Source organism: Dyella sp., assembly GCF_035685885.1.
GTDB lineage: Bacteria > Pseudomonadota > Gammaproteobacteria > Xanthomonadales > Rhodanobacteraceae > Dyella.
Genome location: NZ_DASRZX010000069.1, coordinates 1 through 57,671, shown reverse-complemented (window position 1 = coordinate 57,671; position 57,671 = coordinate 1). Strand labels below are relative to the sequence as shown.

General features: G+C 66.2%; 40 protein-coding genes (1 of these 40 running past the window's edge). 28 read left to right on the top strand and 12 right to left on the bottom strand.

The window, feature by feature from the left end:
* The 3 genes in view from VFG49_RS08850 to VFG49_RS08840 are tightly spaced (each overlapping or abutting the next) and all read right to left on the bottom strand, a layout consistent with a single transcriptional unit that may run on beyond the window.
* Positions 1 to 929 carry the 5' portion of an acyl-CoA dehydrogenase family protein gene (locus VFG49_RS08850; RefSeq protein ID WP_324859554.1) on the bottom strand. Its footprint begins 241 nt before the window's first position, so 929 of the gene's 1,170 nt are visible here — the first part of the coding sequence; its start codon is at positions 927 to 929; its stop codon lies off the left edge, out of view.
* Positions 926 to 2,425 (bottom strand): aldehyde dehydrogenase family protein, encoded by a 1,500-nt coding sequence (locus tag VFG49_RS08845; RefSeq protein WP_324859552.1) that lies wholly within the window; start codon positions 2,423 to 2,425, stop codon positions 926 to 928. The genes VFG49_RS08850 and VFG49_RS08845 overlap by 4 nt, the downstream gene beginning before the upstream one ends.
* A complete protein-coding gene (locus VFG49_RS08840; RefSeq protein ID WP_324859550.1) occupies positions 2,388 to 3,536 on the bottom strand; it encodes a saccharopine dehydrogenase family protein in 1,149 nt (382 codons plus the stop codon). The genes VFG49_RS08845 and VFG49_RS08840 overlap by 38 nt, the downstream gene beginning before the upstream one ends.
* 140 nt (positions 3,537 to 3,676) lie before the next feature.
* Between VFG49_RS08840 and VFG49_RS08835 the strand changes: the two genes are divergently transcribed.
* From VFG49_RS08835 to VFG49_RS08820, 4 genes are all read left to right on the top strand, one after another.
* Positions 3,677 to 4,108, top strand: a complete 432-nt coding sequence (locus VFG49_RS08835; RefSeq protein WP_324859548.1) for an Lrp/AsnC family transcriptional regulator — start codon at positions 3,677 to 3,679, stop codon at positions 4,106 to 4,108.
* A gap of 111 nt (positions 4,109 to 4,219) precedes the next feature.
* Positions 4,220 to 5,098, top strand: a complete 879-nt coding sequence (locus VFG49_RS08830; protein ID WP_324859574.1) for a trypsin-like serine protease — start codon at positions 4,220 to 4,222, stop codon at positions 5,096 to 5,098.
* 82 nt (positions 5,099 to 5,180) lie between these two features.
* Positions 5,181 to 6,929 carry a lysophospholipid acyltransferase family protein gene (locus tag VFG49_RS08825; protein ID WP_324859545.1) on the top strand — a complete coding sequence of 583 codons (1,749 nt, stop codon included), beginning with the start codon at positions 5,181 to 5,183 and terminating at the stop codon, positions 6,927 to 6,929.
* 11 nt (positions 6,930 to 6,940) lie between these two features.
* Positions 6,941 to 8,038, top strand: a complete 1,098-nt coding sequence (locus VFG49_RS08820; RefSeq protein WP_324859543.1) for a glycosyltransferase — start codon at positions 6,941 to 6,943, stop codon at positions 8,036 to 8,038.
* 7 nt (positions 8,039 to 8,045) lie between these two features.
* Here the strand turns inward: VFG49_RS08820 and VFG49_RS08815 are convergent, their stop codons facing one another.
* Positions 8,046 to 10,445 carry a tetratricopeptide repeat protein gene (locus tag VFG49_RS08815; protein ID WP_324859541.1) on the bottom strand — a complete coding sequence of 800 codons (2,400 nt, stop codon included), beginning with the start codon at positions 10,443 to 10,445 and terminating at the stop codon, positions 8,046 to 8,048.
* Positions 10,446 to 10,527: 82 nt separating this feature from the next.
* Complete coding sequence (locus tag VFG49_RS08810) at positions 10,528 to 11,202, bottom strand: hypothetical protein (RefSeq protein ID WP_324859539.1); 675 nt, start codon at positions 11,200 to 11,202, stop codon at positions 10,528 to 10,530.
* Between VFG49_RS08810 and VFG49_RS08805 the strand changes: the two genes are divergently transcribed.
* The 18 genes from VFG49_RS08805 to VFG49_RS08720 all read left to right on the top strand — a co-directional run bounded on the left by VFG49_RS08805 (position 11,203) and on the right by VFG49_RS08720 (position 39,865).
* Positions 11,203 to 12,084, top strand: a complete 882-nt coding sequence (locus VFG49_RS08805) for a DsbC family protein (RefSeq protein ID WP_324859537.1) — start codon at positions 11,203 to 11,205, stop codon at positions 12,082 to 12,084.
* Between the two features lie 27 nt (positions 12,085 to 12,111).
* Positions 12,112 to 12,696 carry a type II secretion system protein N gene (locus VFG49_RS08800; protein WP_324859535.1) on the top strand — a complete coding sequence of 195 codons (585 nt, stop codon included), beginning with the start codon at positions 12,112 to 12,114 and terminating at the stop codon, positions 12,694 to 12,696.
* A gap of 294 nt (positions 12,697 to 12,990) precedes the next feature.
* Positions 12,991 to 13,827, top strand: a complete 837-nt coding sequence (locus VFG49_RS08795; protein ID WP_324859533.1) for a VPLPA-CTERM sorting domain-containing protein — start codon at positions 12,991 to 12,993, stop codon at positions 13,825 to 13,827.
* A 36-nt stretch (positions 13,828 to 13,863) separates the two neighbouring features.
* Positions 13,864 to 15,498, top strand: coding sequence for a hypothetical protein (locus VFG49_RS08790; RefSeq protein ID WP_324859531.1), 1,635 nt, complete (start codon positions 13,864 to 13,866; stop codon positions 15,496 to 15,498).
* A gap of 111 nt (positions 15,499 to 15,609) precedes the next feature.
* Positions 15,610 to 17,187, top strand: coding sequence for a ShlB/FhaC/HecB family hemolysin secretion/activation protein (locus tag VFG49_RS08785; protein WP_324859529.1), 1,578 nt, complete (start codon positions 15,610 to 15,612; stop codon positions 17,185 to 17,187).
* Between the two features lie 10 nt (positions 17,188 to 17,197).
* Complete coding sequence (locus VFG49_RS08780) at positions 17,198 to 27,427, top strand: filamentous haemagglutinin family protein (RefSeq protein WP_324859527.1); 10,230 nt, start codon at positions 17,198 to 17,200, stop codon at positions 27,425 to 27,427.
* A gap of 63 nt (positions 27,428 to 27,490) precedes the next feature.
* Positions 27,491 to 29,314, top strand: a complete 1,824-nt coding sequence (locus VFG49_RS08775) for a DUF2341 domain-containing protein (protein ID WP_324859525.1) — start codon at positions 27,491 to 27,493, stop codon at positions 29,312 to 29,314.
* Between the two features lie 22 nt (positions 29,315 to 29,336).
* Positions 29,337 to 29,744: a biopolymer transporter ExbD gene (locus VFG49_RS08770; RefSeq protein WP_324859524.1), complete on the top strand. Its 408-nt coding sequence runs from the start codon at positions 29,337 to 29,339 to the stop codon at positions 29,742 to 29,744.
* 6 nt (positions 29,745 to 29,750) lie between these two features.
* Positions 29,751 to 30,395: an energy transducer TonB gene (locus tag VFG49_RS08765; protein ID WP_324859522.1), complete on the top strand. Its 645-nt coding sequence runs from the start codon at positions 29,751 to 29,753 to the stop codon at positions 30,393 to 30,395.
* 16 nt (positions 30,396 to 30,411) lie between these two features.
* Entirely contained in the window at positions 30,412 to 32,058 is a 1,647-nt protein-coding gene (locus tag VFG49_RS08760; RefSeq protein WP_324859520.1) for a putative porin, read from the top strand.
* A gap of 14 nt (positions 32,059 to 32,072) precedes the next feature.
* The gene (locus tag VFG49_RS08755) at positions 32,073 to 32,765 is read left to right on the top strand and encodes a hypothetical protein (protein WP_324859518.1); all 693 of its coding nucleotides are present in this window, start codon (positions 32,073 to 32,075) and stop codon (positions 32,763 to 32,765) included.
* A 262-nt stretch (positions 32,766 to 33,027) separates the two neighbouring features.
* Positions 33,028 to 33,606, top strand: a complete 579-nt coding sequence (locus tag VFG49_RS08750; protein ID WP_324859516.1) for a hypothetical protein — start codon at positions 33,028 to 33,030, stop codon at positions 33,604 to 33,606.
* 64 nt (positions 33,607 to 33,670) lie between these two features.
* Positions 33,671 to 34,126, top strand: coding sequence for a hypothetical protein (locus tag VFG49_RS08745; RefSeq protein ID WP_324859514.1), 456 nt, complete (start codon positions 33,671 to 33,673; stop codon positions 34,124 to 34,126).
* 47 nt (positions 34,127 to 34,173) lie between these two features.
* Positions 34,174 to 34,743 carry a polysaccharide biosynthesis/export family protein gene (locus tag VFG49_RS08740; RefSeq protein WP_324859512.1) on the top strand — a complete coding sequence of 190 codons (570 nt, stop codon included), beginning with the start codon at positions 34,174 to 34,176 and terminating at the stop codon, positions 34,741 to 34,743.
* On the top strand, positions 34,740 to 35,909 hold the full coding sequence (locus VFG49_RS08735) for a hypothetical protein (protein WP_324859510.1): 1,170 nt from the start codon (positions 34,740 to 34,742) through the stop codon (positions 35,907 to 35,909). Before VFG49_RS08740 ends, VFG49_RS08735 begins: the two co-directional genes overlap by 4 nt.
* Before the next feature lie 10 nt (positions 35,910 to 35,919).
* A complete protein-coding gene (locus VFG49_RS08730; protein WP_324859508.1) occupies positions 35,920 to 37,746 on the top strand; it encodes a GNVR domain-containing protein in 1,827 nt (608 codons plus the stop codon).
* A 13-nt stretch (positions 37,747 to 37,759) separates the two neighbouring features.
* A complete protein-coding gene (locus VFG49_RS08725; protein WP_324859506.1) occupies positions 37,760 to 38,497 on the top strand; it encodes a CpsD/CapB family tyrosine-protein kinase in 738 nt (245 codons plus the stop codon).
* Positions 38,498 to 38,596: 99 nt separating this feature from the next.
* Complete coding sequence (locus tag VFG49_RS08720) at positions 38,597 to 39,865, top strand: glycosyltransferase family 4 protein (protein ID WP_324859503.1); 1,269 nt, start codon at positions 38,597 to 38,599, stop codon at positions 39,863 to 39,865.
* On the opposite strand, the gene fcl is transcribed toward VFG49_RS08720, so the two are convergent.
* Both fcl and gmd read right to left on the bottom strand, forming a co-directional pair.
* Positions 39,803 to 40,786, bottom strand: a complete 984-nt coding sequence (gene fcl, locus VFG49_RS08715; protein ID WP_324859501.1) for a GDP-L-fucose synthase — start codon at positions 40,784 to 40,786, stop codon at positions 39,803 to 39,805. The two genes, VFG49_RS08720 and fcl, sit on opposite strands and share 63 nt — an antisense overlap.
* Positions 40,783 to 41,871 carry a GDP-mannose 4,6-dehydratase gene (gene gmd, locus VFG49_RS08710; RefSeq protein ID WP_324859499.1) on the bottom strand — a complete coding sequence of 363 codons (1,089 nt, stop codon included), beginning with the start codon at positions 41,869 to 41,871 and terminating at the stop codon, positions 40,783 to 40,785. The genes fcl and gmd overlap by 4 nt, the downstream gene beginning before the upstream one ends.
* Before the next feature lie 217 nt (positions 41,872 to 42,088).
* Between gmd and VFG49_RS08705 the strand changes: the two genes are divergently transcribed.
* The gene (locus VFG49_RS08705; protein WP_324859497.1) at positions 42,089 to 43,153 is read left to right on the top strand and encodes a glycosyltransferase family 2 protein; all 1,065 of its coding nucleotides are present in this window, start codon (positions 42,089 to 42,091) and stop codon (positions 43,151 to 43,153) included.
* Positions 43,154 to 43,275: 122 nt separating this feature from the next.
* A complete protein-coding gene (locus VFG49_RS08700; RefSeq protein ID WP_324859495.1) occupies positions 43,276 to 45,084 on the top strand; it encodes a carbamoyltransferase family protein in 1,809 nt (602 codons plus the stop codon).
* A 39-nt stretch (positions 45,085 to 45,123) separates the two neighbouring features.
* On the opposite strand, the gene VFG49_RS08695 is transcribed toward VFG49_RS08700, so the two are convergent.
* The 3 genes from VFG49_RS08695 to VFG49_RS08685 are packed head-to-tail and all read right to left on the bottom strand — an operon-like array spanning position 45,124 to position 48,093.
* On the bottom strand, positions 45,124 to 45,876 hold the full coding sequence (locus VFG49_RS08695) for a class I SAM-dependent methyltransferase (RefSeq protein WP_324859493.1): 753 nt from the start codon (positions 45,874 to 45,876) through the stop codon (positions 45,124 to 45,126).
* 12 nt (positions 45,877 to 45,888) lie between these two features.
* The gene (locus VFG49_RS08690) at positions 45,889 to 47,058 is read right to left on the bottom strand and encodes a glycosyltransferase (protein WP_324859490.1); all 1,170 of its coding nucleotides are present in this window, start codon (positions 47,056 to 47,058) and stop codon (positions 45,889 to 45,891) included.
* A gap of 39 nt (positions 47,059 to 47,097) precedes the next feature.
* The gene (locus tag VFG49_RS08685; RefSeq protein WP_324859488.1) at positions 47,098 to 48,093 is read right to left on the bottom strand and encodes a CgeB family protein; all 996 of its coding nucleotides are present in this window, start codon (positions 48,091 to 48,093) and stop codon (positions 47,098 to 47,100) included.
* Between the two features lie 162 nt (positions 48,094 to 48,255).
* Between VFG49_RS08685 and VFG49_RS08680 the strand changes: the two genes are divergently transcribed.
* Positions 48,256 to 49,746: a hypothetical protein gene (locus VFG49_RS08680; RefSeq protein ID WP_324859486.1), complete on the top strand. Its 1,491-nt coding sequence runs from the start codon at positions 48,256 to 48,258 to the stop codon at positions 49,744 to 49,746.
* Between the two features lie 27 nt (positions 49,747 to 49,773).
* Here the strand turns inward: VFG49_RS08680 and VFG49_RS08675 are convergent, their stop codons facing one another.
* Positions 49,774 to 52,359, bottom strand: a complete 2,586-nt coding sequence (locus VFG49_RS08675; RefSeq protein WP_324859484.1) for a hypothetical protein — start codon at positions 52,357 to 52,359, stop codon at positions 49,774 to 49,776.
* Positions 52,360 to 52,409: 50 nt separating this feature from the next.
* On the opposite strand from VFG49_RS08675, the gene VFG49_RS08670 reads away from it, so the two are divergent.
* Positions 52,410 to 53,981 (top strand): lipopolysaccharide biosynthesis protein, encoded by a 1,572-nt coding sequence (locus VFG49_RS08670; RefSeq protein ID WP_324859482.1) that lies wholly within the window; start codon positions 52,410 to 52,412, stop codon positions 53,979 to 53,981.
* Positions 53,982 to 53,988: 7 nt separating this feature from the next.
* On the opposite strand, the gene VFG49_RS08665 is transcribed toward VFG49_RS08670, so the two are convergent.
* Positions 53,989 to 55,212 (bottom strand): glycosyltransferase family 4 protein, encoded by a 1,224-nt coding sequence (locus VFG49_RS08665; RefSeq protein WP_324859480.1) that lies wholly within the window; start codon positions 55,210 to 55,212, stop codon positions 53,989 to 53,991.
* Positions 55,213 to 55,282: 70 nt separating this feature from the next.
* Here VFG49_RS08665 and xrtD point away from each other — a divergent pair, with 70 nt between their 5' ends.
* Positions 55,283 to 56,863 carry a VPLPA-CTERM-specific exosortase XrtD gene (xrtD, locus tag VFG49_RS08660; RefSeq protein ID WP_324859478.1) on the top strand — a complete coding sequence of 527 codons (1,581 nt, stop codon included), beginning with the start codon at positions 55,283 to 55,285 and terminating at the stop codon, positions 56,861 to 56,863.
* Between the two features lie 4 nt (positions 56,864 to 56,867).
* A partial coding sequence (locus tag VFG49_RS08655; protein WP_324859477.1) for an MraY family glycosyltransferase occupies positions 56,868 to 57,671 on the top strand: 804 nt, incomplete at its 3' end.

Here is a 57,671-nt window from a genome sequence, read left to right as displayed (position 1 = left end):
TTGCCGAGCTGCAGCGCGAGCAGCTGCGCACTGGTGATGCGCCGGGCCATGTCGGCCAGGCGCACCTGGATCATCTGCGTGCCCCCCAGCGGACGGCCGAACATCACGCGCTCGCCGGTGTATTCCAGCACTTCGGCGAGGCAGGCCTGCGCGGCGCCGACGGCGCCCCAGGCGATGCCGTAGCGCGCCTGCGTCAGGCACGACAGCGGACCCTTGAGGCCCGCGGCGCCGGGCAGGCGCTGCGAATCCGGCACGCGCACGTCATCGAAGAACAGCGCCGAGGTGATCGACGCGCGCAGCGAGAACTTGTTCTCGATCTCCTGCGCCTTGAATCCCGGCGTGTCGGTGTCGACCAGGAAGCCGCGGATGCCCTCATCGGTCATGGCCCAGCACACGCAGACGCCCGCGATGTTGCCGTTCGTGATCCACATCTTCGAGCCGTTGAGGATCCACTCATCGCCCCGGCGCACGGCGCGGGTGCGCATGGCACCGGGATCGGAGCCGCCCTGGGCCTCGGTGAGGCCGAAGCAGCCGATGAGTTCGCCGCGCGCCATGCGCGGCAGGTACTTCTCGCGCTGCGCCTCGCTGCCGAAGTGATGGATCGGGAACATCACCAGCGAGCTCTGCACCGAGGCGAAGCTGCGCAGTCCCGAATCGCCGCGCTCCAGCTCCTGGCAGATCAGCCCGCTCGAGATCGCGTTCATGCCGGCGCAGCCGTAGCCTTCGATGCTGGGCCCGAGCAGCCCGAGTTCCGCGATTTCCGGGATCAGCTCCTTCGGGAAGCGATGCTGCTCGAAGCATTCGCGCATCAGCGGGATCGCGCGCGCGTCGACGAAGCGCGCGACGGTGTCCTGCACCAGGCGCTCCTCGTCGCTGAGCAGCTCGCGGACCTGGAAGAAATCCAGCGGATTCGTGGCGCGCGCGTTCATACGTCGAAACTGACTCCCTGCGCCAGCGGCAGTGCGGTGGAATAGTTGATGGTCTGGGTCTGGCGGCGCATGTAGTTCTTCCAGGCGTCCGATCCCGACTCGCGGCCGCCGCCGGTTTCCTTCTCGCCGCCAAATGCGCCGCCGATCTCGGCGCCGCTGGTGCCGGTGTTGACGTTGGCGATGCCGCAGTCGCTGCCCGCCACCGACACGAACGACTCCGCTTCGCGCATGTCGTTGGTGAAGATCGCCGACGACAGGCCGTGTTTCGCGGCGTTTTGCAGCGCGATCGCCTCGTCGAAGCTGTCGTAGGGCATCACGTACAGGATGGGCGCGAAGGTTTCCTCCAGCGCCACGTCGAGCTGGCGGTCCATCTCGACCAGCGCCGGCTGCACGTAGAAGCCCTGGTCCATGCCCGGGCGTTGCACACGCTCACCGCCCGTGACGCGCGCGCCTTCCTTGCGGGCGCGGGCCAGCGCCTGCTGCATGCGATCGAACGAGGCGCGATCGATCAGCGGCCCGACGAGCGTGCCGGCGTCGAGCGGACTGCCGATCGGCAGCTTCGCGTAGCTCTGCTTGAGCGAGGCGACGAGCCTGTCATGGATCGAGCGGTGCACGAGCAGGCGGCGCAGCGTGGTGCAGCGCTGGCCCGCGGTGCCCACCGCGCTGAACACGATGGCGCGCAGCGCGAGCTGCAGATCCGCGGTGGGACCGATGATGGCGGCGTTGTTGCCGCCCAGCTCGAGCAGCGTGCGACCGAAGCGGGCGGCGACGCGCGGTCCCACCGCGCGGCCCATGGCCGTGCTGCCCGTGGCGCTGAGCAGCGCGATGGCCGGGCTGTCCACCAGTTGCTCGCCCAGCTCGCGGCCGCCCTGGACCAGTGCCGACAGGCCAGCGGGTGCATCCGGGAAGTCCTTGAGCACGTCTTCGAGCAGCCGGTGCAGCGCCATCGCGCACAGCGGCGTCTTCTCCGAGGGCTTCCAGATCACGCTGTCGCCGCACACCAGCGCCAGCATCGCGTTCCATGCCCAGACAGCCATCGGGAAATTGAAGGCCGTGATCACGGCCACTGGGCCCAGCGGCTGCCAGCGTTCGAGCAGGTGATGCCCGGGCCGTTCGGAGGCGATGGTCAGGCCGTGCAGCTGGCGCGACAGGCCGACCGCGAAATCGCAGATGTCGATGACCTCCTGCACTTCGCCGGCGCCTTCGGTGAGGATCTTGCCCGACTCGAGCGACACCAGCGCCGCCAGCGCCGGCTTCTGCTCGCGCACGCGCTGCGCGAACGCGCTCACCAACGCACCGCGGCGCGGGCCCGGCACGCTCCGCCACACCAGGAACGCCGCCGCGGCCGCCCGGATCCTGGTCTCGACGCTGGCGGCGTCGTCGGTCTGCACCTTGCCCAGCAGCGAGCCGTCGACCGGCGTGCGGGCCTCCAGTGACCCGCTGCTCAGCGCGCTCGCGTCAATGCCGGCCTGCGCCAGAAACGTGGCGTACTTCATTCATGTGCTCCGGGACTTCCATGGTCATGGGTGCGTTGGTCGCGTACACGCGGCCGAAACGGTTCTGCAGGAAGGGCTCGAGGCCGATCTCCTCCTGGCGCACGAAACCCTGCTGCGGCAGCTTGCCCTTGGCGAGCATGTCGAGCACGGTGCAGATGCCGGCGGCGGTGGTGATCTGGATCGCGCTGCGCGGCTCGCCGTTGACCGTCTGGCCGTACACCTTGTTCGCGTAGGTCTCCTGCACGAAGCGGCTCTGCTTCCAGCCGGTGACCGTCACGAACACGATGACCACGTCCTGCAGGGTGGTGGGCAGTGCGTTCTCGAGGATGTCCTTGAGCACGTCGCGCCGTTCACGCAGCCGCAGATCCTGCAGCAGCGCCTTCATGATCGCGGCGTGGCCCGGATAGCGGATGGTGCGGTAGTTCAGGTTCTGGACGCGGCCTTTGAGCGTTTCGCAGAGAGTGCCGATGCCGCCCGAGGTGTTGAACGCTTCGTATGTGATGCCATCGAGAGAGAACTCTTCCCGCTCTTCGAGTGCGGGCACCTCATGCATTTCACCATTGGCGATGACCTCGCAGGGTTCACAGTACTCGTTGATGACGCCGTCCGTGCTCCACGTCAGGTTGTAGTTGAGCGCATTGGACGGATACTGGGGCAGGGCGCCGACGCGCAGGCGCAGATCCTGCAGCCGATCGAAATGACGCGCCAGTTCGTGGCCGACGATCGTGATGAAGCCGGGCGCGAGGCCGCACTGGGGGATGAACGCGGTGCTGGCGCCTTCGGCGAGCTGCTTGATGAGACGGGTGTTGGCCACGTCCTCGGAGAGATCGAGGTAGTGCACGCCCATGGCCTTGGCGGCCGTGACGATCGCGGGCGTGAGCTGGAAGGGCGCGGCGCTCAGCACCGCGAACTTGCCCTTGAGCTCCGCCTGCAGTTGCACGGCGTTGTTGATGTCGATGACGGCGCGCTTGACCTGCGTCTTGGTCTCGAGCCGGTCGAGCGCCTCGCTGGATCGGTCGATGACGGTGAGGCGGTAATCACCGCTGTGGCCGAGGAAGTCGGCGATCATGGATCCGATCTTGCCCGCGCCGACGATGGCGATGTCACGCATGGGAGCCCCCTCCAGTTGCTGCCGGTTCGTTGAGGACCTCTATCATCCGCGCGGGCATGCCGGAAAGTAGTGCAAATGTGTGCAAATCGTACCATATATCTGTACGATTCGCCGAAGTATTTAGCCACAGTGACGTGACCATGCCCATCGACAGCCAGGATCAGGCGCTGCTGGCGCTGTTGCGCGAGGACGCGCGCACCTCCACCACCGAGCTGGCCCGCCGGCTCAAGCTCTCGCGCACCACCGTGCAGAGCCGCATCGAGCGGCTGAAGACGCGCGGCGTGATCACCGGTTTCACGGTGAAGAGCGGCGAAACGTACGAACGCGGACAGGTGCAGGCGCATGTGATGATCAACGCGCTGCCCAAGCTCTCGCAGCGCGTGGAGGTCGCGCTGCGGCACCTGCCCGAGGTGCGCAAGCTCTACACCATCAGCGGCGTATACGATCTCATCGCCATCGTGAGCACGGACTCGGTGCAGGCGATGGACCGGCTGCTGGATCGCATCGGGGCGCTGGAGGGCGTGGACCGGACCCAGTCCGCGATCGTGCTATCCACGCGCATCGATCGCTGACGGAGCGCGGTCACCAGCCAACTGTCATGATTTCATCAACGTCGTGACATCGGCGGCCCTCATGCTCGTCCACCCATGGAGCGCCGCTATCGGAAACCGTGCTTGAGGACTGTGCTGCTGGCCTTGGCACTGGGCGGGGCGATGCCCTCGCATGCCGTCGAAGTGGGCGCAAGCTTCCAGACCAGCGCGCCCACCAATACAGGCATCGCAGGGTGGAGCGGCGGTTGGAGCCAGCCAGGCGTCACCGGGTGGGACTATGTGGGACAGGTCAATGGCGCCAGCGGCGTTTATCTCGGCAATGGCTGGGTGCTTACCGCGGGCCACGTGGGCCAGGGTACCTTCACGCTCGACGGCAACAACTACGCGGAAATCGCGGGTTCGTCCGCTTCCATCGGCAACGCCGACCTGAGCCTGTTCCAGATCGACACCACCGCGATCAATTCCGGCGCGGTGCTGAGCCTGCCGACCCTGACCCTGAGTGCCAGCGCGCCCACCGCGTACAATGGCCTGGCCGGCAGCACCGTGGTCGTGATCGGCTATGGCGGCAGCAGTCCCGATCGCAGCTGGGGCGTCAACACCGTGACGCAAGTGAACCAGACCATCACACTGCAGGGCACGTCGTACTCGACCACGGATTTCCTGACGCTGCTGGGCACCACGAGTTTCGGCAGCCGCAGCGTGACGAATGATGCGCTGCTGGTCGCCGGGGATTCCGGCGGCGGCGATTTCATCCTTAATCCGCTCACCGGCAAGTGGGAACTGGCTGGCATCAACGAGGCCGTGGGGACCACCAGCCAGGGTCAACAGCTGTCGGCATTCGTGCAGCTGAGCGGATATGAGCCGCAGATCGAGGCGATCGTCACTCCCGTGCCATTGCCTGGTTCGTCGTGGCTGATGCTCTCGGCCATGGCTGTCCTCGCGGTGCTCATCGTCAGGCGTGATCCACGCAGGCCAATGACGACTCTCGTCACGGAGTCCGGCGTTGTCTGACAGTCGTATCCGGATTGCAACGCGGCTGTCATGATCGCTCCCTAGCCTCCGCTGCAATCTGGGTATCGGGATTGACTGGCGGGTGCGCGAACTAATCGAACGTTGGCTCGGTATCGAGGCCCTCAAGACGATTGCCGCGCGCCTGTCGCACCACGACAGCGCCGGGGCATACGCCCGATCCGGGCTGGACGCGCTGGGCGTGGAGTTCGACGTGGACGCTTCCCGGCTCGGGCACGTGCCCGCAACGGGTTCACTTGTGGTCGTCGCCAACCATCCCTTCGGCGGCATCGATGGCCTGATCGCCGTCGCCGCGCTGAGCGAATGGCGTCCGGATCTGCTGGTGCTGGGACAGCCCATCCTCACGCAACTCGGTGCCCTTGGCCGAATCGTCCTGCCGCTGGATCCCTTCGGGCGCCGCAGCGCCGTCGCGGCCAATGCCGCGAGCCTGCGTCGTGCACGGCGCCATCTGCAGCAGGGCGGCGCATTGCTGATCTTCCCCGCTGGCGAAGTGTCGCATTTCTCGCTGCGGCGCGGTGGCGTCAGCGACGGCGCGTGGCAGGAAACGGCCGTGAGGCTGGCGCTGCACAGCGGGGCGCGGCTGCTGCCGCTGTATTTTGGCGGCCGCAACAGCCTGCTGTTCCAGTGCGCCGGTTACCTGCATCCACTGCTGCGCACGCTGCTGCTGCCGCGCGAAGCATTGAACAAGTCTGGAACCCGCGTCCCCGTTGTCGTGGGGCGTCCCATCGATGCGTTGCCCCTGGAGGGCATGTCTTTGGCCGCCGCCACCACTTACCTGCGCATGCAGTGCTTTGCGCTGGGCGAGGAGCAATGCGGGGCGCCGGCCGAAGCGCAACGGGAGCGTCCCGCGGGCCAGGCGCCGCTTGCTGCGGAAATCGCGCGGCCGCAGCTGCGGGCGGACATCGCGGCCCTGCCTGCGGACGCGTTGCACGCGAGTTCCGGGGAGCTGCAGGTATTCGTCGCCACGGCCGCCAGCATGCCCGCGCTGCTGCCGGAGATCGGACGGCTGCGCGAACTGACGTTCCGCGCGGTCGGCGAGGGCACCGGCCGCAGGCTGGACCTCGACAGCCACGATCAGCACTACGAGCACCTGTTCATCTGGCACCGCCAGCGTGAGGAAATCGTCGGCGCCTATCGGCTCGGGCGCATCGACGAATTGCGCCGCTCCCTGGGAAACCGCGGCGTGTACCTCACCAGCCTGTTCGAATTCCGTGAGCCGTTCTTCAAGCTGCTGGGACCCGCACTGGAGCTGGGTCGCTCATTCATCCGCGCAGAATACCAGCGCTCGTTCGCGCCACTCCTGCTGTTGTGGCAGGGCATCGGCGAATACGTCGGACGCCACCCGCGTTACGCGCGCCTGATCGGCCCCGCGAGCATCAGCGAGCAGTACGATCACATTTCGCGCTCGCTGCTGGTGGAAGTGCTGCGCCGGCGCCGCTTCGACCCGCTGCTGGGGTCGCTGGCAAGGCCGCGCCAACCGTTCCGGGCCTCGCATTCGCTGCGCTCATTGACCGGCGGATTGCATTTGCTGCCCGATGTCGAGGAGGTCGGCACGGTGATCGCGCGCCGAGAGGCCGATGGCAAGGGCATACCGGTGCTGCTGCGCCAGTACCTGAGGCTGGGCGCGCGCATCATCGGATTCAACGTGGATCCGGATTTCGGCAATGCGCTGGATTGCCTGATCCTGCTCGATCTGCGCGCCACGCCGGATTCGGTGCTGCGCAAGTACCTGAGCCGGGAGGCGCTGCGGAACCTGCGCGGTTACTGGCGCCAGCGCGGTGCGCGACGGCATCCGGTTGCAATCGGCGGGTAGAGGCCGGGGTCGTGGACAGTGCGCAACGCAATGACGTGGGTTCCTTCGCGTTCCTGAACACCGACTGGTCACATGGCTACAAGCCGCAGATGCCGGGCGGTTGTGGATGGTATCGATGCTACTTGCCGATGCTGCAGATCAGCAAACTTGGCTGGCCGGTCGGAATGGGAAGCCCCGCATACCGGGAGCAGGACAATCTTGGCATCTGGGTGGACGACGACACCAGGGCGTTGTATGGCTGGAAGACGGTGTGCCTGAAGCTGGTCATGCAGAGAAACATCCTGCCGCTGGTTCCGAAAGCCCGGGCGAACGGACAGAATATCCTCTACGACATCGATGACCTGGTTGACGGCGTGCAACCGGACAACATCGCGTATCGCAACACCGATCCGGCACGGAGCCCTGACAACAACCGGAGTATTTTCCGCGAGCTCGTGGCGATGAGCGACACGCTAGTGACCTCCACGCCTTTCCTGTACGAGTACTACCGCAGGCAGCATCGAGACGTGCGCATGATCCGCAACGGCGTGGATGTGCAACGCTACTCGATGCGCCAGCAGGCCAAACGCCCCGTCATCGGCTGGGTGGGTGCCACGCAGTGGCGCACCAGGGACCTGCAGGTCCTGGATCCGTGGTTGGGCAACTACCTGCTCCGGAACAAGCTGCGGGCCTGGCATTCCGGCGACGATTCCGGTGGCGCTGCATTCGCCGCAAAGGCCAACGTACCCGGATCATTGGTCGATACATGGCCCATCGTGCCAATCATCCAGTACCCGCAGGCGCTCCAGCACTTCGACATCGGTCTGGTGCCTTTGGCGAGGAACGATTTCAACGAAGCCAAGAGCTGTCTGAAGGGGCTGGAGTATGCAGCGAGCGGCATACCGTTCATTGCGACGGCTACTGGCGAATACCGCTGGCTTGCGGAACAAGGCATAGGCCGGCTTGCCGAATCGCCGGCCGAGTGGATGCACCACCTTGACGAACTGCAAAGCCTCGACGTTCGTATGGAGGAGGCACGCCGTCAACGCAGGATCGTGGAAGACAAGTTCACGATCGATCATCGCGGTGAAGAGTGGCGCAAGTTGGCGCTGGAAGTGGCGGCGAGGTGAATCCGGTTCACAGGGGGCCAAGGATGCAGGGCGACGGCTTCTCGCCACGTGCGGCACGAGCATGCACCGCGACGATGGCGCGCTCGAAGTCGCGCGTGTACTGCGCCGTGTCGAACAGCGGATGGGTGTCACGGTTTGCCGCCAGCCGCTCCCTCAACGACGCGAGGCGGGAAGGGTTCAGAGCCAGCTCGAGTGCGAGCGCTTCATACTGCTGCAAGTCATCCACCACGAGTTCCGGAAGGCCCACGGCATGCAGCAGGCTCCCGGCCATGCGACTGGCGTAGGCGCGGCCGGGACAGGTCAGCAGCGGTACGCCGGCCCATAGTGCATCACTCGCCGTGGTGCCAGCGTTGAAGGGCAACGTATCCAGGAACAGATCTGCCAATTGCAGGCGGGACAGATGCTGTGCGTACGCCTGGCGGGCCGCGAAGATCACCCGTTGGGGGTCGACGCCGCGCGCTGCGGCCTCGCGTTTGAGGTTCGTACGCGCAAGTTCGTTGTCGCTGACCAACCACAATACGCTGTCCGGAACCGCATGCAGCAGGCGCATCCAGATGTCGAAGAATTCCGGGGTGATCTTGTAGCTGTTGTTGAAGGAGCAGAATACGAAGCCACGCCCGGGAAGCCCGGCCTCGCTGCGCGACGGCCTGTGGGGGGCGATCTCCCGGCGATCGTCATTGGCCTGGAAGCAGTGCGGAAGCAGGATGGGCTGCTCGTCGTAGCAGGACCATTCCGGTTCCGGCATCAGGAAGCGGTCACCGACAAGGTAATCGACGTAAGGCGCCCCCATGGTGCCGGGGGTGCCGAGATGCTGGATGTGCACCGGCGCCGGTCGCCACGCCAGGATGCCGGGTCGGCTGAGGTTGGTGTGTCCCATGAGGTCGACGATCACGTCGATTTCGAGCGCGCGCAGCTGTTGCGCGACGCTGCGATCATCCTGCCCCTGCACTTCCACCACCCTCTCGAACGTGCGGCGCACCCGCCGTGCCATCTCATCGTCGCTGGGTCGCAACGAGATTGCGCTGACCTCGAATCGTTCGCGGTCATGGTGCTCGAATACGCCCGCCATCAGGAAGCTAACCGCGTGCGTGCGCAGATCGGCTGACAGGTAGGCGATCCGGAGTCGGTCATGAGCGTAGCGCTCGCCGTTCCACAAGGCCGCCGGGGCTGGCGGACAATGCTCCGCGCAGTAGCGCCGTGCGCACTGCCGCTGTTCTTCCGGCGCAGCGGATACCGCGAGGAATGAAAACGGCATGTCCGCGCGCTCTCCCGCACGCACGCTGGCGCGCACCGTGGCGGAAAGTTCATCGCGCTGTGACCAATCGCAGTGCATCTGCAGCAGGTTCAGCAGGTTGCCGCGCGCGTAGGGGAAGTCGGGTGTCGCCTGGACCAGGCGCCGGAAGCATTCCAGCGCTTCGTCATGGCGCCCGAGCCGGGACAGGGCGCCGCCGCAGCTGTTGAGCGCGTTGCCGAAGGCCGGGTTCGAGCGCAGGGCCTCGGCAAAGCTCTGCATGGCCTCCGGGAAGCGGTTCATGTTGATGAGCGCGTTGCCGCGATTGGTCAGCGCTGTGGGGTTCCCGGGCGCCACCTGCAGCGCGCGGTCGTAGCTTGCGAGTGCATCTGTGGTGCGGTTGAGGGCCAGCAGTGCGTTGCCACGATTGGTCAGCAGCTGCGGATTGAGCTGGTCCAGCTGCAGTGCCGCGTCGAAGTTCTTGAGCGCTTCCTCCGGGCGCTTGAGCGCATTGAGCGTGTTGGCGCGGGCAACCAGCGCGTCGGTGAAGTCTCCCCACAGCGCCAGTGCGCGGTCGAAGTACGGCAGCGACTCGCCGGCGCGATCCAGCGCCACCAGCGCCACTCCCACGTTGCACAACGCCTCCGGGTAGTCGGGTTTGATGTCCAGGGCCTGCCCCAGGTATTGCAGCGCCTGTTCCGGCTGCTGCAGTTCGATGAGCGCATGGCCGCAGTTGTTGAGGGCACGCAGGTGCCGAGGCGCGATCTGCAGCGCGCGGCGGAAGCTGTCCAGCGCATCCGCCGCCCGCTTGAGTTTGAGCAGCACCGTGCCGCGGTTGTTCCAGGCCTGGACGTGGTCGGGCTGCAGTTCCAGCGCGCGATCGAAGTGCAGCAGCGCCGCCTCGTGCTGGCCTGCCTCGAGGTAGGCGTTGCCGAGATTGGCATGCGCGGCGGGTTGCGCTTCGAACAGGCGCAACGAGGTGCGCAGCAACTCGGCGCTTTCCGCCGGCCGCTTCTGCTGCAGGGCGATGACGCCGAGCAGGTGCAGGGCATCGCAATGACCGGGTTCGGAGCGCAACAGCTTTTCGCATTGCTGGCGCGCACCCGGTACATCGCCGCGCTGGAAAGTGGCGAGCGCACGATCGAAACGGGTCAGTTGGCTTTGCTGGGCGGGCATCCCCTGCAGCCTAGCAATGACGTTTGTCAGATCCGTGTCAGTTGCCGCAAGGTGTAAGACGCCTGTATGGCGCTGCGTATGGCTATTCGCCCCATTTCTCCAGGTACAGGCGGTACTTCGCCCGCCAAGCGGCACCGCCGAAGGCACCGCCGCTCTGGTGGGTCACGCAGATGGGCCAGGTTCCCAGACGCAGGCCCGCGCGCCGCGCCGTGCGGCAGAAGTCCATGTCGTAAAAATGGAAATCGAACTGCGGATCGAATCGTACGCCGCGCTCGAGCAGCGTGGATTGCCGGGCGGCAAGGAATACTCCGTCGAGCAGCTCGCATTCGGCAGGCGCCGGACCGAACCAGGACACCGCGCCAAGCGGATTGGTGGCATGGGCGACAGCGCCGCTCAGATTGGAGTGATCATCCCAGGTGAAGCGCTCGTCGATGAATGCCCATGCCGGCTGGCGCGGCAGGCGGCGCCGGTTGCCGGCCACTCCGAGGACCTCATACGTCTGCAGACCGGCCGCGATCCGATCGAACAGGAAGTAGTCTTCCAGCCACACGTCATCGTGGACGAACAACAGGAAATCCGATGGTGCGGCGCTCGCAATACGCGGGTTGAAGATGTCCGGCAGCCCGCGGGAATTCGAGAATTCCACGTGCAGCCGCAGCCGGGTGTCAAAACCCATGCGCCGCAGCGACAGGCCAAGGGCCGACTTCGCCCAGAAGTCGGCTTCCGTGAATCGTGTGGCGCTGATGATTTCGAGCACGTGGGCATTCTGCCTGTGAAGCGCGACGCGGTGTTGCCTGAATGGCGTATGACAGACAAACGAAATCTTCACGTTCCGCGTCATGTCGCCGCAATGAAGCGTTGCTTTCATCTGGCGACTGAATCGATGGAGTGCATCATGCGGACGTCTGGGTCATGGGCGGCAATCGCGGCGTTCGCGAGCCTGCTGCTGGCGGGGGCAACAGGGGCGGCGCCGGCAGGCTCCGACCACGACGCGGTGCTGGCCACGCTGCGGCAGCGCTTTCCGGAGGCCACCATCGAGCGGGTGGGCGCGTCGCCGTGGGCCGGTATCCTCGAGGTCTACACGCCCAACGAACTGTTCTATTCCAGTCCAGATGGCGAGCGGATATTCGTCGGCAAGATGATCGAAACCCGCACGCGTACCGACCTCACAGCCAAAGCCTGGAACGAGACGCTGCGCATCCAGTTTTCCGATCTGCCATTCGACAAGGCAATCAAGATCGTCAAGGGCAACGGCAGCCGCAAGCTGGCCGTGTTCGAGGACCCACGGTGCCCATACTGCCAGCAGCTGGAAGCCACGTTGGCTGGCGTCACCGACATCACCGAATACGTGTTCCTGTATCCGCTCGAGGAGTTGCATCCGGGCGCCACCGTGACGTCGCGCAGGATCTGGTGTTCGACCGATCGTGCGGCGGCATGGGTCCAGTGGATGCAGACCAAAGTCGAACCCGGCAGCGACGCGTGCGAGCAGACACCCATTGCGGAGCTGGCGAAGCTGGGGGACCGGATGAAGATCGAGTCGACGCCCACCATCTTCCTGTCCGATGGTTCGCGCATCCCGGGTGCCGTAGACAAAGACGTGCTCGAGGCGCGCCTGGGCGCCACGCCGCCGCCGGGCTGAGCCGTGCGCACGGCAGCACGCCCGGTGATGCGTGACGTACCGGGCAGGTCAAGCGGGCCCGAACTCTGGTTTGCAGCGTTCATTGGGTGCTGTGCGGTCGCTGTTGCCGTCGCCGCGGTCGCCGAGGCGGACGGCGAGCGGGGACGCGAAGCTGCTGCCCCGTTGGTCACGGCGGCGCCGGCTGCCTCCATGAGCGTTTCGAAGGGGCTGGCACTGCGCGGTACGATCGTGGTCAGCGACCCGCGCTACTCCGAAGCGCTGGTGGACCTGGGCGGCGGTGATCTGCACCGGGTGCGGATCGGCGGGCCGCTCGGCCAGTACGGAACGCTGGTCGAGGTGCGTACCCAGAGCATCCTGATTCGGCGCAATGGCCAGATCATCGAATTCACCTTCAACGATTCCTCGTTCGGCGGCGCCGGGACGGTGCTCGCGTTCGCCGGTGATGCGGGCGGTGATGGCGCGGGCGTTGACGGATCCGGGGCCGACGACGTCTCCGACGCCAACAATCCGGGTGTGGTGGATCCGGGTCATGGTTTTGTCTGGAGGAAAGTGGACACCGGTCCGCCAAAGCAGATCGATGAATGGATCTACGAAGGCAGCCACGACGAATGAATCGACGTACAGGTATGACCAGTCGGGTCGTCATACATTGTGATGACGTCTGATCCCTGGTGTCCTTCAGGCGACGTCTGACGCCGCACGGACGTGCGACGTTTCATCGCGAATCCAGCCCAGGATTCGCAAAAATGTCAAACCACGTAAAAGGTTGCGACATGTCGCGACCGTAATCTGCTTCACGCTCACTGGGAGCTTCAGGGATCTGATCACTTCCACTTGGGGAATCAGGGACATTCGGACTTGGGTCCAGCCTGGTTTGGCACCTTCATCTCAACTTAGGGGATTTCAATGAAAGTAACCGCGAAACGCCTGCTCGCACTGGGCGTGCTGGCCATGGCGTCGACGGCCGCGATGGCCACGACGACCGTTCCGACGACGATCGACTACACGCAGCCACTGACGGACTTCGCCGACGATGGTACCGTGCTGTTCCATATCTATTCCACGGACGTTTCCTCGTCGTCAGCGGCATACAGCTACACCGCCTCGCTGGGGTTGACGCTGAGCCAGATCCAGCCGTCGGACATGAGCACCACGCTGACCTGGACGCTGACCGGCCTGAGCGGCATTCCGACGTCCGTTCTCAGCTCCGGCAAGCTGGCTTGGGGCATCAACGCAATCAACTACGATTCGGGGCCGCCGGGTAATGCGGCGGGTTCGGAGCAGATTGCCACGACGCTGACCAGCGCTGGCGTGGCGTCCCTGGCCACGGCCAACAACGCCAACATGGACGTGCAGGTCCAGAACTTCAACAACGAAGCCGAACAGATCAACAACAACTGCGCCACCCCTGGCCTGTGCACCTCCTCGTCGACCTCCGACACCTGGTACTGGACGACGACTGCGGGCGCCAGCCTCGGCCAGAGCGGCGGCCTGCTGCAGTCGGATGGGGCGCTGGCCTCCTCGATGGCCTTCTATCTGCTGTCCAACTCCAGCGGGGTCGGCACGGACCTGCTCAACACGGCCAAGTACGCGGGCGTGTGGAGCCTGTCGATCGCCAACGGCGTGGGCACGCTGACCTACACGGTCTCCGCCGTGCCGCTGCCTGCTGCCGCGTGGCTGCTGCTCTCCGGTCTGATCGGCATGGGCCTGGTCGGCCGCAGCAAGCGCCTGACGCTGGCCTGATTCGAACTCCCTCATCGTTTACGCAAGGAATCAAGCATGAATACTCAGATCAAACTCGCGGTGGCCAGCGTACTCGCCATGGGTGCGAGCAACGCCTTCGCGATTTCCACGTCCGCCATCCACGACGCCTTCACGGCCGGCACGCTGGTCACGCTGTATGTGAGCGGTGCGACGTCCACGGACGGCACGTTCGAGAACCTGGCGAAGCTCAATTCCGGCGGCTACTGCAAGCCCGGCACCCTCGACACGTACTACTACAAGAGCTCGAGCGGCTCGGTGGTGGAGCGCGCGATGGCCTGCCTGGCGCCGGCGCTCACGGACACCGTGACCTCGGCCACGATTGCGGACGGTACGCCTGTCATCGTGCTCAAGGAGTCGCATGGCGGTTCCGCGAACGGCATCGTGTACGTGGCGCGCGGCCTCGGCACGCAGTTCATGGACATCACCAATACCAGCAATTTCGGCACGGTCTGCGCTTCGGTCACCACGACCGTGACTTCGACCACGGCCTTTGCTGCGTACAACACCCACGACTGCGGTTACGACTCGGCGACGAGCATTGCCTCCACGGTCAGCAGCGCATCGGTGGTGCCGAACGGCGGTGTGTCGGACGTCGACCCGGCCACGTTTGTCGGAACCTCTTCCGTGACCGCGTCGGACGCCACGTCGCTGGGTTCAGTGCGCCGCACGGTCGCGGTCGGGTTCAACCCGGCTGTGAGCCTGCCGCTGTACCTGGCCCTGCAGAAGGCGGAAGGCCTGGTCGCAACCAGCGCCACGGTGCCGGATGACTCTTCGGTGGACAAGATGCCCTCGCTGCCGGCTTCGGTGGTGCGTGAAATCCTGACCGGTACGCTGACCGACGCGTCCAACATCTACGTTGGACCGCCGAATGCGGCTGGCACCACCGCCACGCAGCTCTCGACGGTGCTGCAGAGCGCCGGTGCGTTCACCACGCCGAGTACCTCGGTGTACCTGTGCCGCCGCGGCAATTCCTCGGGTTCCGAGTACGCGATCGGTGCGATGTTCCTGAACCAGGGTTGCGGCAAGAACACCAGCAGCATCCAGGCCATCAAGGGTGCGACGGTTGCCAGCTGCACGGCCAGCGGCTGCTCCTGGAGCTTTGCCACTTACGGCGCCAATCCCGTGTTCGCAGGTTCGGGGTCCGGCGACGTGCGCAGCTGCCTCGGCGGCCACGGCTCGAACGACCAGCTCGCGATGGGCGTGCTGAGCCTCGAGGCGAAGCCGGCCGTCGCGGGTGGTTCGCTGCTGACTGACACGTATCGCTACGTGAAGGTGGACTGGCAGGCGCCGACGCTCAAGAGCACCATTGAGGGCAACTATTCCTACTTCGTGGAAAATACCTTCAATGACGTGGCGCTGACCAGCGCGGGCACCAGCCAGTCGACGCTGTGGAACACCATCTACTCGGCGGTGGGCAATCCGACCAGCATCATCGCGACCAACAGTTCGTGGAAGGATGCGGCGGCGGTGGGCAGCACGGGTTCGGGCGAGGCGGACGTGGGCATCCTCGATCTGCCGGCCTCGGGCCATCTGCCGACACTGCCGGTCACGGCAGCTTCGGTGCGGACCAACCCGATCAACGGGCTGACGAAACTGAAGTCCGGGAGTGGAACGGCCAACGACTGCAACATGGGGACGCAGGCGTACTGATACGCCCTGGTTCCAGGTTGTGAAGTGAACGGGACGGCGCCAGCAATGGCGCCGTCCCTGTTTTGTCATCTTGCCTTCGTAAGATTCCACGCTGTGTTGCAGAGACATTTCATGTGCCGCCTGTTCTCGGCTTTTCTGTGCCTCGTTCCCATGGTCGTTCAGGCGGCGGAGGAGCCACAGAGCAAGTTCGAAATCCTCGAGTACCGCGTACTGGGCAACACGGTGCTGGCCGAAATCGACATCGACCGGTTGCTCTATCCGCAACTGGGACCGGACAAAACCATCGCGGATGTGGAAGCGGCCCGCAAGGCCCTGGAGGGGCTCTACAAGGACAAGGGCTTTGGCACCGTGTTCGTCGACATTCCAGAGCAGGATGTCAATGAGGGCGTGGTGCGCCTGAAGGTCACGGAAGGGCGCCTGGATCGGGTGCGGGTCACGGGCGCACGCTACTATCGCAACGGACAGATCCGTGCAGAGTTGCCAGCGTTGGCGCAGGGCCAGGTCATGAATCTGCCGGACCTGCAGCAGCAACTGGGAAGCATCAACCAGGAAGCGCGCGACCGGCAGGTGACGCCCGTGCTGCGCGCGGGGCGCGTGCCCGGCACCGTGGACGTCGAACTCAAGGTCAAGGACTCGCTGCCGCTGCACGGCAGTGCGGAACTGAACGATCGCTATTCCGCCAACACCACGCGGACGCGCCTGAGCCTGAACGCCAGCTTCGAGAACCTGTTCCAGCGTTACCAGAATTTCTCGCTGCAGTACCAGGGATCACCGCAGGACTTCAGTCAGGTGCGAATGCTGGCTGCCACTTACCTGGTGCCGCTCATCGACAGCGGCAATGTGCTGGCTTTTTATGGCGTCGACACCAACAGCGACTTCGCCGCCGCGGGAAGCAGCGGCAACTTCGGCATCCTCGGCAAGGGGCGCATCTATGGCGTGCGCTACGTGATCAAGCTGCACAGCGATGCCGCCGCCACGCGAACCTTCACGCTCGGCGCGGACTACAAGCATTTCGAAGACGACATCCTGCTGACCAGTGCCACGGATGCCACGCCCATCCACTACCTCGGCTGGACCGCTGCGCTGGGTGACAGCGAGCGGGGCGAAAAGTCGACCAGCGGATTCAACCTGGCGGCGAATTTCGGGTTGCGCGGCGTGGTGAACCAGCCGGATGAATTCGCCTACAAGCGATCGCAGGCCCGCGCCAACTATTTCTATCTGCGCGCCGACGTCGAGCACGAGCGGCCGCTGTTCCTGGGCGGCACCGTGTTCGTCAAGCTGGCCGGGCAGTGGACCCAGGAACCGCTGATCAGCAACGAGGGCTTCGCGATCGGCGGCGCGGACACGGTGCGCGGCTACCTGGAGTCGGAGCAGCTGGGCGACACCGGTGCCGACCTGAACCTCGAACTGCGTTCCGCCTCGCTCAACCGCTGGCTGGGCGGCTGGGCCCAGCGCTTCATGGGCTTCTTGTTCTACGACGCGGGGACGGTGAGCCTGCTCGACCCGTTGCCCGGGAAGGACGGCAGCATCGTCAGCCGCCACGATCTGATGGGTGCCGGTGCCGGATTGCGCCTGACTGCTTTCAAGGACCTGACGGCGGCGCTCGACTGGGCCTATCCCCTGCGCGACAGCACGTACACGCAGAAGGGCGACTCACGCGTGCACTTCCAGCTCCACTACGGATTCTGAGGAATCTCCCATGCGCGTGCAGTACCCCCGATTGAGCGTGCTAGGCGGCATGGGGATCGGCTGGCTGGCTGCCTGGGGGCCCGCCACCGCGGTACCGGCCGAACTGCCGGTGACCTGCGCCGCGAGCGCCTGCGGCAGCGTGAACAGCTTTGTCACCAGCGGCAGCGCTTCGGTCGGCACCAATGGCAATACGCTCACGGTCACGCAGACCAGCAACAGCGCGATCATGAACTGGAAGAGCTTCAACATCTCCAAGGACGGCACGGTCAACTTCGTGCAGCCCGGCACGGATTCGATCGCGCTGAACCGCATCTACCAGAACGACCCGTCACAGATCTTTGGCGCGCTCAACTCCAACGGCCAGGTCTACCTGCTCAACCAGAATGGAGTGGTGTTCGGCACGGGAGCGACGATCAACGTCGCCGGCCTGGTGGCCAGCTCGCTCGACATGACGCCCGCGGCACTGGCCAATGGCATTGCAGGCGCTGCCTTGTCCAGCTCACCGGCGTTCACGCAGTACAAGGACGCGAGCGGCAATGTGCTGCCGAGCGGCGATGTCACGGTGCAGGCCGGTGCCACCATCACCACCGCCCGGCAGTCGTCGACGGGCACGGTGTACCTGTTCGCACCGAACGTCACCAACGAGGGTTCCATCTCGACGCCGGGCGGCCAGACGCTGCTGGCCGCGGGCTCGCCCATCTACCTCACCACCAGCACCAGCAGCGACCTTCGCGGCCTGTTGGTGGAAGTGGGGACCGGAGGCACCGTGACCAATGGTGATGCCGGCAACGCCGGTGTCACCGACCCCGCGCAGCTCGTCGGCCAGATCATTGCCGAGCGCGGCAACGTGACGCTCGCAGGCCTCGCCGTAAATCAGCTGGGGCGTGTCAGCGCCACCACTTCCGTCAAGCTCAATGGCTCGATCCGGTTGCAGGCGCGCGATGGCGCGAGCGTGAGTACCAATGGCGTCACGGCCGCACTGAGCGCCAACCACGGCGGCGATCTCGAGCTGGGGCAGAACAGCCGCACGGAGGTGGCGCTCGACACCAGCGGCGCGACGGCGGTGGATTCGCTGGCGCAGCCAGTCTCGCAGGTGACCTTGAGTGGCAACCGCATCGTCATGGAGAAGGGCGCGCAGATCGTGGCGCACCATGGCGACGTCAGCGCGGTGGCCGAATCCAATACCGCCGAGGATCCTTCCACGTTTTCCGCTGGCGCGTCCAGTGACTCGCGCATTTACCTGGCGCCTGGGGCGCTGATTGACGTTTCGGGCGTCAATGTCGATGCACCCATGTCCGCCAACACGCTGAATGTGGAGCTGCGCAGCACCGAACTGGCCGACAGTCCCGCCCAGCAGGGCGGCGTTCTGCAGGGCCAGACGGTCACCATCGATACCCGGCTGTACGGCACGCGTGCCGACGGCTCCACCTGGGTGGGAAGCCCGATCGCCAACCTGTCGGGATGGCTCGGCGCCGTACCGCGCGATGTCAACGAGCGTAGCCTGACGGGCGGTACCGTGTCGCTGCGTTCCAGCGGTGACACGCTGTTGGCCACGGGTTCGAAGATCGACCTGTCGGGTGGATCGATCACATACGCCGGCGGCTTCATCGATACCACGTCGCTGCTTGGTGCCGATGGGAAGGTGTACGACATTGGCAGCGCCGACCGCGATCGCAGCTACAGTGCCATTCTCGCCGTATCCGGCGTGACCGTGAAGGACGCGCGCTGGGGAACTTCCAGGACCTATCTGACCTACGGCTCGCGCGGGCACTATGAGCAGGGATACACCGAGGGCAAGGACGCCGGCTCGCTGGCGGTAACCGGCGAGAACATCGTGCTCGACGGAACCGTGCAGGCCGACGTGCAGGTGGATCGCTACCAGCGCAAGGTGCCCACCGCGATACCGGATGGCTCGCTGTACCGCCACTACGACGAGGCGCCCCTGTCGGCCCAACTGACGATCGGCAACACCTCCAGTATCGTCAAAGGCGGCGCCTTCAACGGCTCCGACTACCAGACTGGCAACGTGTCGGTGGTCGCCGCGGATACCGCGCCCGTGCTTGGCAGCGGCTTCGATCCCTGGAACGATGCGCTGCCCGCTGCTTCGGGGGATTCCGTGGTTCTGAACAGCAAGCTGTTCGGAGTCGACGGTATCGGCCGGCTCACCGTGCGCGCCAACGGCACCTTCATGGTGGAAGGCGGTGTCGCGCTCGGCCTGCCGGCGTTTGGCCAGTTGAACGTGCAGGCGGGTACCGTCGACGTCGAAGGCAGCGTGGTGGCGCACAGCGGCAGCCTCAAGCTCGCTTCGGCAATCACTGCGACCACCAATCCTCTGGCCGGTGGGCTGACCCTGGGCAACAACGGGCTGATCGATGTCAGTGGCATGTGGGTCAACGACCTCAGCAGCGCCAACGGCGGCATGGTGGGTAGCGCGCCGCTGGCCGTCAATGGCGGATCGGTGGCGTTGAGCGCTGCGCAAAACAGCCTGGCGCTGCAATCTGGCAGCGTCATCGACGCTTCGGGCGGAGCGCAGGTGACAGCCGCGGGACAGCTCAAGGCCGGCAGTGGCGGCAGCATCTCGCTGTCAACTTCACCCGAGGCGCTTTATGGAACCTCGACCCAGCTGGTGCTCGACGGCCAGTTGCGCGCCTTTGCGCTGTTCAATGGGGGCACGCTCAGTCTCACAGCCGACGCGTTCTGCGTGGCGATGCTCGCCAGCGATTGCGCCGATCAGAGCGACGCGGGATTGATCCTCGTGAATCCTTACTCGTTCCAGCGCGGCGGATTCAGCAGCTATGCATTGACGTCGGACCAGGGCGGCGTGGAGGTGGCGGCCGGCACCCAGCTCACCGTGTTCCAGCACAACCTGATCCTCGATGCCGATGCGTTCGCGCACGTCACGGGCGCCAACCTCAACGACATTGCCGGCGTGGGTACGCTGGATGACGCCACGCGCCAGGCCGCGAATCTCGCGCTGTCATCGAACATCTCGCTGCCCAATGGCGAAACCTATCGCTCCAGCAACTTTGCCGACGCCAGCAGCCTGGTGATCGGAACGGGCGCCAGCATCACCGCTGACACCGGAGCAAGCATCTCGCTGAGTTCGAACAGCCGGCTGCTGGTTGATGGAAAGATCGATGCGCCGGCCGGGAGCATTGCCCTGACTTTGAACAATGGCTTGGCTCTCGATGCCAACGCCACCGACGTTTACCTGGCCGACCAGGGCATCTGGCTCGGAGACCATGCCTCGCTGCTGGCGACGGGCGCGACGCGGCTCTTGGCCTCCGACGCTGGCCGCATCTCCGGCAGCGTGCTCGGTGGCGGCAGCGTCACGCTCATCGCGCAGCGCGGCCATATCCTCACCTCGTCAGGCTCCGTTGTCGACGTTTCCGGCACCGCCGCCGACGTGGACGTCGCGACCGACGCCGAGGGACATTACGCGCGCAGGAGCATCGGATCGGCCGGCGGCTCGATCAGCCTGACGGCGTCGGAGGCCATCGTGGTCGGCGGCACCATCAAGGGTGCATCGGGCGCTCCGGGCAGCGTAGCGGGCGGCACCCTGGGCATCACGCTGGATCCGACCTTGCGCCTGGATCCAGGCCAAAACCTCCCGGATATGCGCGTGGACCTGCTGCCGTCGATGGGGCGCGTCATCGATGTGACGCAGCAGGGTGGCGGCCAAGAGTTCGCGAACGCGACGCTGGACGCAGCGTACCAGGGGCGCGCCCTGATCGGCGCCGACCAGGTCACGAGCGGTGGTTTCGATGCCTTGCAGCTGAACGCGCGCACTTTCCAGAGTTCGGCCGGCAACGTCACGAGCACCCACCAAGGGTCTGTGCTGCTGTCGGGCAATGTCGATCTGACGCTGGGTCGCAGCCTCTCGATCAATGCCGCGTCGCTGGCCTCGGACGGCGGCCAGGCGAGCGTCAGTGCGCCCTATATCGCATTCGGCAATACCGATACCCAGTACCAGGGCCTGGCGGCCGCCACGGCCGGCAGCGGGCAGCTGCAACTCGACGCGCAGCTGCTCGACGTCAAGGGCAGCAGCGCGCTGCAGGGATTTGGCGCGGCCACACTCGAATCGCGCGGCGATCTGCGCCTGATCGGGGTGCAGAACCTGGGCGGCAGCGCCGTGACCGGCGCGCTGCAGACCGCGGGCGATCTGACCCTGAGTGCCAACCAGATCTACCCGACGACGCTGACGAAATTCGCGCTGAGCGCGGGGTCGGGTGGCAATGGCACGCTGACGCTGACGCGTCCGTCGGCCGCCACGAGCGCTGACATCTATTCGGCGGGCGGCTCGGTGTCACTGACCGCACCGCACATCGTTCAGCAGGGCACGCTGCGCGCGCCCTTCGGCACGCTGACCTTCAATTCGCCCGACATCGACCTCGCCGCCGGCAGTGTGACGTCGACGAGCGGTGCGGGACTCGATGTGCTGTTCGGCCAGACCCAGGGAGGATTCGACTGGGTCTACACGCTGTCGGGCGGCTGGACCCTGGTCTACAACCCGCAGAACCTCACGTTGCCGGCGCAGAAGATCACGCTCAACGGCGACAACGTCCGTATCGACAGTGGTGCCACCGTGGACCTGCGCGGCGGCGGCGATCTGCTCGCGTACGAATTCGTCAACGGCGTGAAAGGCACGCGCGACCTGTTGTCGGCCGCAGTCAGCCCGACCAGCTTCGCCATCATTCCCGCGTCCTCGCTCGCCGCCACGCCGTATGACCCGGCCCTGAGTGCCGATTCGAACATTGGCCCCGCGACCAGCGTTTACCTGTCCGGCTATGGCAACCTGCCCGCCGGCAACTACGTGATCCTGCCGGCCCGCTACGCGCTGCTGCCGGGCGCGTATCTCGTGACTCCGGTGAGCGGCTACCAGGACATCACCGCGGGCACCAGTTTCACGCGCCTCGACGGCAGCACCGTCATCTCGGGCTACCTGGAAACCACGGGAACCTCGCTGGCCGATGCCCGCACCAGCGGGTTTGCCATCATGTCCAGCGCTGCCGTCAGGGCGCGCGCCCAGTACACGCTCACGAACGCCAATGACTTCTTCCTCGCCGAAGCGGCCAACGCCGGCATCGTCGCAAGCCGTCTGCCGCGCGACGCCGGTACACTGGCGCTGGTGGCGAACGACACGCTGCAGCTGAATGGCAGCGTTCTGGCCGGCGCCGATACGGGTGGTCGCGGCGCGGCGGTGGACATCGCCAGCAACGCCATCACGATCGCGCCGGGCGGCAGCGCCGGCGGTGCCAGCGGCCTGGTACTGGATGTCGACCAGCTCAATTCCCTGGGGGTCGAGTCGCTGCTGATTGGTGGCACACGCTCCGATACCCTGGGCGGTGTCGCCGTGACGACCACCGCCGCCTCGGTGGAAGTCGCCGACGGCGCGAACCTGTCAGCGCCCGAACTGCTGCTCGTGGCCAGCAGCAACCTGGACATAGATGCGGGTGCCACGCTGAGCGGAACCAGCAGCACCACGCTTACGCCTCGCGACATCACGGTTGCCGGCAATGGCGCGCTGGTGCGTGTCTCGGGCGGGGACCTCGTCGATGTTTCGCGCACGGGCAGCACCGGGACATCAGGTGCGCTCACGATCGCCCAGGGCGCGGCGCTGAACGCCGCGGGTGGCGCCATCTCGCTGGACACCTCGAATGCCGCCACCGTCCAGGGCACCATCTCCGCGGATGGCGGCGCGCTGAGTCTCGCCGGCAACCAGATCAGCGTAGGGAACGTGACGGGTGTCAGCGGCTTCGTGTTGGATCCCTCGCAGTTCGCCGGGGCGGATCTCAAGACGCTGGTGCTGCACAGCCGCGGCGCCATCGATTTCTATGGTGACGCGGCATTGAGCGGCACCAACATCACGCTGGCTGCGCAGCAGCTGCGCGGCTTCGGCGGCGACGCGGCGGTCAGCGCCAGCGGCACGTTGCAGCTCGGCGGCGTCAGTGACGCGTCGGGTGTCGTTGCGAATTCAACGGCCGGCGGGAGCGTCGCGCTTGGCGGCAGGAATGTCGAGTTCATGGGCGGGAATCTGGCGCTCAGCGGTTTCGCGGCGTCCTCGGTCACGGCCGGCGACGACATCGACAACGCCGCAGACGGCACCGTGACGGTAAACGGGGATCTGCGCGTGACGGCCCAGCGCTGGAGCGTCGGTTCCGGGAGCGACCTGACGGTCAGTGCCACCGGTGCGCTGGATTACGGGTCCAATGGCACTGCCAGCTCGCTCGCGGCGGTGACCGGCCTCGGCGGCTCGCTCACCCTCAATGGCGCGACTGTCGACATCGCGGGACGCATCACCCTGCCATCGGGCGCACTGGCCCTGAACTCCACCGCGGCCGGCGGCGGCGGCGTGCACCTCCAATCCGGGGCCATCATCGATCTCTCCGGCATGGACACCGTGTTCAACGGCCAGAGCGTGGGCAGCGCGGGTGGCCAGTTCGCTGCAACCGCCAGCAGTGGCGACATCGTGCAGGACAGCGGCTCGGGCGTCGACGTATCGGGCGCAGGCGCCGCGCGGGCCGGATCGGTCGCGTTCACGGCTGCCGGCGGGAACGTGACGCTGGCGGGAAGCCTCGCGGGCCACGCGGCGGCCGCGACCGGAGCCGGCAATTTCAGCATCGACGCGCAGGCAATGCCGACCCTGGACACGCTCAATGCGCTGCTTGGCGCCGGTGGATTCTCCGGTACGGTGAACCTGCGCCAGCGCGGCACCGGGGATCTGGTGCTCTCGGCCGGCCAGACACTCAGCGCCGCGCGCGTGGCGCTGGTGGCCGATGCAGGCAGCATTGACATCGAGGGCGCGATCCGCGCGCATGATGTCGCGGGCGGCCGCATCGATCTCAGTGCCAGTAACGGCATGACCATCAACGGAACGCTCGATGCGCGGGCCAGCGGCAGCGCGGAGCGCAATGGCCGCATCGACCTGGCGGTGGAAAATGGTGGGCTGGCCGTCGGCACCACGGCCGTGATCGCCACGCTGGCCCCGAATGCTGCTGCCGGGTCGGCCGCCGACGGCAGTATCCAGCTGCGATTGCCGCAGTCTGCGCTGTTGTCGGGGCAGGTGGCATTGAATGGCGATTGGAGCAGCGCAGGTCCCGTGACCGTCGAAGGATTCAGGGTCTACACCAGTACCAGTGGCATCCTGGACTACAGCGACACGCTGGCCGATCCGGGCAATCCCTACTACGCGGACGCAGCGAGTTTCGCAGCCGCGGCGGTTGGACTGCAGGGCTCGCTCAACACCGCGGGCATTGCCTCGCTCGATGTCGTTCCCGGCATCGAGATCCAGTCGGCCGGCGATCTGGAGCTCGACAGCGACTGGGACCTCTCGCAGTGGCGTTTCAACGGCCTGCCAGGCGTGCTTACGCTGCGCGCAGCCGGCAACATCACTTTCAATGCTTCGTTGAGCGATGGTTTCACGGGCACCACGGGCTATGACGCTTTCCGCCTCACGGCGACGGACAAATCCTGGTCCTACCATCTCACCGCGGGCGCCGATCTCTCCAGTGCCGGCATCGGGGCAGTGCTTGCCACCAACCAGCTGGCGGCCAACAGCGGCAATCTGGTCGTGGCCGCCGGCGATCCCACCACCAGTGATGGCTACCACATGATCCGCACTGGCACCGGCAGCATCGACGTCAATGCCGGACGCAACGTGCAACTGGGCAACAGTGGCGCCATGATCTACACGGCGGGTTTGGCCCAGACCGGCCAGGATTACGGCGGCGACGATTCGACGCAGCTGGGCGCACTGGAGTATCCCGCCAACGGCGGCGACATCAGCATCCATGCCGGCCAGGACGTGGTGGGCGCCGCGGGCGATCAGCTCGTCACCGACTGGTTGTGGCGCATCGGCAATGTCGACCTGAATGCCAGCCAGCAGCGCTCCACCGCCTGGAGCGTCAACTTCGCGCAATTCCACCAGAACGTGGCGACGCTGGGCGGCGGTGATGTGACGGTGACGGCTGGGCAGGACATCCGCGACCTTTCGGCCTCCGCGCCCACCATTGGCCGGCAGACCGGCGGCATCAACCCGGGCAGCAGCGCGCTGAGTATCAACGGCGGCGGCACCGTGACAGTCGATGCGGGCGCGAACATCCGGGGTGGCGAATTCTATTCCGGGCGGGGTGCCATCGACCTCAATGCGGGGCAGAGCATCCTGGCCAGTACGACGACCAAGCTCGCGCCGGTCATCGCGCTCGGAGATGCCTCCGCGAACCTGAGCGCGCGCGAATCCCTGTACCTGGGATCCGTGCTGACTCCAACGATGCTGCACCAGGGTTCCAGCCAGAACATCAGCTTTGGCGGCGAGAGTTATTTCTCCACCTACGGCGCAGACAGCAGCGTGTCGCTCGTCTCGCTGGCGGGCGACGTCCACGTCGTCGACAATGCGCTGGCGCTCAGCCGCGGCTGGGCAACCTTGAGCGGCCTGTCAGCAGGATTCAACCTCTATCCGGCGCAGGTAAAAGTGCTGGCGCTGCGCGGCGACGTCGACCTGGATGGTTCGATGACACTGTTTCCCGCGGCCAACGGCTATCTCTCGCTGCACGCCTACGATGATGTGAACATTGCCTCCAATGCCGGCATCATCGTCTCCGATGCGGATCCGTCGCTGCTGCCAGGCATCACGAATCCGACCGCCATCGGCGACACCGCGCTCAGTGCGTTCCGATCCAATCTCGCCAGCTTCCACGCCGCAACCCCGGTGCGCCTGGTGGATGCCGGCAACGGCACGTTGCGCTATTCCGATATCGTGGCGCAGACGGGTGACATCACGCAGCTGGGTCAGGGTCAGTCGCAGACACTGCAGTTCGGCGGGCCCCTTGCCGTTTACGCCGGGCGCGACATCGTCGACCTCGGCGTAGTGGCCCAGAACCTCGTGAATGCCGATGTGACCTCGGTGGTGGCCGGGCGCGACATCAGCTATTCGGCGGGTCGCAGTTCGTTCGGTGGCATCGGCCCGAACTATCAGTCGATCACCGTCGACGGACCGGGCTGGCTGAGCCTGACGGCCGGCCGCAACATCAACCTGCAGAACTCGCTGGGCATTTCCACGCGCGGCTCGCTGGCCAACCCGGCGCTGCCGGAGCAAGGGGCATCGATCAGCGTGCTGGTGGGCATCAACGGCCAGCAGCCTGACTATTCGGCCTTCGAGCTGGCTTACGTGCACGACAGCCAGGTGTACGCCGCCGAGCTGATCACCTACATCACGCAGATCACGGGTGTTGCTCCCGCCAATTACGCCGCGGCCGTGGCGACCTTCGAGGCACTGGCGCTGCAGAAGCAGGTGCCGTTCCTGCAGCAGGTACTGTTCGCGGAGTTGCGCACGTCGGGTCGGTACGCGGCCAGTCCCGATCCGAAGCAGCACGACGACTATTCGCAGGGCTTCAAGGCGCTGGAGGCGATGTTCCCCGGATCCAATCCGGACCTGGGAGCCGGCGCGACCAATCCTTACGCCGGAAACCTGGATCTGTACTTCAGTCGCATCTACACGCTCGCCGGCGGCGACATTTCCCTGTTGGCGCCGGGAGGCGAAATCAACGCTGGCCTGTCCTCGGCGCCGGCATCGTTTGGTATCAGCAAGCAGCCGTCACAGTTGGGAATCGTGGCGCAGACCACCGGCGACCTGAATATCCTCGCCTACGGCGATCTGGCGGTGAATGAATCGCGAGTGTTCGCGGCCGACGGCGGCAACATCCTGGTCTGGTCCACCGAGGGTGACATCGATGCGGGCCGCGGCGCCAAAACGGCCATCTCCGCGGCGCTGCCCACCATCTCGGTGGACAACTTCGGCATCATCCGCGTGAGCTATCCGGCTTCATTGACCGGCAGCGGCATCCAGGCCATCGCCACCAGTGCCGGCGTCACCGCGGGCGATGTGGACCTGTATGCCCCCCACGGCGTCGTGAACGCGGGCGACGCCGGCATCGTGGCGGGCAACCTCACCATCGGCGCCACCGCGGTGCTCGGCGCCGACAACATCAAGGTCAGCGGCGTGGCGGTAGGTGTGCCCGTCGACGCGGGCGGCCTCGGAGCGAGCCTGCAAGGCGTGAGTTCGGCGGCGAACAGCGCCACCGGTTCGACCACCGCGGGCCTGGACACGACGGGCGGTGGTTCGCAGCGCGAGGCGCCCATGGCGACCCAGGCGCTGTCGTGGCTGGAAGTGTTCGTGCTGGGTCTCGGCGAGGAGGACTGCAAGCAGGACGATCTGGACTGCCTCAAGCGGCAAAAACACTGAGTGTCACAAAACCATCATCGCCGTTTCCCATAATCGCGCTTCCTGCATGACGAGGTTAGGGCAGTGCGAAAGCTGATGTTGCTGGCGTTGATGACCGTTCCCGTCGTAAGCCAGGCCTGGTGGAACGACGACTGGAACTATCGCAAGGAAATCAGCTTCGACCTGACCGCGCAGGGTGCGAACATCGCCGCGACGCCCGTTGACGTGCCCGTGCTGGTGCGCCTGCACGCCGGAAACTTTGGCTATTTCAAGGACACGAAGCCGGACGGCAGTGACCTGCGCTTCATCGCCGGTGACGACAAGACGCCGCTGGCGTTCCACATCGAGCGCTACGACGCCACCAACCAGCTGGCGTACCTGTGGGTGCGTATGCCGCGCATCTCAGGCGGCCTGAACAGCGACAAGATCTACATGTACTACGGCAACAGCAAGGCCAACGCGGGCGGCGACGCGGCCGGTACGTACGACGCCAACCAGGCGCTGGTGCTGCACTACGAACAGGCGAGCGGCCCGCCGAAGGATGTCACCGCCAACAACAATGCCATCAGCGGCAGCACGGCAGACCTCAATCCGGCCTCGCTGATCGGCGGCGGCGCACGCTTCTCGGGCAACAGCTTCATCAAGCTGCCCGCCAGTGCCTCACTGCGCCTGCTGCCACAGCGTGGCGTGAACTTCTCCAGCTGGGTGCGCATCGAGGCCGCGCAGAACGACGCGTACGTCATGGCGCTCGAGGACCAGGGCGGATCCGTGGTGCTCGGCATCGCGGGCAGCAATGCTGTGGCCCGAATATTGCGTGGTACCGCAGTGGCGGCGGAAGTGAAGTCGACCAGCGATCTGTCGATGGGGCAGTGGCACCACCTCGCACTCGATATCACGGGCGGCAAACTGACGCTGTACGTGGATGGCACCGCGGTCGGCAGTGCGCCCGTCACTGCAGAGGAGACCGCCGGCACGCTCACGATCGGCGCCTCCGTCGCGGGAGGCCACAACCTGGTCGGTGACCTGGACGAAACCCAGCTGTCCAACGCAGGGCGTCCGGCGGAATGGATCCAGGCCGCGGCGCGCAGCCAGGGCATGGACGGCAACCTCGTCACGTATGGCACCGACGCGCAGCGCGAAGGCGAGAAGGTGTCCTATTTCGCGGTCACGATGAAGAACGTGACCACCGACGGCTGGGTCGTGATCATCATCCTCGGGCTCATGTTCGTGATGGCGTTGATGGTGATGGTGGGCAAGGCGATTTACCTGGCGCGCATCGGCTCGGCCAACAAGGTGTTCCTCAGGGAGTTCGAGAAGTTGCGCGGCGACCCCGCGCAGCTGGATCGCGGCAACGCCGATGGCGATGAGGTGCTGGACCGCTCGGCATTCATGCCGCCCCTGAGCGCCGGGCAGGGCAACGAATTTGCAATGTCGACGTTGTACCGGCTGTATCACCACGGCGTCATGGAAATCCAGAAGCGCACTCTGCTCCGCTCGGCGGGAGCGGCCGCAAACCTGTCCGCTGCGCCGCCCGCGCTGACCACGCAGGCTACCGAGGCGATCCGCGCCACGCTCGACGCCACGCAGGTGCGCCTGGCGCAGAAACTGCAATCGCAGATGGTGCTGCTCACGATCGCGATTTCGGGCGGGCCCTTCCTCGGCCTGTTGGGCACCGTGGTTGGCGTGATGATCACCTTTGCGGCGATTGCCGCGAGCGGCGACGTGAACGTCAATGCCATTGCGCCGGGCATCGCGGCGGCGCTGGTCGCGACCGTGGCGGGGCTGGGCGTCGCGATCCCCTCGTTGTTCGGCTACAACTGGCTGAATACGCGCATCAAGGAAATCAATGCCGACATGCGGGTATTCGTGGACGAGTTCGTCACGCGCGCAGCCGAGCACCACAGCTGAGCCGCCAGGAGGGCCTTGCGCCATGTCCGCTTCCGCAGAAGAAAAGGATGTCTACGACGACATCAACATCACGCCGATGCTCGACCTGGCGTACGTGCTGCTGGTGATCTTCATCATCATGACCACGGCATCGGTGCAGGGCATCAAGGTCAATCTTCCCAAGGCCAGCGAGACGCCGGCGCTCGCCAAGCCCAAGACCAAGGCGATCTCGATCACGGCCAACGGCACCATCTACCTCGACACCTTTCCGGTGACGCTGCCCGAGCTCGAGAACCTGCTGCGCCAGTACAAGGCGGCGGATCCGACGTTGCCTGTGGTGGTGAAAGCCGATTCCACCGTGCAGTACCAGAAGGTGGTGGACGTGCTGGACGTGGTGGGTCGGCTCGAGATCACGCAGCTGGGCCTCGTCACGCAGCGGATCGTCAAGTAGCACGCCGTGAGCGCGCCTGCCGCCAGTTCGCGCCGCCGGACACCGCTGCTGATCGCGGGATCGGTGCTGCTCGCGGCGTTGATGGGCATGGTGCTGATCGTAAGGGGCTTCCTGGGCTCCAGGGTCGAACAGCCCAAGCGCGCGGTGCCGCAGCTGGTGCAGATCGTGCGGCCCCCCGAGGACACGCCGCCGCCACCACCACCGCCGCCCGAAGAAAAGGTCGAGGAACCGCTGCCCAAGGACCTGCCGGATCCGGCGCCGCAGCCCGACCAGGCGCCGCAACAACTCGGGCTCGACGCGGACGCGAGCGCGGGCAGCGACGCCTTCGGTCTCGCCGCGCGACGTGGCGGCGCGGACCTCGTCGGCACCGGCACCGCCATCTTCGGTCGCTACACGTCGCTGCTGCGCGACGCGATCCAGGATCGACTCTCCGCCGATGACGACGTGCGCAAGGGAAGTTACTCCGCGGTGATCCGCATCTGGCTCAGCGCCGACGGCCGCGTGGAGCGTGCCACGCTCGCCCAGGGCACTGGCAAACCCGAACTCGACGCGGCGATCCAGCGCTCGCTGGCGCAGCTCACCCGCGTGGCCGAAGCGCCGCCGCTGGAGATGCCGCAACCCGTCACCCTGAAAATCGTGTCCAGAGGCTAGCAGGCAGGTCGTATCCATGCTGAATATCAAGTTTCCCGGATTCTTGGTGGCGCTGGTCGCCAGTTCGATCGTCACCGCCGTAGTGGTCCCGCCTGCGAACGCTGCCGACGGCGCGGCTGCCACGGCCAACGACGAGTTGCGCAATACGGTGATCAACATCCTCGATTCGCTGGTGCAGAAGGGCATCCTGACCGCCGAACAGGCCAAGGCGCTCGTGGCCGACGCGCAGGCCAAGGCCGAAGCCGCCGCCGCGGCGCGCGCGCAGCAGGACAAGGACGAAAAGGACGCGGTGCGAGTCACCACCGTGCCGCCGCTGGTGCGGTTCCAGATCGAAAGCGAGATGAAGCAGGACGTCGCCGATGCGGTGATCAAGCAGGCCAAGCGCGATCGCTGGGGCATCCCGGGCGCGCTGCCGGACTGGGTCGGCAACCTGCGGCTGTACGGCGACGTGCGTTTGCGCACCGAGGACGACGCGTACGACAAAGACAACCTGCAGAACATCTACATCAACATCCTCGCCACGAACAAGGCGGGCGGAATCGGCAAGCTCTCGGCAACGCAGGCGTTCCTGAACGTGACCGAGAACAACTTCAAGCTCGTGGGCCGCGGCCGGCTCGGCCTGCGCGACCAGCTGTCCGACTCGCTCGCGCTGGACATGCGCATCACGAGCGGCTCGGCCACCAACCCGGTGTCCACCAACCAGACGCTGGGCAACTACGGCAACCGTTGGTCGGTGGGCATGGACAAGGCCGCGCTGCTCTGGACGCCGAAGTCGGAATACGGAACCTTCGGCATGGACGTGCGCGCCGGCCGCTTTGACAACCCCTTCATGACCAACAGCGAGCTGATCTGGGATGCCGACCTGAACTTCGAAGGCCTGTCGACCAGCTTCAGCTGGAACAACAAGGGCCGCGACGGCGTGATCGCCACACGCCCCGCGTTCCTGACGCTGGGCGCATTCCCGATCCAGCAGGTGGACCTCTCGCCCAAGGACAAGTGGCTCATCGGCAGCCAGCTTGGCACCGAGGAGCGGCTCGGCGACCAGTCGCTGTTCCGCTTCGCGCTGGCGTACTACGACTACCTGAATGTCACGGGCGTCCGCAACACGGTGCTGGGCGGCGATCAGTACGACTGGACCGCGCCAGGCTTCCTGCAGAAGGGCAACACGCTGTATGACATCCGGTATGACAACGATCCCACCACCGACCTGTACGCGCTGGCCAGCAAGTACCACCTCGCTTCGGCGCTGCTGCAGCTGGATCTGAAGCTGTACGGCGAGAACCACCTGACCGTCGGCGGCGAGTTCGTGCGCAACATCGGCTGGAGCGGCAGGGAGGCCACCGAGAACGTCGGCTACCGCGTCCTCGGGCGCACCAAGGGTTACGAGTTCAGCCTGGGCGTCGGTCGCACCAGACTCACGGGCTTCGGCCAGTGGCATGCGAGCGCGACCTACCGCAGCGTCGAGCGCGATGCCGTGCTGGATGCGTTCAACGATTCCGACTTCCACCTTGGTGGTACCGACGCACGCGGCTACATCTTCAGCGCGGAACTCGGTCTTGCCAAGGCGCTGTACGCGCGGCTGCGGTATCTCAGCGCCAACGAGATTGACGGCGCGCCGCTGGGCATCGATGTCGCCCAGCTCGATTTCATCGGGCAGTTCTGAACGGGGGAAACGCGATGACGACGTGGCACGATGAAACCGGACAGGATGAAGCGCGGTGCGACGCGGCACGGCATTACGTCAAGGCACGCTGGCTTGGTCTCGCGTGCCTGGCGTTGGCCGCGGCGGCGGGTGCGCAGGTGCAGCGCACCGGCGGCACGGACGGCGCGGGTGCCGGCGGTGCCGAGGTGGCGCGTTTGACGCAGCAGCTGCAGCAGCTTGCTGCAGAGCGCTCGCAGTTGCAGGGCGAGAACGAGAAGCTCAAGCAGGACAACGCCGCGTTGCAGAAGCAGGTGCAGACGTTGACGGGCAACCAGGGCGCGCTCGAGCAGCGCGCGGCCGCGCTGCAGGCCAGCGCCCAGCGCAGCGCCGGCGCCGAGAAAGACTCCGCGGCGCAGCTCGAGCGCCTGAAATCGCAGACCCAGGAGCTGGTGGCGCGCTTCCGCGATACGGCGCAGACGCTGCGCGAGACCGAGATCGATCGCGCCAAAGTGCGCAACGATCTCGACGCGCGCACCAGCGAACTCAATGCGTGCGCCGCGCGCAACGACCAGCTCTACAAACTCAACGGCGAGATCCTCACGCACCTGCAGAACAGCGGTGGACTGCTCGCCAAGGAACCGTTTACGAAACTTGCGCGCACGCGACTCGAAAATCTCGCCGACGACTATCAATACCGCGCAGACGACGCACGTCAGCCAGCGCGCTGACAGTTGTTGGGCGAAATCGCCATCAAAAATTCAACGCGCTGTTACGTGCGCTTCAACATAACGTCTTAAAATGCCGGAAAGTGGTGGTTACAAGTGTCATTCGATGCACGGGTAGCCAGAGGGATGAACCGTCGCAGGGGCGGAAAACGGGGCGTTCGTACGAACGAACCGTCGTCGGCGCTGGCCAAGATTCACATATTGTTAAACCGCCTGTCATGTCCGCCGATCACGCTGGCCTCCTGATCCAACAGGGGAGAACAACGTGTCCAAGCAGATCGGGATCTTTCACTGCGCGGCGATCGCCGCGGCACTGGGACTGGCGGCGCAGTGTCAGGCCGGCACCCAGACTTCGGACAGCCTGCTCACGGCCTTCAATCCCGGACCGGTGGGTCGCTATTGCGGCGGCATCGCGCAGGAGGACATGGGCTGTCTGCAGCAAGCGCCAGAGGCGGTGAGCGCCGCCGGCACGATCGGTCAGCCGCGCGTGATGGCGGAGTTCGATGTGGGCAAGATGGTGGCGGAAGGTTCGCAGTGGCACGCGTCCTGGAACGATGTTGACTCCGACTCAGGAGTCGATGCCGGACACGACTATGCCCATGACCTTGGCCAGTGGCTCATGCACGGAAAGGGCGCGCACCGTCGCGGCTCCGGCCCGGATTCCCACGACAACGGGAACGGCTATGGCGACGGCTATGGCGACGGCCATGGCGACGGCATGGGCTCACCACCCATCTGCGATCCCACGCCCGTGCCACTCCCGTCCGGGTTCTGGTTGCTGGCGTCCGGCATGTTCGCGGGCATCATCCTGCGTCACCGTCGGTCGTCTGCCACGCAAATGTAACCTCTACGGAATACGCTCATTCATAGCAGGACAGGGAGTTGACATGACAGCCCGGAAGAAGGCGGTGTCGATCCGCATGAGCGCGAGCGATGTGCGGGGCATCAAGCGTTTGTCGGAGCGGCTGCAGGTGAACGATTCCGATGTGATCCGCTTTGCGGTGAAGTCGGCACTGATGCGGCTGGCGCCGCTGTGTGAGGAAGGGGTGCGGGGCAAGAGGCTCGTGCCCCTGTTGATGGAGTCGGGCAGCGATCTGTTCCGGCATTTCGACCTGGACATGGCGCGGCTCGAGAGCATTGTCAACGAAGGCGTGGATGACCAGATGGTCAGGGTGGAACAGGAGGACCTGCGGCTGATCGCCCTGCACGGCATGCATCGGCCGTACACGGTGGGGACGCAGCGCGCGGCAAACAGTGCCAGTGCTCCGGCCAACGGCCTGATCAGCGCAGCGACCATGGACCAGACGCTGCGCCAGTATTTGTACGAGAAGTACGTCTACGCGAGCCCGCCCGAGGAAGTCTGAGGCTGGCCGCACGGCCGAGCCCCAGGGCCGAATGCGGGACAAACCGAATGCAGAAGTCTTACAAAACCGCGTGCCGCCTGACGCTGCTGGCCCTGGCCTGTGCCACGGGCGCCGCTGCCGTCCGCGCCGGCGATGCACCCTACGCCGTGCAGGCCGGCGACGTGCTGCAGGTGTCGGTCTGGAAGGAGGCCGACCTGCAGGCGGAAGTGCTGGTGCGTCCCGACGGTGGCATTTCATTTCCGCTGGCGGGCGAAATCGCCGCCGCCGGGCATTCGATCGAGGACATCCGCAGCCAGATCGACCAGCGGCTGCGCAAGTACATTCCCGACCCGGTGGTGACCGTAGCGCTCAAGGCCATCGGTGGCAACCGCATCTACGTGCTGGGCAAGGTCAACAAGCCCGGTGATTTCCCGCTGGGCCGACCGCTGGACGTGATGCAGGCGCTGAGCCTGGCGGGCGGTGCGACCCCGTACGCCGATCTCAATGACATCCAGATCCTGCGGCGCGAGGGCGACAAACAGGTGGCGATCGTCTTCAGCTACGGCGACGTCGAGCGCGGCCGGCGTCTCACGCAGAACGTGCTGTTGCAGAGTGGCGACACCGTCGTGGTGCCGTGAGTGGCGGATCGCAGCTCGCATGCGTCAGTGCGGCGCTGGTCATCATGATGACCGCCGTGACGCCGCTGCGCGCCAGCGATTGGCAGCTACAGGAGAGCGCGAATGCCAGCCTGGACTACGTGGACAATCCGCGCCTCGTGCCCGACACCACGCTGGACGACGAGCGCCTGATTGCCAGTGCCGCGGGCTCGCTGCAGCGCAATTCCGAAATCGGGGCGCTGCAGATCGCTCCGCAGGTGTCGACCACCCGTTACTCCAGCTCACAGGAGCTTGACAACACCGCGGGTTCGCTGGCGCTGTCCTGGCAGCACGCCGGGCAGCGGGGAAACTGGTTCGCCAATGCCCAGGGCGCGGTGGACAGCACCCTGACCACCGAACTCGGACTCAGCGGCATCAGCGATGTGAATCGCCAGCGCCAATCGCTGGTCAGCAGCGCCGGGGGAAGCTGGAACCTTTCCGAGCTCACGCAGCTCGGCGTGCAGCTGAGCGGCAACCGCGTGCACTACCGTGACGCCTCCGGCACCGGCCTGAGCAGCTACAGTTATGGTTCGATCACGGTCGATCCGTCGTGGGCCGTTGGCCAGCTGTCGCGCCTCACGGTGCAGGGCGAGTACGATGTGCTCGATTCCGACAACGTCGCGCAGACCCAGCGCAGCTACAACGGCACCATCGGCTTCAGCCACCAGGCCGGCGAGCGCGACCACTGGCACCTGAGCGGCGGCGCATCGGGTAGTGCCGTCGGCACCATCACCACGCGTGGCTGGGTGCTGGATGCCGGCGTCACGCGCACGGGATTGCGCGGGTCACTGAGCGCGTCGGCGCAGCGGCGCATCTCCCCGGTTGGCAACGGGCTGCTCGAGCGCACGGATTCGATGTCGGTGGATGCGCAGCGGCAGTTGACCGAACATGCCTCGTTGTCGACCGCCATCCGGTTCGTGCACAGCGCGAACACCTACGGCAGCCTCTTTGGTTACCGCTACGTGGCGTACCCGGGATCGGTATACGCGCGCATCCTCGCCGAGTGGAACTGGAGCTTCTCGCCGCACTGGAGTACGGCGCTGCGGCTGGGCAGTTCGGGCGCCGACCAGGACAGCAGCGGCAGCAACCCCTGGGCCAAGGGCTGGGATACGTCGCTGGCCATCTTCTGGCACGCGGATCAGCAATGAGGACCTTGGCATGAACCTGCCGGTCCTCGCCAATCCGCCGCCATCGCCCAACCGGCTGCAGCAGCGGCTCGGCATGCTGCGCCGTCGGCGTCCGCTGATGCTCTGGTGCTTCGCCACGGTGTTGCTGGCCAGCCTGGTCGCGGCCCTGCTGTGGCCGGCGACCTACAAGTCGACCGGCGTGATCCTAATCGAGCAGCAGGAGATTCCCAGCGACCTGGTGCAATCCACCGTCACCAGCTACGCCGACCAGCGCATCCAGGTGATCACCCAGCGCGTCATGACCACGGAGAACCTGCTGAAGATCATCGACCGCTACGATCTCTACAGCAACCGCCGCCAGCGCGAGACGCGTGACGCGATCATCGCGCGCATGCGCAAGGACGTGGATTTCCAGATGATCAGCGCGGACATCTACGATCCCCGCGCGGGTCGCGCCGCCAAAGCCAACATCGCCTTTTCGGTCAGCTACTCCAACGGCTCGCCGCAGATCGCCGCCAAGGTGGCCAATGAAATCGCCTCGCTGTACCTGCAGGAGAACCTCGACAGCCGCAAGCAGAGTTCCGAGAACGCGGCCACGTTCCTGAGCGAGGAGAGCGACCGCATCAATGCCAACATCACCGAGCTCCAGGCCAAGCTCGCGGACTTCAAGGAACAGCATCGCGACGAGCTGCCCGACCTGGCGTTGATCAACGTCCAGGTCATGGACCGCACCGACGAAAGTCTGCGCGATATCGACACGCAGCTGCGGTCGGTGGAGCAGCAGATCACGTATCTGCAGGCCCAGCTGGCACAGTTGCCACCGGTGTCGCAGATGTACAGTTCCACCGGCGAGCGGGTGCTGTCTCCGAGTGATCGCCTGCAGATCCTCAAGATGGACTACGCGCGGCTGAGCGCGCTGTACGCGCCCGATCACCCGGACGTGGTCAATACCAGGCGCCAGATCGAAGCGCTGGGCGGCAGCACCAACGACAACAGCGTGGACACAAAGGCCAGCGCCGTGAACGACTTGCGCCGGCAGCTGGAGGACGCCAAAGGCCAGCTGGCCGAGGCGCAGAAGCGCTACGCAGCCTACCATCCCGACGTGGTGCGGCTGGACCGCCTGGTCAGTTCGTTGCAGGCCTCGCTCGCCACGGCACAGGACGACCTGGCGCAGGCGACCGCCGCCGCCAAGGCGGCGCCAGACAAGACGCTCAGTAGCGGCGAAGCCAAGCCTGACAATCCGGCGTACATCCAGGTGAAGTCGCAGCTGGAGGCGGCCACCAACCAGCGCGCCTCGCTGCTGCGGGAGCGGGCGGCGGTCAAGGCCAAGATGGAGTCTTACGAGCGGCGCCTGCAGACCGCGCCGGCCGTGGAGCGAGACTACACAGCCATCACGCGCGACCTGGACGCGGCGCAGACGAAATACACCGAGGTCCGCCAGAAACAGATGGAAGCGCAGCTGGCGGAGAAGCTCGAATCCGAGCGCAAAGGAGAGAAGTTCTCCCTGATCGAGCCGCCACTGGTGCCGGACCAGCCCGCCAGTCCCAACCGGATCCTGATCGCGGTGCTGGGTGCCTTGCTCGGACTGGCGTTGGCGGTCGGTGCGGCCGTGCTGCGTGAAGCTGTCGACAGTACCATCCGCGGCCGCGCCGAGCTGCATGAACTGCTGGGCGTACCGCCGCTGGCCATCGTCCCGTACCTGGAGACTAGTGCCGAACGGCGTCGTACGCGGTGGAATCGCCGTGCCGCGCTCGCCGGCACGGCGGCGGCGTGCGTGCTGGGCGTGGTGGCCATCCATCTGTTCTATCGCCCGCTGGACGTGCTGTGGGCCGTGGCAATGCGCAAGCTGGGCATCTGAGGAACGACGGTCAATGAACGCCTTGCCATTCCCCGATCTCGCGTCCGATGCGACCACCACCCTGCGTTGCCAGATCCACACACCGGATCCGCTGGTACTGGAGCGCGAACGCGTATTGCCTCCCTTGGCTGCTGGCGCGAACGGTGGCCCTTACAAGATGCTGCGTACCCAGGTGCTCAGGCGCCTGGAGAAGCTCAACGCCAATACGCTCGCGATCATCGGCACGGCGCCAGGCACCGGCAAGACACTCACCGCCGTGAATCTCGCGATTGCGATGGCCGCGGAGGCCGAGCGTACCGCGCTGCTGGTGGACCTCGACCTGCGCAAACCCAGCGTCCACGCCCGCTTCGGCATCACGCCCACGGTGGGAGTCGACGATTGCCTGCGCCAGCAGGTGCCGTTGCGCGAGGCGATGCTGCGTGTGGCGGGCTACGAACGGCTGGTGGTGCTGCCCGCGCGGGAACGCTGCGAGGACTCGTCGGAAATGCTGGCGGCAAGACACACCCACAGGCTGGTGTCGGAACTGCGCGAGCGCTACCAGGATCGCATCATCATTTTCGACCTGCCGCCCGTGCTGCAGGCGGACGATGCACTGGCTTTCGCGCGCTATGTACAGGCGGGGCTGGTGGTGGTCGGGGAGGGCCGCACCAATCGCGATGACCTGCGGCGCACGCTGGAGTTGCTGCGCGATCTGCCGATCGTGGGCACCGTTCTCAACTGCTCGCGCGAATCCGTGGACACCTATTACTGAAAGCGTCAGACACGGGTCGGACGTTTGATTACCGATCCGTCATGGCAGCGTCACCACGCCGGCTTAGCCTTTGGTTCAAAGGGTTTCCGGGAGTTGAGCGTGGACCAGGCCAGCAGCGCGGCGCGGATCGTCTTCATCAATCGCTTCTTCCATCCGGACATTTCCGCGACCAGCCAGATGACCTCGGACCTGGCGTTCGCGTTGGCCCGTGAAGGCTTCGCGGTCAGCGCGATCTGCTCGCGGCAGCGCTATGACGACGCCGCGGCCGAGCTCCCCGCCACCGAATCCTGCCGCGGCGTGACGATCCGGCGCGTCGCTTCGACCCGCTTCGGGCGCCAGAACCTGCTGGGCCGTGCGCTGGATTTCCTCAGTTTCTACCTTACGTCGCTATGGGCACTGCTGCTGGTGCTGAGGCGCGGCGATGTGGTCGTGGCCGAAACCGATCCGCCGCTGATCTCGCTGGTGGCCGGGCTGGTGGCGTGGCTGCGGGGCGCCGAACTGGTCAACTGGTTGCAGGACGTTTTTCCGGAGGTGGCCACCGAGCTGCAGGCCAATCCCTTGCCGCGGTGGCTGGATGGCGGCCTGCGCAAGCTGCGCAATCTCTCGTTGCGCCGCGCGCATTGCAACGTGGTGCTGGGAACGCGTATGCGCGATCATGTGCTGCAGCTGGGCGTCGCTGCCGAGCGCATCTGTGTGATCGAGAACTGGGCCGATGGCCACGAACTGCGCCCGATTGCCTCGCTGGCCAGCCGGCTGCGCAGCCAGCACGGACTGGGATCGCGCTTCGTGGTCGGCTATTCCGGCAACCTGGGCCGCGCGCACGAATTCTCCACTTTGCTCGAGGCTGCCACCGACCTCAAGGATGACAGCTCGATCGTGTTCCTCATGACCGGCGGCGGCGCCGGCATGCAAGCGCTCGAGGCCGAGGTCGCCAATCGCGGCCTGGACAATTTCCGCTTCCTGCCCTACCAGCCGCGCGAGCAGCTCAGCGACAGCCTGGGCAGCGCGGACGTGCACCTGGTCAGCCTGAAGCCGGAACTGGAAGGCCTGATCGTGCCGTCCAAGTTCTACGGCGTGCTGGCCGCGGGCCGCCCCAGCATCTTCATCGGGGACACGGATGGCGAGCTGAGCCGGGTGATCCGTCGCCACGATGTGGGCTACAGCGTGGCCTGTGGCGACAGCAAGGCGTTGGCGGGACACATCCGCTCGTTGAGCTTCGACCCAGAACACCGGGAGACACTCGGTGAGCGCAGCCGCGCGCTGTTCAACAACCACTACACGCTGCAGCGCGCAGTGCGCGAATGGTCAGGCGTGTTGCGCGGTACCGGCGTCGGCGCCCAGGCCGCGGATCCCGCCCTGCTGGGCTAGGAACCATTCGTAGGTCGAGGCGATTCCTTCCTGCAGGCGGATCGAAGGACGCCAGCCGAGCGCCGTCAGGCGCGAGGTATCCAGCAGCTTGCGCGGCGCGCCGTCCGGCTTGCTGACATCGAAGTCTAGCTGGCCCTCGAATCCGGTAGCGCTGGCGATCATCGCGCTGAGTTCCGCGATGCTGAGGTCCTTCCCCCAGCCTACGTTGATCGGCTGCTCCTGGCTGTAGTGCTCCAGCAGGAACAGGCAGGCATCGGCCAGGTCATCTACGTGCAGGAATTCACGGCGTGGCGCGCCGCTGCCCCAGATCGCGACGCGCGGCGCACCGGTCAGGCGCGCTTCATGGAAGCGGCGGAGCAGCGCCGGCAGTACGTGCGATGACTCGAGGTCGAAGTTGTCGCCGGGACCGTAAAGGTTGGTGGGCATGGCCGCGATGGCATTGAAGCCATGCTGGCGGCGGTAGGCCTGGCACATGAGGATGCCGGCGATCTTGGCGATGGCGTACCACTGGTTGGTGGGCTCGAGCGGTCCGGTCAGCAGCGCGTCTTCTGACATGGGCTGCGGCGCGAGCCGCGGGTAGATGCAGCTGGAGCCCAGGAACAGCAGCTTTTCGACGCCTGAACGGTATGCGGCATCGATCACGTTGGTCTGGATGGCGAGGTTGTCGCGCAGGAAATCCGCGGGCTCGTGGCTGTTGGCGTGGATGCCGCCCACCTTGGCTGCGGCCAGCAGCACGAACTCCGGCCGGCGCGCGGCAAAGAACGCCCGCACGGCTGCCTGGTCGGTGAGGTCAAGCTCGCGCCGCTCCGCCAGGATGAGCTGCGAATAACCCGCGCGTTGCAGGCGCCGCAGCAGCGCAGAACCCACCAGGCCCCGATGTCCGGCCACGTATATGCGTGCGCCAGCGTCCAGCATGGTCATTCCCGGTGGTTGTAGGCGCGATAACCCTCGCTCAGCATGAGCGCATCGCGGTGGGCCAGTTCGAGGTCTTTGGCGGTCATCTCGCTGATCAGCGTATCGAAGCTGATCTCCGGCTTCCAGCCCAGGATGCTGCGCGCACGGCTGGCGTCGCCCAGCAGGCTGTCCACTTCGGTGGGCCGGAAGTAGCGCCGGTCGACGCGCACGACGGTGCGGCCCGTGTTGGCATCGATGCCGCGCTCATCGGCGCCCGCGCCGTGCCATGCGATCCGCATGCCCAGCCGCTGCCCGACGCGTTCCACGAAGTCGCGCACCGAGTGCTGCTCGCCCGTGGCGATCACGAAGTCCTGCGGCTGATCCTGCTGCAGCATGAGCCACTGCGCGCGCACGAAGTCCTTCGCATGGCCCCAGTCGCGCCTCGAATCGAGGTTGCCGAGATACAGGCAGTCGTCAAGGCCAAGCTTCAGGCGCGCCAATCCGCGGGTGATCTTGCGCGTGACGAAGGTTTCGCCGCGATTGGGCGACTCGTGGTTGAACAGGATGCCGCTGCAGGCAAACAGGCCGTAGGCCTCGCGGTAGTTCACCGTGATCCAGTGGGCATAGACCTTGGCGGCGCCGTACGGCGAGCGGGGATAGAACGGCGTGGTCTCGCGCTGCGGTGTCTCCTGCACCTTGCCGAACATCTCGGAGGTCGAGGCCTGGTAGAAGCGCGTCTTCCTATCGAGGCCCAGGATGCGGATGGCCTCAAGGATGCGCAGCGTGCCCATGGCATCGGAATTGGCGGTGTACTCCGGGGTCTCGAACGACACGGCGACGTGGCTCTGGGCGGCCAGGTTGTAGATCTCGTCCGGCTGCACCTGCTGCACGATGCGGATCAGGTTGGTGGCGTCGGTCAGGTCGCCGTAGTGCAGGTGCAGCTGCACCGCGCGCTCGTGCGGGTCCTGGTAGAGGTGGTCGATGCGGTCGGTGTTGAAGGACGAAGAGCGGCGCTTGACGCCGTGCACTTCGTAGCCTTTGTCGAGCAGGAATTCAGCGAGGTACGAGCCGTCCTGGCCGGTGATGCCGGTGATGAGTGCCTTCTTTGCCATGGCCCGCAAATGTAGCGTCGGCAGATTACATTTCGTGTATCGCCCGTGACGGTATCCTGCCGGTATTCAGGTCGCTGGTCGAATGACAAGCAACGCCATGAATCAATGCGTTGCGCGCACACTGACCGGCGCGGTGGCGCATGGAAGCGGCCCGCATTTCACGCGCATGAAACATGCGCGGCCTACGATTCCGGGTTGGCCTGAACCGGGGATCTGAATGCCAGTGGCGCGCCCGCTCTTCTCGATCTGCATTCCGCAGTGGGAACGCCTGCCTTTCCTGCTGGCCGCACTCGACAGCGTCACCGCGCAGACGCTGCGCGATTTCGAGATCTGCGTGTCGGATGACCGCTCGCCCAGCGGGGGCCAGGAGCGGATAGTCGAGCAGCTGGAGCGGGCCGGAGTCGACTATGCCGTCGCAGTGATGTGCAAGAACGGCCGCTATGACGTCAATCTGCGCAGCGCCATCGGTCTGTCGCGCGGCCAATACATATTCCTGCTGGGCAACGATGACGCACTCAAGGACGTGCGCGTGCTCGAGCGCTGCCGGGATCTGCTGGCGCAGCATCCGAACGTCGGCGCTGCATTCTGCAACCATGAGGATTTTGCCACCGGCCGCGTCAATCGCACTACGCCCGCCACCGCCAACCGTGGCCATGGCGTCGGCGTGGCAGTGGCCAACTACCGCAACTTCGCCTTTGTCAGCGGCGTCCTGTTCGACGGCGACCAGGCGCGCGCGCTCGCGACCGACGCCTACGATGGCACCGAGATGTACCAGATCCATCTCGCCAGCAGCATTGTCGCCTCCGGCCGCGACCTGTTGGCCATCGACGACGTGATGATCCGCAAGGACATCCGGATTGCCGGCGAAAGGGTTGAAAGCTACGTCACCAATGCCGCGAAAGAGAAGGACGTCATCGCGGAGCGCAGGATGCCCGTCGCGCTGCTGGGGCAACTGGTCTGCAACTCGGTGGCGCCGTACATGGCGCCTGGTACGCGCGATCGCTGGATCCGCAAGGTATTCCGCCAGCTCTACTTGTTCATCTACGGCTACTGGTTCGTGGAGTACCGCCGCGTGAAGTCGTGGAAGTTCACGGTCGGGATGATGCTGGGCGTGCGTCCGAGCCGCAGCCTGAAACCCCTGAAGCCCGGCCTGTATACGCGGGTCTCGCTCGGCGCTCTGTTCGCCTGCGTCGCCGTCGCCGCGTTGCTGACGCCGATCAGGCTGTTCGACAGCGCGCGTCCCGCACTGTATCGGCTGGCGAAGCGCCAGCCGGCACATTGACCGGCGGGGCTCATCCGCGTCGATCAGTTGTAACAAAGACCCATTAGGCTGCCGGTGTCCCAGCGCGGGAGTCCGCAATGCCTGCCTGCGCTTGTCAAATCCATGGCGTATCGGGCAATTCAATGACCGCGATTCTCGGATTGAACTTCCACCATGCCGACTCCTCCGCGGCGCTGGTCATCGATGGCAAGCTGGTGGCTGCAGTGGCGGAAGAGCGCCTGGGGCGGCGGCTCAAGCATGATCCCGCATTTCCCGCCGAGGCCATCCGCGCGGTGCTGGCGCACGCCAGCATCGGGGTGGGTGACCTGGATTACGTCGCCATCCCGCACGATCCAGCGGCGAACCGGCTTGCCAAGGCCAGGCACGTGCTGGCCCATCCGGTGTCGAGCTTCGAGGCAGTCCAGCAGCATCTGAGACGCGCGAACCGCGAACTGTCGACTCTGGAGCAGGTTGCCTCGGCCTGTGACTGCGCGCCGGAGCGCGTGACGGCCAGGTTGATCATGGTGGAGCACCATCTGGCGCACATCGCCAGCGCCTACTACTGCTCGCCGTTCGAATCCCTCACGGCCGGCTTTTCCTTCGACGGCAGCGGCGATTTCGTGAGCGCGATGAGTGCGCGCTGCGAAGGCACGAAGATCGAGGTGCTGGACCGCGTGCACCTGCCGGATAGCCTGGGGTTCTTCTACACAGCCGCATGCCAGTTCATCGGCTTCGACGAGTTTGGCGAGGAATACAAGGTCATGGGTCTGGCGCCTTATGGCGAGGACCAGTATTCGGAGTTCATGCAGCGGGCGGTCGAGCTGCAAGGCGAGCGGTTCCGACTCGGAGAAAAATTCTTCGTGATGCCCGGTGGCAGCGAAAGCGGCGAGCTGGATGAACGCAACCGTATCAAGGTGCCGCGCCTGTTCACCCATGCATGGGAGCAGGTGCTCGGCGCGCCGCGCATTCGCGGCGCGGAAGTGACGCAGAGGGAAAAGGATATCGCGCGTTCGACGCAGAATCGCTTCGAGGAGGCTGCGATGCATTGCTTCCGGGAGCTGCACCGGCGCGTGCCAACCACGCAGGTCGTGTCAGCCGGCGGCTGCGCGTTGAATGGCGTGGCCAACGCGCGCGTGCTGCGCGACACGCCGTTCGAGAACCAGTACCTGCAGGCGGCGTCGGCCGATGATGGCGTGAGCCTGGGTGCAGCGATGTGGACCTGGCACAACGTGGCCGGCGGCCGCGAGCGCTTCCACATGCACCACGCGTACTGGGGACCGGAGCACTCGGCCGAAGCCATCCGGCGCGCGGCCGAAGGCGCCGCGATGCCGATGCGAAGGATCCCCGATGCGCGGCTGCCGGAAGTGGCGGCGCGGCTGATCCGGGCCGGCCTCGTGACGGGCTGGTACCAGGGCCGTTCCGAGTGGGGTCCGCGCGCACTCGGCAACCGCTCCATCCTGGCCGACCCGACGCAGCCGCAGATGAAGGATCTCATCAACGCCAAGATCAAGCGCCGCGAGATGTTCCGGCCATTTGCGCCCAGCATCGTGCGTCACGCGGTGGCCACCTATTTCGAACAGGATGTCTTCAGCCCGTTCATGATGCACGTGGTGAAGATCAGGCCGCAGTGGCGCGACAAGCTGCCCGCGATCACCCACCACGATGGTACCGGAAGGCTGCAGAGCATCGAGCGCGCGACCAATCCGCTGTACTTCGACTTGATCGAGGCGTTCGGACGCCTGTCGGGCATTCCGATCGTGCTCAACACCAGCTTCAATGAGAACGAGCCCGTGGTCGATTCGCCGGAGCAGGCACTGCAATGCTTCCTGCGCACCGGGCTGGACGCCATCTGCCTTGGCAATTTCGTGGTCGTCAAGCCCGAACACGGCGCCGTGCTGGAGGCCATCGAATCCGCCGGCGCGCGGGAAGTGGGCGAACCCGCGGTGGCGTGAATCCACCGGTCTGGCCCGGCCGCGGCAGCGGGATTTCCTTCAGGCGCGGGCTTCGGGTTTGTAGGCCACGCACAGCAGGTTCTGGCTGAAGATCGCCCTGGCGCCCGTGTCGCCCGTTTCCACGGCCAGGCAGAGCCGCAGCGCGAGCCGCAGCAGCTTCCACAAGCAGAACCTGAGCGTGCCTTTGAGCGAACCCGGCGCTGGCACATCCTCGAAGCACGCCACTGGTCCGAATCCCGACGCGCCGAACAGCTGCGCGAGTGAAGTGCGTGTGTAGGCCATTTCGTGTGTGAGATCGCCGTAGCGGATGCGACCGAAGAAGGGTGACTCGGCGTTGGGCGTATGGATGAGGAAGCGGCCGCCGGGCTTCAGCGTGCGGCGCACTGCGTCGACCAGCGCGAGCGCTTCGTCCCGTTCCAGGTGCTCCAGCACATCGAAAGCGACCACCACGTCCAGGCTGGCATCGGGCTGTTCGGCCAGCGTGCCGAACAGATCGCCGTGCACCACGTTGTCGACGCCCAGCCGCGCCGCCAGCGCCACCTGTTCCATGGAGCCGTCCACGCCGCCGATGTTGCGATAGCCCGCCTGCTTCAGGAAATGGAGCAGCGTGCCGTGGCCGCAGCCAAGGTCGAGGACAGTGGCCTCGCGGTCCGCAGGAAGGTGGCGCGCGACAATCCGGCGCAAGTAGCGCGCGCTGGCCGAGAAGTCCGCCGCGGTGGCGGGCGGCGGATCGTCCTGCGCCGAGACATAGCTGCCGTAGATCCGCTGCCGATAGGCCTTGGTGCTGGGCATGGATGGTTGCGGTCAGTGGCGAGTGGCGCTGTATCGCTCGGCCGCCGCCGCGTAGAGGGCTTCCATGTCCGCCGCGACGGCATCCCACGACAGCCGCTCCAGGGCTGCGCGCCGCCCGCGATCTCCCATGTCCTGGCGCAACGTGGGATCTGCATGCAGGGAGCGGACCGCTGCGGCGAGCAATTCCGGTGAGCCCCCTGCGACCAGCCCCGCGCCCGCATCCCTCACCACCTCGGAGATGCCAACTTCCGGAGTGACGACCACCGGGCGGGCCATGGCCATGGCTTCGGCCACGACGCAGCCAAAGTTCTCGCTGTAGGAGGGCAACAGGAACATCTCGGCTGCGCTCAGCAAGGCCCATTTGTGTTCATTGCTGGCTGGGCCCACGAAGTGGATGCGATCAGAGCCGTTGCCCGCCCTGACCAGCTCCTGCAGCCTGGGCAGGTATCCGCCCTCGTCATTGCCCGCGATGACCAGGTGCAGGTCGGGAACGTGATTCCACGCCGCGATGAGCCGATCCAGGCCCTTCTCCCAGTTGATGCGGCCGAGAAACAGCGCATAGGGCCGTGGCAATCCCGCGAAGGGTCCGGCCGCCAGGGCGGGAAACTCACTGCTCCAGTCAACGCCATGCCAAACCTTGCAGACGCGCTGCGGCTTGAATCCCATCGCCGCGACTTCCCCAGCCTCGGCATCCGAAGTGACGTGCACCGCCCAGGCGCGTCGCAACGAACGTCGTTCCACCAGGTTGATCCAGGCGGTCTTGACCCAACGGTTCTTGCCCTGGATGAGCCTGCGGACCAGCATGCCGTGCGGGGAGACGATATAGGGGACGACGAACCGCTCGGCGATCCTGGCCGCGGCCCAGGTCGGCCACAGGTACGTCGAGTGGACATGTACGGCGTCGAACGTCGTGATCGTGCGCCTCATCTCGAGCGCCAGGTTCGGCGACCAGTACAGCCGTCGCAGCATGGGACTCGGAAAGTAGCTGACCGCGACGCCATCCTGCTGCACGGGCACGCCATGCGGCACCTGCAGATCGGTGCTGCCGTCCACCGTAGTGGTGTAGACATGCACCTCGTTGCCGCGGCGCGCGAGCGCGGAGGCGAGGCCGTGCGAGGCGGAGGTCAGTCCCCCGTAGCGAACCGCTGGAAAGTAACTGGGTATGACGTGGAGCAGGCGCAAAGTTCCCGCACTGTCCCACACGATGGTGACAGTTTCAGGTCACGGGGCCGGGTCAGGCGGGACCTGGCCGGGCAACACCCGATCCGGCAACACCGCCGCGACCAGTTCCAGCAACCGGTGTTCGTAGGTGTGGTCGCGATGGGCGCGCTGCTGGCCCGCGCGGGCGATGCGGGCGGTCGCTTCGGGGTGACGGAGGTAGTGGCGCGCCTTCTCGATCAGCTCCTCGACGGTCCGGAACGTCACGATTTCCTCGTCGACGCCGAAGTGCTCGGCGACAACGGGCGTGTCGGAGATCATCTGGAACGCGCCACAACCCGCGAGTTCGAAGGCTCGGCAGTTCAGGCTGTTGACCTCCGCGAAGTGCAGCGTGTTGAGTGCGATGCGGGCCGCGCACGCCGCGCGGGCCTTGTCGTCGCCGAAGATGGCGCGCCGCTGGTAGCGTGCACCGATGCGCTCGATGAGCCAGTCGGGCAGTATGCCAAACACCTTCAGGTCGAACTCCGACAGCTGCTGCAGGATTTCCTGTCGGTAATAATAGAGGTTGCCGGCGATCATGAGCTCGCAGCCATACGCGTCGCGATCGGCGTCGCTCAGCGGCAAGGGCCGATGCACGCGCGGGTTGCAGGCCTCCGGCAGGTAGCGGAAGCTCGTGGAGCGTATCATGCGGCTGAACAGTTCCTGCATGTACCGGTCCTTCACGAACACCATGTCGTATCCGGAGCCGAGGATGTACTGCCTGCCCATCGTGGTCAGCTGATCCTGGCACCAGCAAACGATGGGCGCACGGGTGGCCTTGCGCATCAGCGCCATGGTCCGCGGTGAAATCTGGTTGCCGAGGATCACGAGCACCAGTTCCGGTTCGAAGTCCTGCATGGTCCGCAGCAGGCGGCGTTCGATGTGCCGCTCCGGTTCGCGTGCCAGCAGGTTCCTGATGCGACGGCGCACGCCGTCGATCACGCTGGGCGTTTCCGAAAAGCTGGTATCGGCCGCGAACATGTTCACCGTGGCGCCGAGCGTGCGCAGGGCATCGACCACGTGCCATTCCATGGAGTCAGGGAAGTAGTAGACGCCGGCGACCAGGACCCTCAGTCCGCGATTTGACGAGTTTTGTGACAGTTTCATTTCACGCGCCATGCATCATGGGCGAAGAGCTAGACTACCAACACTCCGCCGCCCGCGTATACGAATGTCAGCCCGATGAATCGACCCCTCCTGTTCGCAGTCGTGAATGCCAGCGCCGCGTTGCTGGTCGCGGTTGGGACATTCATGAGGTCGGCGGCGGGCCCGCATCCGCTGTACCTGGTGGCGTTGACGCTGATCTGCACGCTGCCCTTGCTGTTCATGCGCAAACTCAACGATCGCCATGCGCTGCTGGCGCTGTTCTCCGCCAACTATTTCGTGCAGTTCGCGCTGCTGGACTACCTGCAGCTGTTCTCGGGAGGCGCTGTCTATGTCCGGCAGGCGCCGGTGCTCAGCGAGGCGGAAGGCGTGATCCTGGTTGGCGCGGTCATGGTGCAGCTGTGTTTCCTGCTGGTCAGCAGTACTCCCCGACGCCAAAGCAGCAAGCCCATTGCCGACTGGCCTCCGGAGTTGCTGCTGTACGGCGGCCTGGCCCTGTGGCTGGCGGGGACTTGGCTGAGCTGGGTGTACAAGGTCGACATCATGGTCGCTCCCACCGCGGCGGCGACCCGGCAGGGTTTCGCAACGCTGAATTCGCTGCAGATCCTCGGTTTCATGATCGCCGCCTACCTGCAGCCGCTGAGCATCGCCATGCTTGCCTATGCATATTGCCGGCAACGGCGGCCGCTGCTGGTCCCGGTGTTGATCGTGGCGGTGCTGGCACAGCTGGCAATCGGATTCGTGTCGGACAGCAAGTCGGATGCGCTGCTGGGCGTCGTGCTGGTCGCGGTGACGCGGCTGCTGCTGGAGGGCAGGTTGCCCCGGCTGTGGATCGTGGGCGCGGTGGTGTTCATAGGCGGTGTGTATCCGGTGCTGACGGCGAACCGCGCCGTGCGCAGCGAATACGGACTGACGCACGTGGACGCCGCGCAGCAGATCGGCCAGGTCGTGAGCCGCGCGCTGGAGACCAACAAGACCGAGGCGAAGAACGAGGACGAAAAGCGCCAGGCCATCTATGAGCGCCTCTCGCTCAAGGGCAGCGTGGACATGATCGTGAGCCGCACCGGGCATGGCGTCGCTTTCCAGAACGGCAACACCCTGGAGTCGCTGCTGACAGTCTTCATTCCGCGCATCCTCTGGTCCGACAAGCCGGACCTGCAGGTGGGTCGGCTGGTCACGGCCCAGTTCCTGGGCTCCGAAAGCCCGGACCTCTACACCTCACCGTCGCATGTGGGCGAGCTGTACTGGAATTTCGGTTGGCCCGGTGTCGTGATCGGCATGGGCCTGATCGGCCTGCTGCTCGGCTACGTCGGCGTACGCACTGACCTGTCCGCAGGCATCAACCTCACGCGCGTGCTGATCATCATGGTGACCATCCAGCAGCTCATCATCGGCTCGGAGAGCACATTCGCCGCGCCGTACACGGTCTGGCTGCGCTCGTTGCTGGCCATCGGCCTGGCGCACTGGCTGATCGCGCGTCCTGGCGCAGGCGCGCAATCCGACGTGGCACCGCAAACCGTGCCGCAGGCCGCGCAGGGCGGCTGGCGGTTCGAGAACCTGATGCACTGACGCGCGCCACGCCCGCCGCGCACGGCATCACCTCCTGCAGGCGACGCCAGCCTTGACGCCAAACCCGCTTGCAGCCACTCGCGCATCAGGACAGCGGTTGCCGGCAAACGCCACATGCCACACCACAGGGTCGGCAGGCAGCGCGATTGCGGGTCGCGGACGCACGGACTTTCCATCACAGGCGCGCGCGGCAGACGCATCGAGTCCCGTGATGGCGTTGTCCTGGATCAGCAGGGCGTCGACCAGCGGCCAGCGATGCGGAGCGGGTCCCAGGTACCAGGTGGGTTGCACGGTGATGGCCCCGCCGTCGCGAGCCGTGGCGTTGGCGATCGTGTTGTGCAAGATGGCAAGACCAAAGCTGGCCGTCACCGCCGGCGAGCGCGGGGAGGCGGCCAGCGAGAGGAAGATTCCCGAGGAGCTGCAGCCGTCTGCGAGGCGATATGCGCCGTCGATCAGGTTGTCGCGGATTTCGACGGACGAGTTGAAGAACACGCCGCGTGCGCAGTCGGGACAGCCAGCTTCCGCGGCGCTGTACATCGACTGCAGCAGGACTCCGTCCGAGTCGTGCTGCTCGTTGCCGGCGACAACAGTGTCGGTGCTCTGGGCGATCACGCCGATGAGCCCGCCCTTCGGCGCGGTGCGATTGCCCTGCGAGCACAGCGGCCGGCGGTTGTCGATGCGATTGCCCACCACCTGCAGCTGCCAGAATTGCCGCCCGATGCTGATGCCGGAGTCGCCCGCCGACGGCACGACATCCCAGCGCGGTTCAATGCGCAGCGTGATGCGGCCCGTGGCGGCATTGGCGTCGTAGCCGGTGATGCGACGTGCCTGGCCGAGGCCGCGACCCTGCATGACGTGGATCCAGTCGCCGAGATAGTAGGTGGCCGGATCCACCACACGCCCGAACTGCCGGCCTGCGAGCGGTCCGTCGACGGTGAGGCTGTCCGCATCGGCCGCTCGCACCCTGCGCAGGGCATCCAGCGCAAACGCGTTGCCGTTGTTGTCGAAGGCGATGGCCTCGCCATCGCCGTCCTTGTCGCCAGTGCAGGTCGCGACATTGCCGGCCACGAGCACCTCGTCCTGGTTGTCGTTCAGGTTCCAGAAATAGGCGGCGCGCCAGCCGCGGGCGTCGCCCGGTTCGTCCAGGGCGCCGGTGGCGCTGCCGTCAGCGACGTTGTCGCTGAAGTCCACGCGCCGGCCCGCGCCGAGTTCGCTGGCCATCGCCCCCTGGCCGATCGCCAGATCGAGGTAGCTGCCCGGCTGGAACGTGTTGCGCGTGATCACCGCATCCTCGATCTGGAACCGCCGGTTGACGTTGTACCGGTTGCCGGTGAGCTCCAGCGCCGTGGCGAAGGCGCCGAAGACATTGTCCGCGATGACGAGATTCGTGACCGGCAGGCCGCCGGCGTCGATGGCGGTGTGCACATGATCAAAACGGTTGCTGGCGATGACCACGTCCGGTACGGGCGCAACAAGGTCGGCGTTGCGCCCGCCGTCCTCCTGGCGCAGCACACCGATCTGCAGCATCGGCTGCGCGACGTCGCCCGCCGCATGGCGTCGTGCATCGCTGAAGGTGATTCCGGAAACCACGTTGCGCCCCTGCAGCGTGAACGTGGCGCCGCGGGTCGTCGTGCTCCAGCGGGTCGAGCGCAGGATGACGGCCACAGCGCCGGCCCGCGCTTTCAGGTTGACGCCGGTGGGCACGAGCAGGCCGTCCGGACCGGCGTCGGAGGGCGGATCCAGGTTCCACACGCCCGCGTCGAGCACCACCGTCCCGCCGGCCGAGGAGGCAGCAGCCAGTGCGCGTTGCAGGCAGGGCGTGTCGTCCAGCCCGTCATCCGGCTTGCAGCCCCCGAACTGCGAGGCGGCCGGATCGAACTCGCGGACCGCAACCGGGTCGGACCTGACTTCGAGCCGTTGTCCGGGAATCATCACCCAGTCCTCCTCGCCCCGGCGCAGTTCGACGCTGTAGCTACCTGGCGCCAGGCGCGCTGGCAGGGGCACGCTTGTTGCGTAGGGCGCCAGCGACGCCGCAGCGGCGCGCGGCGCAGTCAGCAGATGCGTGTCCGGGCCGCGCAGCCGCACCTGCAGTTCCTGTCCGGGCGCAGGATCGAGGTTGCGCCCGATGATCTTGAGAAGACGCGGCAAGGATCCGATGGACCGGGTGGCGTACACGGCCGCCGGACTGAACCACAGCGGGCGCGCGTCGTTGACGGTGAGCGGTGCGCTCCACTCGCCCGCAGCCGTGCGCACCCACAGCCGATACGGCCGTCTTTCGAGTAAGGTCGTCGGCATCCGCACCATGAGCGCGGTGGGGACGTGATCGACGCTCACGACGGCAGCAACCCCCAGCAACGCCGTGGAGGTGGCAGGCACCGACGCCGGCGGTTCGAAGCCGGCGTCGCCGGTCCGCAGGGCGCGGTAGATCACCTGGTCGTCGCGACGCAGGCCGGAGCCGGCCAGCAGCAGGATCTGGCCGGCGCCGATTCGCACCGGACTCTGGTAACCCGGCGTGCGGTAGAGGGCAGGAGGAACAGCGAACGCCGGCGCGGCGGAAACGGCAAGGATCAGCAGCCGCCAGCTGGCGGCGCGGCGTCGGAAGCGGTGCCTCACGGTTGTCATGTTCCGGGGCAAAAATGACAACCTCATGAAAATGACGATGCGTGATCCCACGGCTTGATATGCAGGAAGACTCCTCGTTCAGCGTCCCGGCCGGCCGGCGGCACGCATCCGTCTGGAGCGCCATCTTCGGCTATTGCACGCTGGCAGTGGTGGTCGCCCGCAACATCGTGCTGGTGCCGGTCTACCTGCGCTTCATCTCCCTGAGTGAGTACGGCGCCTGGCTGGCCACGGGCGCAACGCTGCTGCAACTGGTGCTTACCGACTTCGGACTGGCAGGCGTGCTGGCACAGCGGGCCGCGACACTGCATGGCGCCCGGCAGGCCGAGCGCCTTGGGCCCCTGATCGGATCCGGGCTTGCGGCCACTTTCGTCTTTGCGTTCGCGCTCTCCGCGGCCAGTCTGGTCGGCGTCTGCTTCCTGCCCGCGCTGCAGGGCCTGACAACCGCCGAGGCCCTGCGCGTCAAGCAATGCCTGATGCTGGCTGTGATCTCCGGTGGGTTGGGCATCATCGCTGCGATGTCGCAGGCGCTGGTGCGCAGCTTCCAGCAGGCCATCGTCGCCGGGGCCACGGTACTCGTGGCGGATGTGGCGAGCATCGGCGTTACCGTGCTGCTGATCTTTTCCGGCCATGGACTGTTCGCGCTGGCGATCGGTCTCGCAGTCCGCTCGGCGCTGGTGGCCGGCGTGCTGACGTACCACCTGCTGCGCGTGTGCCGCCGCCAGCTTGGCCTGAGGCTCGACGTGCGGTGGACGGAACTCAAGGAACTGCTGGCCGATTCCGCGCGCACCTTCGTGTCGGCGGCCGCCATGAAGCTGCAGACGCAGTCGAATACGCTGCTGATCGGCATCTTCCTGGGATCGGCCAGCGCCGGCATGTATGGATTGACGGTGCGCGCCTACGAAACCATCCTGACCTTCCTGTCGCAGCTCACTGGTGCGATTGCGCCTTCACTGTCGCACCTGCTCGGCGCCGGCAACGTGGCCCGCTTCCGCGTGCTCATCCTGCGCATGGTGCCCGCCGTGGCGCTGCTCGCCGGAGTTGGATTGGTCGCCATGATCGCGGTCAACGAGTCCTTCCTCAGCCTGTGGGTAGGACGCCAGGCTTTCGCGGGACAGTCAGTCTCGGTGCTGACGGGCGTCGCGGTCTGGCTGGCCGCCGTGTCGCTGGTGGCTTACGACGCGCTGTACGCGCTGGCAAGGTTCAACGTGATTGCGCGCACCTACGTGCTGTCCTCGATCATCCACGTCGTGCTGCTCGGGATCTTCCTGCGTTGGGGACTGTGGGTGGCGCCCGCCATCGCCATCCTGTCCACGTTGTTGTGGGGCGCGCTGTTCTGGAAGGACCTGGCGCGCCAGGTCCAGCTCACGCTGACCGACCTGCGCGTCACGTTGATGGATCTGCTGCTCATCGCCGTGGCCGCGGTTGCAAGCCTGCTGCTGGTCATCGCGTTGCATGTCAAGGCGACCGGCTGGGGCGCGCTGATCTTCGAAGGCGCCGCCAGCTGCCTGCTGGCGCTCACGCTCATACTCACGGCGGGCGTACGCATCCGCGCCATCGTGAAGGAAGAAGTGCACACGACCTGGCAGTCGCTGGCGCGCAGCCACGCCGGCTGAGCCTGGCTCAGCCCAGCAGGCGCTGGTAGACGTCGAGGAACGGCTCGAAGGCCGACTGGGACGAAAAGCGCCGCAGCACGGTGGCCCTGGCGGCCTCGCCCATGCGCAGGTTGCGCTCGAAGTCCGCGCACACCTCGAGCATGGCCAGTGCCATGGCTTCGCGCGCACCGCAGCCGACCAGTCGGCCATCGATGCCATCGGTGATGATCTCCTCCGGCCCGCCGCAGCGAGTGGCGATCACCGGCACGCCGCAGGCCATGGCCTCGACCAGTACCATACCGAAGCCTTCTTCGTGTGAGCTGAGTGCGAAGCAGGCCGCGTGCCGATACAGCGCGCGCAACGCCTCGGCGTCGGGCGCGCTGACGACCGACACCAATCCCGGATCGGACAGGAAGGCCAGATCGGCGCGGACCGCCGCGGGCAATTGCCCGTGGCCGGCGAGCACCAGTCGCGGTGGCTTGCGGGTCAGCGCGCACAGCCGTACGTAGGCGCGCACCAGCAGCCCGAGGTTCTTGCGCGGATCCTGCAGGCGGCCGACATACAGGATGTAGGGTTCGTCCCGCACCGGCCCGTTGCGATCGGGCAGGGGCGTATAGAACGTGCAGTCGACGCCGGGATACGCCATGGAAACGCTGGTCCGGTGGTTGTGCACCGCGCGTTCCACGTGCTCGCGCATCCAGCGGTTTTCCACCAGCACCGCGTTGACGCTGCGCAGGCCCTCGGCATCGAAGCGCGTGGCGAGGCGGGTCATGCCCCGGCGCCACAGCCGCAGCGCGGGATTGCCGGCGCGCTGGGCGCCGCCGCGCTCCGCCTTCGCAAGCGTGGCGACCTGCAGTGCGACGGGCCGTCCCGAGTGCTGCGCTACCAGGGCATGCGCCGGCTGTCCCGCCACGACCTGGATCAGGTCGCACTGCCTCAGCGCCGCGGTGAGCGCCGGCCGGGGCTGGTAGCGCATGAACTCCAGTTCCGCCAGCGAAGCGCCGAAGTGCGTGAACTTGCGACCTTCCCATGTACCGCTCGAGCTGCCGGGCGCGCGCAGCCAGGTGCGCGGCGAGCGCATCAACACGCTGTCACGGTCGCGACTGGAGGTCGCGAGCGAAAACACCCGCAGCTGGAATCGGCCGGAACTCTCGATACTGCGGCACAGGAAGCTGGCCACGGCCGGAACGCCGCCGCCGGCCGCCAGGGCCGGCACCACCACGCCGATCGTCGGAAGCAGGTTCTGGTTCAAGTGTCATCAGCTGGTCAGACAGTCTGCGCACACTAGCGGGCCGCTGTTACAGCGCGATGGCGGAGGATCGATGGCGGACAATTCGCAGGAGCAGGTGTGGCGACCGGCCCTTGGGCTGTTGCTGCTGTGGGCCGTGGTGCTCGCGGTGCTGCCATGGCCGCACCTGGACGGCCTGAACCAGATGTGGCGCTGGTGGATGGATCGTCCCGAGTACAGCTTCGGCATCCTGCTGCCGCCGCTGGCCGCGTTCCTGGTCTGGCAGCAGCGCGACTGGCTGGAGCGCCAGCCCTTCACGGGCAGCTGGTGGGGCGTGGCGGTGACGCTGCTGGGGGCGGTGACGCTGATCCTCGGCCGCATGGCGTCGATCCTGACGCTGGTGCAGTACGCGTTCGTGATCAGCTTCTGCGGCGTGACGATCGCGCTGGTGGGCAGACGCATCGCCGCGCGGCTGATGGTCCCGTTCCTGATCCTGCTGCTGATGGTGCCGCTGCCGCAATTCCTCTACAACAACCTGTCGTCCAGCCTGCAGCTGCTGTCATCGCGCATCGGCGTGGCGCTGATCCGCGCCTGCGGCGTAAGCGTGTACCTGCAGGGCAACGTGATCGACCTGGGCGCGTACAAACTCGAGGTGGCGGAAGCGTGCAGCGGCCTGCGCTACCTGTTCCCGCTCATGACGCTCGGCTTCATCATGGCCTGGTTCTACAAGGCGGCCTTCTGGAAGCGCGTGCTGGTCCTGCTCTCGAGCATTCCGCTCACCATCGTGATGAACAGCCTGCGCATCGCCGGGATCGGAGTGACCGTCGAGCACTGGGGGCAGGCCGCCGCCGAGGGTTTCCTGCACGATTTCGAAGGCTGGGTGATGTTCATGGCCAGTGCCGCCGTGATGCTGCTGGAGGTGGTATTGCTCAGCAAGATCGGCGGCGACGGCCGCCCCTGGCGGAGCATCTTTGGCGTGACGTTTCCGGCGCCGACGCCGCGCAAGCTGCCGCGCGCCGCGTGGAAGCCAACCGCTCCGTTCATGGTCGCGGCCGGTGCCGTCGTCGCCGTGACGGTGGCGACGCTGGCGCTTCCGCAGCGCGCGGAGGCGATCCCCGCGCGCCGCAGCTTCGTGGAATATCCCTCGCGGCTGGAAGGCTGGAGCGGCCGTCGCCAGGCGCTCGAGAGCGTCTACCTCGACGCGCTCAAGCTGTCGGACTACCTGCTCGCCGACTACAGCCCCCCCGATGGCGCTACCCCGGTGAGTTTCTATGTCGCCTGGTACGACTCGCAGCGCGCCGGACAGTCCACGCATTCGCCCAGTTCCTGCCTGCCGGGTGCCGGCTGGCGCATCGACAGCATGCGTGAGGAGCCGCTGACCGGGCTCAAGGTGGGTGCGACGCCGCTGGTGGTCAATCGCGCGCTCATCAGCTATGGCGACCAGCGCGATCTGGTCTACTACTGGTTCCAGCAGCGTGGTCGCGTGCTCACCAACGAGTACCTCGTGAAGTGGTACTTGTTCTGGGACGCGTTGACGCGCAACCGCAGCGACGGCGCTTTGGTGCGATTGATCGTACCGCTGACCAGGAGCCAGGATCCGGCCAGCGCCGATCGCGAGCTGCAGGCCTTCCTGAAGCTTGCGACGCCCGACCTGAACCGCTACGTCCCGGACTGAATGCATGGAAGCCATCCTGGCGTTCGTCGCGGCCATGGGCGTCACGATGGTGCTGATTCCACCGCTGATGCGCGCCGGCGATCGCCTGGGCATCGTCGATGTTCCCGGCGGCCGCAAGGCGCACGCGGCCCCGATCCCGCGAGTCGGCGGCATCGCCATGGCTGCCGGGATGGCGCTGGGTCTGCTGCTGGTGGGGCAGTTCGAGCATCGATTGCTGGCGCTGGCGGTGGGTGGCCTGATCCTGGTCGCATTCGGCGTCTGGGACGATCGCGTGGCGCTGGGCGCGGCGGCGAAATTCCTGGGCCAGGTGCTGGCAGCGCTGGCGGTGATGCTGCTCGGCGGCGTGAAGATCGCGACGCTGACGCTGTGGGAGCGGCAGATGCTGCCCGACTGGATCGCGTGGCCGCTGACGCTGCTGTTCCTGATCGGCGCGACCAATGCGGTGAACCTCGCCGACGGCCTCGATGGCCTGGCCGGCGGCATGATCCTGCTGTGCCTGTGCGCGCTGACGGTGCTGTCATGGGCCGTCGGGCAGGGTTTCGTGATTGCAGCTGCGCTCTCGGCTGCCGGTGCCGTGTTCGGCTTCCTGCGCTACAACACCCATCCGGCGCGCGTGTTCATGGGCGATGCGGGCAGCCAGCTGCTCGGATTCGCAGTGGCGGTGCTCGCCATCGTGCTCACGCAGGATCCGCAGTCGCCGCTGGCCACGGCCTTGCCGTTGCTGTTGCTGGGCATGCCGATCATCGACACTGGCGCAGTCATGGTCGAGCGCCTGCTGGCCGGCCGTTCGCCGTTCAAGGCCGACCGC

Excerpts from the sequence above, each read along its gene's own strand:
- VFG49_RS08845 (WP_324859552.1), bottom strand. The coding sequence starts at position 2,425 with ATGAAGTACGCCACGTTTCTGGCGCAGGCCGGCATTGACGCGAGCGCG.
- VFG49_RS08840 (WP_324859550.1), bottom strand. The coding sequence starts at position 3,536 with ATGCGTGACATCGCCATCGTCGGCGCGGGCAAGATCGGATCCATGATC.
- VFG49_RS08835 (WP_324859548.1), top strand. The coding sequence starts at position 3,677 with ATGCCCATCGACAGCCAGGATCAGGCGCTGCTGGCGCTGTTGCGCGAG.
- VFG49_RS08815 (WP_324859541.1), bottom strand. The coding sequence starts at position 10,445 with ATGCCCGCCCAGCAAAGCCAACTGACCCGTTTCGATCGTGCGCTCGCC.
- VFG49_RS08800 (WP_324859535.1), top strand. The coding sequence starts at position 12,112 with ATGCGTGACGTACCGGGCAGGTCAAGCGGGCCCGAACTCTGGTTTGCA.
- VFG49_RS08795 (WP_324859533.1), top strand. The coding sequence starts at position 12,991 with ATGAAAGTAACCGCGAAACGCCTGCTCGCACTGGGCGTGCTGGCCATG.
- VFG49_RS08790 (WP_324859531.1), top strand. The coding sequence starts at position 13,864 with ATGAATACTCAGATCAAACTCGCGGTGGCCAGCGTACTCGCCATGGGT.
- VFG49_RS08785 (WP_324859529.1), top strand. The coding sequence starts at position 15,610 with ATGTGCCGCCTGTTCTCGGCTTTTCTGTGCCTCGTTCCCATGGTCGTT.
- VFG49_RS08780 (WP_324859527.1), top strand. The coding sequence starts at position 17,198 with ATGCGCGTGCAGTACCCCCGATTGAGCGTGCTAGGCGGCATGGGGATC.
- VFG49_RS08770 (WP_324859524.1), top strand. The coding sequence starts at position 29,337 with ATGTCCGCTTCCGCAGAAGAAAAGGATGTCTACGACGACATCAACATC.
- VFG49_RS08760 (WP_324859520.1), top strand. The coding sequence starts at position 30,412 with ATGCTGAATATCAAGTTTCCCGGATTCTTGGTGGCGCTGGTCGCCAGT.
- VFG49_RS08755 (WP_324859518.1), top strand. The coding sequence starts at position 32,073 with ATGACGACGTGGCACGATGAAACCGGACAGGATGAAGCGCGGTGCGAC.
- VFG49_RS08740 (WP_324859512.1), top strand. The coding sequence starts at position 34,174 with ATGCAGAAGTCTTACAAAACCGCGTGCCGCCTGACGCTGCTGGCCCTG.
- VFG49_RS08730 (WP_324859508.1), top strand. The coding sequence starts at position 35,920 with ATGAACCTGCCGGTCCTCGCCAATCCGCCGCCATCGCCCAACCGGCTG.
- VFG49_RS08725 (WP_324859506.1), top strand. The coding sequence starts at position 37,760 with ATGAACGCCTTGCCATTCCCCGATCTCGCGTCCGATGCGACCACCACC.
- fcl (WP_324859501.1), bottom strand. The coding sequence starts at position 40,786 with ATGACCATGCTGGACGCTGGCGCACGCATATACGTGGCCGGACATCGG.
- gmd (WP_324859499.1), bottom strand. The coding sequence starts at position 41,871 with ATGGCAAAGAAGGCACTCATCACCGGCATCACCGGCCAGGACGGCTCG.
- VFG49_RS08705 (WP_324859497.1), top strand. The coding sequence starts at position 42,089 with ATGCCAGTGGCGCGCCCGCTCTTCTCGATCTGCATTCCGCAGTGGGAA.
- VFG49_RS08700 (WP_324859495.1), top strand. The coding sequence starts at position 43,276 with ATGACCGCGATTCTCGGATTGAACTTCCACCATGCCGACTCCTCCGCG.
- VFG49_RS08695 (WP_324859493.1), bottom strand. The coding sequence starts at position 45,876 with ATGCCCAGCACCAAGGCCTATCGGCAGCGGATCTACGGCAGCTATGTC.
- VFG49_RS08680 (WP_324859486.1), top strand. The coding sequence starts at position 48,256 with ATGAATCGACCCCTCCTGTTCGCAGTCGTGAATGCCAGCGCCGCGTTG.
- xrtD (WP_324859478.1), top strand. The coding sequence starts at position 55,283 with ATGGCGGACAATTCGCAGGAGCAGGTGTGGCGACCGGCCCTTGGGCTG.